Annotated in this window: 59 protein-coding genes and 2 tRNA genes (2 of these 61 cut by a window edge); 29 read left to right on the forward strand and 32 right to left on the reverse strand. The window is 58.5% G+C overall.

Annotated features, from left to right (window positions below; translation table 11 throughout):
• On the forward strand, positions 1-626 hold the 3' portion of the coding sequence (gene aguA, locus ACA075_RS01315) for an agmatine deiminase (protein ID WP_403104407.1). The gene continues 481 nt to the left of window position 1, outside the view; only the last 626 of its 1107 coding nucleotides appear in the window; its start codon lies off the left edge, out of view; its stop codon occupies positions 624-626.
• Positions 627-870: 244 nt separating this feature from the next.
• On the forward strand, positions 871-1083 hold the full coding sequence (locus ACA075_RS01320) for a hypothetical protein (RefSeq protein WP_094469623.1): 213 nt from the start codon (positions 871-873) through the stop codon (positions 1081-1083).
• A 214-nt stretch (positions 1084-1297) separates the two neighbouring features.
• On the opposite strand, the gene ACA075_RS01325 is transcribed toward ACA075_RS01320, so the two are convergent.
• Positions 1298-3391: a TonB-dependent receptor gene (locus tag ACA075_RS01325; RefSeq protein WP_497296980.1), complete on the reverse strand. Its 2094-nt coding sequence runs from the start codon at positions 3389-3391 to the stop codon at positions 1298-1300.
• Between the two features lie 254 nt (positions 3392-3645).
• Between ACA075_RS01325 and ACA075_RS01330 the strand changes: the two genes are divergently transcribed.
• From ACA075_RS01330 to ACA075_RS01360, 7 genes are all read left to right on the forward strand, one after another.
• Complete coding sequence (locus ACA075_RS01330) at positions 3646-4317, forward strand: DsbA family protein (RefSeq protein WP_497296981.1); 672 nt, start codon at positions 3646-3648, stop codon at positions 4315-4317.
• Between the two features lie 17 nt (positions 4318-4334).
• Positions 4335-4730 (forward strand): nuclear transport factor 2 family protein, encoded by a 396-nt coding sequence (locus ACA075_RS01335; RefSeq protein WP_497296982.1) that lies wholly within the window; start codon positions 4335-4337, stop codon positions 4728-4730.
• Between the two features lie 241 nt (positions 4731-4971).
• Positions 4972-6258, forward strand: coding sequence for an OprD family porin (locus ACA075_RS01340; RefSeq protein WP_497296983.1), 1287 nt, complete (start codon positions 4972-4974; stop codon positions 6256-6258).
• Between the two features lie 231 nt (positions 6259-6489).
• The gene (locus ACA075_RS01345; RefSeq protein WP_094469618.1) at positions 6490-7239 is read left to right on the forward strand and encodes a 2OG-Fe dioxygenase family protein; all 750 of its coding nucleotides are present in this window, start codon (positions 6490-6492) and stop codon (positions 7237-7239) included.
• Positions 7240-7285: 46 nt separating this feature from the next.
• Positions 7286-7699 (forward strand): GNAT family N-acetyltransferase, encoded by a 414-nt coding sequence (locus ACA075_RS01350; RefSeq protein WP_169857613.1) that lies wholly within the window; start codon positions 7286-7288, stop codon positions 7697-7699.
• Positions 7696-8412 carry an AzlC family ABC transporter permease gene (locus ACA075_RS01355; RefSeq protein WP_497296984.1) on the forward strand — a complete coding sequence of 239 codons (717 nt, stop codon included), beginning with the start codon at positions 7696-7698 and terminating at the stop codon, positions 8410-8412. The genes ACA075_RS01350 and ACA075_RS01355 overlap by 4 nt, the downstream gene beginning before the upstream one ends.
• The gene (locus tag ACA075_RS01360; protein WP_094469616.1) at positions 8391-8708 is read left to right on the forward strand and encodes an AzlD domain-containing protein; all 318 of its coding nucleotides are present in this window, start codon (positions 8391-8393) and stop codon (positions 8706-8708) included. Before ACA075_RS01355 ends, ACA075_RS01360 begins: the two co-directional genes overlap by 22 nt.
• Here ACA075_RS01360 and ACA075_RS01365 read toward each other — a convergent pair.
• Positions 8625-9551: a LysR family transcriptional regulator gene (locus ACA075_RS01365; protein WP_042932449.1), complete on the reverse strand. Its 927-nt coding sequence runs from the start codon at positions 9549-9551 to the stop codon at positions 8625-8627. The genes ACA075_RS01360 and ACA075_RS01365 overlap by 84 nt on opposite strands.
• A gap of 524 nt (positions 9552-10075) precedes the next feature.
• On the opposite strand from ACA075_RS01365, the gene ACA075_RS01370 reads away from it, so the two are divergent.
• Positions 10076-11689, forward strand: coding sequence for a Fic family protein (locus ACA075_RS01370; RefSeq protein ID WP_497296985.1), 1614 nt, complete (start codon positions 10076-10078; stop codon positions 11687-11689).
• A 72-nt stretch (positions 11690-11761) separates the two neighbouring features.
• On the opposite strand, the gene ACA075_RS01375 is transcribed toward ACA075_RS01370, so the two are convergent.
• Positions 11762-12043 carry a DUF3077 domain-containing protein gene (locus ACA075_RS01375; protein ID WP_497296986.1) on the reverse strand — a complete coding sequence of 94 codons (282 nt, stop codon included), beginning with the start codon at positions 12041-12043 and terminating at the stop codon, positions 11762-11764.
• A gap of 399 nt (positions 12044-12442) precedes the next feature.
• The gene (locus ACA075_RS01380) at positions 12443-12631 is read right to left on the reverse strand and encodes a hypothetical protein (RefSeq protein ID WP_497296987.1); all 189 of its coding nucleotides are present in this window, start codon (positions 12629-12631) and stop codon (positions 12443-12445) included.
• 226 nt (positions 12632-12857) lie between these two features.
• On the opposite strand from ACA075_RS01380, the gene ACA075_RS01385 reads away from it, so the two are divergent.
• From ACA075_RS01385 to ACA075_RS01400, 4 genes are all read left to right on the forward strand, one after another.
• Positions 12858-13079 carry a tautomerase family protein gene (locus ACA075_RS01385; protein WP_497296988.1) on the forward strand — a complete coding sequence of 74 codons (222 nt, stop codon included), beginning with the start codon at positions 12858-12860 and terminating at the stop codon, positions 13077-13079.
• Positions 13076-13732: a DsbA family oxidoreductase gene (locus tag ACA075_RS01390; protein ID WP_497296989.1), complete on the forward strand. Its 657-nt coding sequence runs from the start codon at positions 13076-13078 to the stop codon at positions 13730-13732. Before ACA075_RS01385 ends, ACA075_RS01390 begins: the two co-directional genes overlap by 4 nt.
• A gap of 43 nt (positions 13733-13775) precedes the next feature.
• Positions 13776-14486 (forward strand): SDR family NAD(P)-dependent oxidoreductase, encoded by a 711-nt coding sequence (locus tag ACA075_RS01395; RefSeq protein ID WP_497296990.1) that lies wholly within the window; start codon positions 13776-13778, stop codon positions 14484-14486.
• Positions 14487-14553: 67 nt separating this feature from the next.
• Entirely contained in the window at positions 14554-15396 is an 843-nt protein-coding gene (locus ACA075_RS01400) for an oxidoreductase (RefSeq protein WP_497296991.1), read from the forward strand.
• Positions 15397-15556: 160 nt separating this feature from the next.
• On the opposite strand, the gene ACA075_RS01405 is transcribed toward ACA075_RS01400, so the two are convergent.
• The 8 genes from ACA075_RS01405 to ACA075_RS01440 all read right to left on the reverse strand — a co-directional run bounded on the left by ACA075_RS01405 (position 15557) and on the right by ACA075_RS01440 (position 21629).
• Positions 15557-15769: a hypothetical protein gene (locus ACA075_RS01405; protein ID WP_094469636.1), complete on the reverse strand. Its 213-nt coding sequence runs from the start codon at positions 15767-15769 to the stop codon at positions 15557-15559.
• A 334-nt stretch (positions 15770-16103) separates the two neighbouring features.
• Positions 16104-16179 (reverse strand) — tRNA-Thr (locus tag ACA075_RS01410).
• A gap of 78 nt (positions 16180-16257) precedes the next feature.
• Positions 16258-17082, reverse strand: a complete 825-nt coding sequence (locus tag ACA075_RS01415; protein ID WP_497296992.1) for an FkbM family methyltransferase — start codon at positions 17080-17082, stop codon at positions 16258-16260.
• A gap of 343 nt (positions 17083-17425) precedes the next feature.
• Positions 17426-18655 carry a methyltransferase gene (locus ACA075_RS01420; protein ID WP_497296993.1) on the reverse strand — a complete coding sequence of 410 codons (1230 nt, stop codon included), beginning with the start codon at positions 18653-18655 and terminating at the stop codon, positions 17426-17428.
• The gene (locus ACA075_RS01425; RefSeq protein WP_497296994.1) at positions 18636-19325 is read right to left on the reverse strand and encodes an ABC transporter permease; all 690 of its coding nucleotides are present in this window, start codon (positions 19323-19325) and stop codon (positions 18636-18638) included. The genes ACA075_RS01420 and ACA075_RS01425 overlap by 20 nt, the downstream gene beginning before the upstream one ends.
• A complete protein-coding gene (locus ACA075_RS01430) occupies positions 19322-20017 on the reverse strand; it encodes an ABC transporter permease (RefSeq protein WP_010464638.1) in 696 nt (231 codons plus the stop codon). Before ACA075_RS01430 ends, ACA075_RS01425 begins: the two co-directional genes overlap by 4 nt.
• Positions 20018-20095: 78 nt before the next feature.
• Positions 20096-20842, reverse strand: a complete 747-nt coding sequence (locus ACA075_RS01435; RefSeq protein ID WP_219093278.1) for an ABC transporter substrate-binding protein — start codon at positions 20840-20842, stop codon at positions 20096-20098.
• A 13-nt stretch (positions 20843-20855) separates the two neighbouring features.
• On the reverse strand, positions 20856-21629 hold the full coding sequence (locus ACA075_RS01440; protein WP_027922189.1) for an ABC transporter ATP-binding protein: 774 nt from the start codon (positions 21627-21629) through the stop codon (positions 20856-20858).
• A 553-nt stretch (positions 21630-22182) separates the two neighbouring features.
• Between ACA075_RS01440 and gabP the strand changes: the two genes are divergently transcribed.
• Positions 22183-23574 (forward strand): GABA permease, encoded by a 1392-nt coding sequence (gene gabP, locus ACA075_RS01445; protein WP_497296995.1) that lies wholly within the window; start codon positions 22183-22185, stop codon positions 23572-23574.
• 360 nt (positions 23575-23934) lie between these two features.
• A complete protein-coding gene (locus ACA075_RS01450) occupies positions 23935-24261 on the forward strand; it encodes a hypothetical protein (RefSeq protein WP_094469599.1) in 327 nt (108 codons plus the stop codon).
• 77 nt (positions 24262-24338) lie between these two features.
• On the opposite strand, the gene ACA075_RS01455 is transcribed toward ACA075_RS01450, so the two are convergent.
• The 4 genes from ACA075_RS01455 to ACA075_RS01470 all read right to left on the reverse strand — a co-directional run bounded on the left by ACA075_RS01455 (position 24339) and on the right by ACA075_RS01470 (position 27354).
• Entirely contained in the window at positions 24339-24791 is a 453-nt protein-coding gene (locus ACA075_RS01455; protein WP_461978579.1) for a hypothetical protein, read from the reverse strand.
• Positions 24792-24796: 5 nt separating this feature from the next.
• A complete protein-coding gene (locus tag ACA075_RS01460; protein WP_497296997.1) occupies positions 24797-25213 on the reverse strand; it encodes a hypothetical protein in 417 nt (138 codons plus the stop codon).
• A 38-nt stretch (positions 25214-25251) separates the two neighbouring features.
• On the reverse strand, positions 25252-26226 hold the full coding sequence (locus tag ACA075_RS01465) for an alpha/beta hydrolase family protein (protein WP_497296999.1): 975 nt from the start codon (positions 26224-26226) through the stop codon (positions 25252-25254).
• Between the two features lie 69 nt (positions 26227-26295).
• The gene (locus ACA075_RS01470) at positions 26296-27354 is read right to left on the reverse strand and encodes a PDDEXK nuclease domain-containing protein (RefSeq protein WP_497297001.1); all 1059 of its coding nucleotides are present in this window, start codon (positions 27352-27354) and stop codon (positions 26296-26298) included.
• A 261-nt stretch (positions 27355-27615) separates the two neighbouring features.
• Here ACA075_RS01470 and ACA075_RS01475 point away from each other — a divergent pair, with 261 nt between their 5' ends.
• Positions 27616-28065, forward strand: a complete 450-nt coding sequence (locus ACA075_RS01475; protein ID WP_497297003.1) for a carboxypeptidase regulatory-like domain-containing protein — start codon at positions 27616-27618, stop codon at positions 28063-28065.
• 37 nt (positions 28066-28102) lie between these two features.
• Here ACA075_RS01475 and ACA075_RS01480 read toward each other — a convergent pair whose 3' ends face one another.
• From ACA075_RS01480 to ACA075_RS01505, 6 genes are all read right to left on the reverse strand, one after another.
• Positions 28103-28564 carry a DUF4234 domain-containing protein gene (locus ACA075_RS01480; protein ID WP_077747585.1) on the reverse strand — a complete coding sequence of 154 codons (462 nt, stop codon included), beginning with the start codon at positions 28562-28564 and terminating at the stop codon, positions 28103-28105.
• Positions 28565-28895: 331 nt separating this feature from the next.
• Positions 28896-28971 (reverse strand) — tRNA-Phe (locus ACA075_RS01485).
• A gap of 103 nt (positions 28972-29074) precedes the next feature.
• Entirely contained in the window at positions 29075-29347 is a 273-nt protein-coding gene (locus ACA075_RS01490) for an oxidative damage protection protein (RefSeq protein WP_010464608.1), read from the reverse strand.
• Complete coding sequence (mutY, locus tag ACA075_RS01495) at positions 29344-30411, reverse strand: A/G-specific adenine glycosylase (protein WP_497297004.1); 1068 nt, start codon at positions 30409-30411, stop codon at positions 29344-29346. The genes ACA075_RS01490 and mutY overlap by 4 nt, the downstream gene beginning before the upstream one ends.
• Positions 30408-32639 carry an AsmA family protein gene (locus ACA075_RS01500; protein ID WP_497297005.1) on the reverse strand — a complete coding sequence of 744 codons (2232 nt, stop codon included), beginning with the start codon at positions 32637-32639 and terminating at the stop codon, positions 30408-30410. Before ACA075_RS01500 ends, mutY begins: the two co-directional genes overlap by 4 nt.
• A gap of 78 nt (positions 32640-32717) precedes the next feature.
• Entirely contained in the window at positions 32718-33122 is a 405-nt protein-coding gene (locus ACA075_RS01505; protein WP_497297006.1) for an acetyl-CoA sensor PanZ family protein, read from the reverse strand.
• A 224-nt stretch (positions 33123-33346) separates the two neighbouring features.
• Here ACA075_RS01505 and ACA075_RS01510 point away from each other — a divergent pair, with 224 nt between their 5' ends.
• From ACA075_RS01510 to ACA075_RS01540, 7 genes are all read left to right on the forward strand, one after another.
• Entirely contained in the window at positions 33347-35011 is a 1665-nt protein-coding gene (locus ACA075_RS01510; RefSeq protein ID WP_497297007.1) for an OFA family MFS transporter, read from the forward strand.
• Positions 35012-35325: 314 nt separating this feature from the next.
• Complete coding sequence (gene hisB / locus ACA075_RS01515; protein WP_003218037.1) at positions 35326-35919, forward strand: imidazoleglycerol-phosphate dehydratase HisB; 594 nt, start codon at positions 35326-35328, stop codon at positions 35917-35919.
• The gene (gene hisH / locus ACA075_RS01520) at positions 35919-36557 is read left to right on the forward strand and encodes an imidazole glycerol phosphate synthase subunit HisH (RefSeq protein ID WP_497297008.1); all 639 of its coding nucleotides are present in this window, start codon (positions 35919-35921) and stop codon (positions 36555-36557) included. The genes hisB and hisH overlap by 1 nt, the downstream gene beginning before the upstream one ends.
• Positions 36558-36815, forward strand: a complete 258-nt coding sequence (locus ACA075_RS01525) for a DUF2164 domain-containing protein (RefSeq protein WP_046045558.1) — start codon at positions 36558-36560, stop codon at positions 36813-36815. It begins immediately after the preceding gene.
• 42 nt (positions 36816-36857) lie between these two features.
• Positions 36858-37595, forward strand: a complete 738-nt coding sequence (hisA, locus tag ACA075_RS01530; protein WP_497297009.1) for a 1-(5-phosphoribosyl)-5-[(5-phosphoribosylamino)methylideneamino]imidazole-4-carboxamide isomerase — start codon at positions 36858-36860, stop codon at positions 37593-37595.
• Positions 37596-37604: 9 nt separating this feature from the next.
• Positions 37605-38375 carry an imidazole glycerol phosphate synthase subunit HisF gene (hisF, locus tag ACA075_RS01535; protein ID WP_007972752.1) on the forward strand — a complete coding sequence of 257 codons (771 nt, stop codon included), beginning with the start codon at positions 37605-37607 and terminating at the stop codon, positions 38373-38375.
• Between the two features lie 78 nt (positions 38376-38453).
• Positions 38454-39209, forward strand: coding sequence for a substrate-binding periplasmic protein (locus ACA075_RS01540; RefSeq protein WP_497297010.1), 756 nt, complete (start codon positions 38454-38456; stop codon positions 39207-39209).
• Positions 39210-39345: 136 nt separating this feature from the next.
• On the opposite strand, the gene ACA075_RS01545 is transcribed toward ACA075_RS01540, so the two are convergent.
• From ACA075_RS01545 to gpmI, 4 genes are all read right to left on the reverse strand, one after another.
• A complete protein-coding gene (locus tag ACA075_RS01545) occupies positions 39346-40122 on the reverse strand; it encodes a divergent polysaccharide deacetylase family protein (protein ID WP_497297011.1) in 777 nt (258 codons plus the stop codon).
• Between the two features lies 1 nt (position 40123).
• Positions 40124-41443, reverse strand: coding sequence for a S41 family peptidase (locus ACA075_RS01550; RefSeq protein ID WP_497297012.1), 1320 nt, complete (start codon positions 41441-41443; stop codon positions 40124-40126).
• 34 nt (positions 41444-41477) lie between these two features.
• Positions 41478-42770, reverse strand: a complete 1293-nt coding sequence (locus ACA075_RS01555; RefSeq protein ID WP_497297013.1) for a murein hydrolase activator EnvC family protein — start codon at positions 42768-42770, stop codon at positions 41478-41480.
• A 315-nt stretch (positions 42771-43085) separates the two neighbouring features.
• Positions 43086-44615, reverse strand: a complete 1530-nt coding sequence (gene gpmI / locus ACA075_RS01560) for a 2,3-bisphosphoglycerate-independent phosphoglycerate mutase (RefSeq protein WP_497297014.1) — start codon at positions 44613-44615, stop codon at positions 43086-43088.
• 153 nt (positions 44616-44768) lie between these two features.
• On the opposite strand from gpmI, the gene ACA075_RS01565 reads away from it, so the two are divergent.
• From ACA075_RS01565 to secB, 3 genes are read left to right on the forward strand one after another with little or no spacing between them, the layout of a single operon-like run.
• A complete protein-coding gene (locus tag ACA075_RS01565) occupies positions 44769-45182 on the forward strand; it encodes a rhodanese-like domain-containing protein (RefSeq protein WP_219093311.1) in 414 nt (137 codons plus the stop codon).
• Between the two features lies 1 nt (position 45183).
• Positions 45184-45438, forward strand: a complete 255-nt coding sequence (gene grxC / locus ACA075_RS01570; protein WP_010464569.1) for a glutaredoxin 3 — start codon at positions 45184-45186, stop codon at positions 45436-45438.
• Between the two features lie 41 nt (positions 45439-45479).
• Complete coding sequence (secB, locus tag ACA075_RS01575; protein ID WP_131061261.1) at positions 45480-45965, forward strand: protein-export chaperone SecB; 486 nt, start codon at positions 45480-45482, stop codon at positions 45963-45965.
• Between the two features lie 111 nt (positions 45966-46076).
• Here the strand turns inward: secB and ACA075_RS01580 are convergent, their stop codons facing one another.
• Positions 46077-46532 (reverse strand): tRNA (cytidine(34)-2'-O)-methyltransferase, encoded by a 456-nt coding sequence (locus tag ACA075_RS01580; RefSeq protein WP_007949025.1) that lies wholly within the window; start codon positions 46530-46532, stop codon positions 46077-46079.
• Between ACA075_RS01580 and ACA075_RS01585 the strand changes: the two genes are divergently transcribed.
• Positions 46531-46971: a hypothetical protein gene (locus ACA075_RS01585; RefSeq protein WP_497297015.1), complete on the forward strand. Its 441-nt coding sequence runs from the start codon at positions 46531-46533 to the stop codon at positions 46969-46971. The genes ACA075_RS01580 and ACA075_RS01585 overlap by 2 nt on opposite strands.
• Positions 46972-47512: 541 nt before the next feature.
• Here ACA075_RS01585 and ntrC read toward each other — a convergent pair.
• The 5 genes from ntrC to glnA all read right to left on the reverse strand — a co-directional run bounded on the left by ntrC (position 47513) and on the right by glnA (position 53100).
• On the reverse strand, positions 47513-48949 hold the full coding sequence (gene ntrC, locus ACA075_RS01590; RefSeq protein WP_497297016.1) for a nitrogen regulation protein NR(I): 1437 nt from the start codon (positions 48947-48949) through the stop codon (positions 47513-47515).
• Positions 48946-50031 carry a nitrogen regulation protein NR(II) gene (glnL, locus tag ACA075_RS01595; protein ID WP_497297017.1) on the reverse strand — a complete coding sequence of 362 codons (1086 nt, stop codon included), beginning with the start codon at positions 50029-50031 and terminating at the stop codon, positions 48946-48948. Before glnL ends, ntrC begins: the two co-directional genes overlap by 4 nt.
• Positions 50032-50262: 231 nt before the next feature.
• Positions 50263-50883, reverse strand: a complete 621-nt coding sequence (locus tag ACA075_RS01600; protein ID WP_497297018.1) for a DUF4124 domain-containing protein — start codon at positions 50881-50883, stop codon at positions 50263-50265.
• Positions 50880-51389 (reverse strand): DUF4124 domain-containing protein, encoded by a 510-nt coding sequence (locus ACA075_RS01605; protein ID WP_497297019.1) that lies wholly within the window; start codon positions 51387-51389, stop codon positions 50880-50882. The genes ACA075_RS01600 and ACA075_RS01605 overlap by 4 nt, the downstream gene beginning before the upstream one ends.
• Positions 51390-51693: 304 nt before the next feature.
• A complete protein-coding gene (glnA, locus tag ACA075_RS01610; RefSeq protein ID WP_131061256.1) occupies positions 51694-53100 on the reverse strand; it encodes a glutamate--ammonia ligase in 1407 nt (468 codons plus the stop codon).
• Between the two features lie 330 nt (positions 53101-53430).
• Here glnA and thiI point away from each other — a divergent pair, with 330 nt between their 5' ends.
• Positions 53431-54335, forward strand: the 5' portion of a protein-coding gene (gene thiI / locus ACA075_RS01615) for a tRNA uracil 4-sulfurtransferase ThiI (protein ID WP_497297020.1). 550 nt of this gene lie beyond the right edge of the window; only the first 905 of its 1455 coding nucleotides appear in the window; the start codon lies at positions 53431-53433; the stop codon falls past the right edge of the window.

Consider the following 54335-nt stretch of genomic DNA (forward strand, 5'->3'; position numbering starts at 1 on the left):
ACGTCGATGGTGAAGGCACCCTGATCACCACCGAAGAATGCCTGCTCAACCGCAATCGCAACCCGCACCTTAATCGTGCAGACATCGAAGCGGTGCTCAGCGCCCATCTGGCTGTGGATAAAATCATCTGGCTGCCGGACGGTCTGTTCAACGACGAAACCGATGGTCATGTGGATAACTTCTGCTGCTATGTGCGTCCGGGTGAGGTTTTGTTGGCCTGGACCGATGATCCGCAGGACCCGAACTACCCGCGCTGCCAGGCGGCAATCAAAGTGCTGGAAAGCAGCACGGATGCCAAAGGTCGCCCATTCACGGTGCACAAGATGCCGATCCCGGGGCCGTTGTATGCCACCGAGGAAGAGTGCGCCGGTGTGGATCCGGTGGACGGGACTCAGGAACGTAATCCGACCGTCCGTCTGGCGGGTTCCTACGTGAACTTCCTGATCGTCAACGGCGGCATTATCGCGCCGAGTTTCGACGATCCACTGGACGGTCCGGCGAAAGAGATTTTGCAGGCGCTGTTCCCGCAGCACGAAGTGGTGATGGTGCCGGGCCGCGAACTGTTACTGGGAGGCGGCAATATCCACTGCCTTACCCAACAGCAACCGGCACCGCACAAGGAGTGAGTGGGGTTGTAACAGCGTGAGTTGATGGCTCAGCCCATCGAGCAAAGGTCAACCCCCGCGTCGACAGTAAAAGCCCGCAGCCCTTATGGACTGCGGGCTTTTTTGTATCCGCTTGTCGACAGTCCGGAAATATTGGCACAGCTCTTGTATCTCTCAAGGCGTAAACAGGGAGGGGGAGAACTGCGATGTTCTGTCATAAACCTTGGATAAGTTAGCCGCTCACGAACCAGGAGAGAGCGCTGAAATGAACGCCGAAGTGAACGTAGTGAGCGAGCGGGCGTTGCATCCCCTGGCAGTCAATAGCGAATCGCTCCAGGTCCTGGCGCACTGGTTGAAGTCCAATGGAACGCGTCAGATCAGAGAACCTGATCCGCGCCGGATGATGATCGAGCGCTACCCCGCTGGTTTATTCAGCGAGGCGGAACTGGAAGCGTTGTGGGATGTGATGGAAGGATAAGAAGAAAAAACAAAGGATTGATAAAAGCGCTGCCGGGATGGCGGCGCTTTTTTATGGGCGATGGATTTTTGTGACCTGCACACAACCCCTGTGGGAGCGAGCCTGCTCGCGATGGCGGCTGGACAGTCAACATCGATGTGGATTGATCCACCGCTATCGCGAGCAGGCTCGCTCCCACAGGGGATTGGTGTCGGTCACACCGGTTGTGGCGTGTTTAGAAGCTATAAGTGCCAGTCACCACCAGGCTGCGCGGTTCGCCGGGTTGAATCTGCGCGGCGCTGGTGGCCGACGAGTAATAGGTCTTGTCGCTGATGTTGTTCAGCGCCGCGCGCAAGTCCCAATCCTTCTGCCGGAACCCGGCCAGTGCATCCCAGCGGCCATAACCCGGCAGCACGACGGTGTTGAGGTTATCCGCATAGCGCTGGCCCACCAGGGTCAACCCGGTTTCCGCATACCAGCCCATTTCCGGTTTCCAGGTCAGAAACAGGCTGCCGTTGTGCTTGGCCACGTTGCTGATGCGCTTGCCTTCAAAGCCGTTGTTGTCCTTCTCGACCGTCGCGTCCTGTACGCCCACGCCACCGCGCACGTACCAGTTGCCGGCAATTTTGCCGGTGCCGGTCAGCTCGATCCCGCGGGAACGTTGCAGGCCCGAGAGCAAGGTGATGGTCGGGTTGAGCGGATCGCTGGTGCGGCGGTTGTAGAGTTCCAGTTCGTAGATTGCCAGGGTGGTGCTCAGGCGGTCGTCGAGCCAGTCGCTCTTCACGCCGATTTCCTTCTGCTTGGTCAGCTCCGGGCTCAAGTCGTTGCTGTTACCGGCAGTGCCGGGCGTGATGCCGATCAAACCGCCGCCCACTGGCGAGAACGTCTTGGTCCATGAGGCATAGAAGGAATGATTCTGCAGCGGCGTCCAGACCAGGCCTACACGCGGGCTGGTGCTGTGGCTGTCACGGTTTTCGGAAATGTCCCGCAGCTTGTTGGTCGATTCGATGTCGAACGTGTCGTAGCGCAGACCGGCCAGCAGTTGCCATTGATCGTTCAGGCGCAATTGATCCTGCACGTACACCGCACGGCTTTCGACTTCGGTGTGGTTGTCGCTGGACACTTGCATGCGCCCGGTATGACGCAGATCGCGATTCGGGTAGTACAGGTCCAGCGCCGGCACCGGTGAGCTGCCCCGCCCGGAAGTGGCCGCGGTGTACAGGGTCGGATCACGGCGCTGGCTGCCGGTCTCGATGCCGGTCAGCAAGCGATGCTCCAGACCGAAGGTGTTGAAACCGCCTTCCAGTTCGACGTTGTTATAGACGTTGCGGGTGGTCAGGTCTTGCTGCCAATGCTGGCGCGTGACCTTGTTGGTGGCCGGGGTGTAACCGGTCAGGTACGTGTTGTCGAAATCGCTGTCGAGCTTGAACACGCCCAGGGTGTGGCGCAGCTGCCAGTTGTCGCTGAGTTCATAGCTGAGTTTGGAACGCAGGGATTGCGACTTGTCGTCGATGAAATCGTGCTCGCTGCCGTAGGTCGTATCGCGTCCTACGTCTGCCGGGCGCCCGTTTACCCCAGGAATACCGCGATCCGGCGTGCGGTTGTAACGGCTGTATTCGTACTGCACCAACCAGTTCAGGTCCGGCGTCAATTGCCAGCTCATGGACGGCGCGAACAATTGGCGATTGCCGCTCACACCATCGCGAAAGCTGTTCTGATCCATGTTGCCCATGTTCACGCGCAGGCTGATGTTCTCGGACGGATCGGTGCTGAGGTCGGCATACAGGCTGCGCAAATCATCGCTGCCGCCCTGGGCTTCGATGGTCGAGCGGCGGCCGAACTCGGGCAGTTTGCTGACCCGGTTGACGATCCCGCCTTGGCTGCCACGGCCGTATAGAACGGCCGCCGGGCCCTTGAGGACTTCGATGCGCTCGATGTTGTGCAAGTCGCGCACGTATTGGCTGTCGTCACGAATGCCATCGAGGTAGAAGTCGTTGCTCGCGTCGAAACCGCGGATGCGCAGGCTGTCGAAACGGGTGTCGGCCCCGCTGCTGACGTTGGGGATGCCGCTCAACGCAGTGCCCAGATCATTGGTGCCGTAATCCGAGACGTTCGAGGTTTTAATCGAGTCGATGGCTTGAGGCACGTAGCGAACCGGGGTCGCAGTCCGGGTGGCGGTGCTGGTTTCCTTCACTCGCGGGTCATCGGCCTCCGCTTCGGCACTGATCGAGGTTTCGGGTAAAACGGTGGTCGCGGCGCAGGTGAAACCGGCAGACAGAAAAGCAGAAAGCCCAAGGGTTACGGGCGTAAGGCGGAAGGGGGCAGGCATCTGAAGCGCATCCGAAAGGGTGAAAGAATTCGAGGGCGCGAATGATAATGCTTGTTATTTGCTTTAGTTAATTATTCTTGAAAAGTTCCGCTGCTTGATTGTTTCGAGTTGTGTCGAGATTGCTACAGAGGCTTGTCGAGGCTATTCGACCGATTCATGAAACAGACTGAACGCCATTCCAGCGTTTTTCCGCAATCGTCTGAGGATTAGTCTGCCGGCACTGAATTTCACTGATTGATTGCCGGAGTCTTCCCATGATCCTTCACTACATTTACGACCCTTTATGCGGCTGGTGCTACGGCGCCAAACCGCTGGTGCAAGCCGCCCAAGGCGTTTTACCGGTGATCGCCCACGGTGGCGGCATGATGAGCGGCGCCAACCGCCAAGCCGTTTCGCCACAATTGCGCAACTACGTCATGCCCCATGACCGCCGCATCGCCGAATACACCGGCCAGCCATTTGGTGAAGCGTATTTCGAAGGTCTGTTGCGCGATGAGACCGCTGTGTTCGATTCCACACCGCCAATTGCTGCGGTGCTGGCCGCCGAACACATCGCCGGCCGAGGGCTTGAGTTGCTGGGGCGTCTGCAAACCGCTCATTACGTGGAAGGTCTGCGCATCGCCGATGAAGCGGTGTTGTTGGCGCTTGCCGAAGACATCGATCTCGAATCTCAAGCCTTCCAGATGGCATTCAAAGCAGTCGGAACCGATCGCCATATAAAAGACAGCCGCGCATTCTTGGCCAAGGTCGGCGGCCAGGGTTTTCCGACCTTCGTCCTTGAACAGGATGGACAATTTACCCTGGTCGATATCAGCCCCTGGCTCGGCAAGCCGCAAGCGTTCGCACAATGGTTAAGCGAATCGCTTCCTTCACAAGCGCCATCAACACCCGTGCAAGCCTGTGGCATCGACGGCTGCGCCCCTTGAATTCATCCGGAGTCACCATGGACAACCTGAGCCTGATCAAAAGCACCTACGAAGGCGCCAACTCCCAGGAAAACGCACGCAACACCGCTGCGGCCCTGGCCGTGGATGCCCGCTGGACCGAATCTGCGGGCTTTCCTTACGCCGGCACCTACGTCGGTTTCGATGCCATCGTCGAGAACGTGTTCAAGCGCCTGGCCACTGAGTGGGACGATTTTCAGTTGAAGATCGAGGACTACGTCGCACAGGGTGACAAGGTGTTTGCCTACGGCAATTACAGCGGAATCTACAAGGCGACTGGCCGTCCGATGAACGCTCGCGTGGCGCATTTATGGACGCTGGCGGATGGCAAAGTCACCCACTTCGAACAGTTCGTTGACAGCCATACGGTGCAACTGGCGATCGCTGGCAAGTAATTGCTTAGACGATTTTCGCCTTTTCATAGACGATTCATGAAATTGACACAGACTTCTGGGCGCGGCTACGATCGCGCCCAACGCCTGTGGCTAACCGCCATGACTCATAAAATAATAAAAAGGCCCGCCACGATGTTCTCGTGGGCGGGCCTTTTTGTTTTGGGGTGAAAAAAGAGTGCGATAGCGCCGTTTCAGCCGTTCGACACAGCGCGTATCAACCGGTAATAAGGAAAAGAACAAAATGTTGAATAAGCGAATCAGCCTGATCGCTCTGGGGATGTTGAGCGCTACACAGGCCATGGCTAACGACCAGGCCGAATCCAAGGGCTTTGTTGAAGACAGCAGCCTCAAAGTGCTGCTGCGCAACGCCTACATCAATCGTGACTACAAAGACGGCAACCCGGACAAAGCCGAGTGGGGCCAGGCGGCCATCGGTACCTTCTCGTCCGGCTTCACCCAAGGCACCGTCGGTGTGGGTGTGGATGCTTTCGGTCTGTACGCCCTGCGTCTGGATGGCGGCAAGGGTCGCACCGGCGCACAAGGCATCGACTTCTTTAAAAAGGGCGACAGCGGCAACGCGGCTGACGACCTGTCCAAGGGCGGTGCAGCGGTCAAATTCCGTCTCTCCAGCACCACGCTGACCTACGGCGACCAGATGCCGGCCCTGCCGGTGCTGAGCTACGACAACGTGCGCCTGCTGCCAGAAAGCTATACCGGCACCTTGATCACCTCCAAGGAGATCAAAGGCCTGGAGCTGAACGCCGGTCGCTTCACCGCCGAGTCGCGCAAAAGCGCTGAAGGCCGTGACAGTGGTGGCCTGAAGTCGATCAACGTGTTGGGCGGCAGCTACCAGTTCACCGAGCAATTCAAGGCTGCGCTGTACGCATCCGACGTCGAAGACGTGTTGAAGAAGCAATACGTGAACGCCAACTACGTGTTCCCGATCGACAAGGATCAGTCCCTGACCCTGGACTTCAACGGCTATCGCACCAAGCTGGATGATTCCTACGTCCGCGAAAGCGGCGCTACCGGCGACGACAACAAAATCTGGAGCCTGGCGGCGACCTTCGCCACCGGCCCGCACTCGTTCACCCTCGCTCACCAGCGCAGCACTGGCGACAGCAACCTGGGCTACGCCTACGGTGGTTACCAGAAGGGTCAAGGTCGTGTCGGCGACGGTGGCAACACCATCTACCTGGCGAACTCCTACTGGTCCGACTTCAACGCCGAAGACGAGCGCAGTTGGCAGTTGGGCTACGGCCTGGACTTCAGTGCCTTCGGTATTCCGGGGCTGAGCTACAACTTTGCCTACGTGCGCGGTGACAACATCACCACGTCCACCAGCGAAGGCGGCACCGAGCGCGAAATCTTCAACCAGTTCAAGTACGTCGTGCAAAGTGGCCCGGCCAAAGACCTGAGCGTGAAACTGCGCAGCTCGATCCTGCGTGTCTCGCAGAAATCCAGCGAGTACAACGTCAGCGGTAACGAAGTGCGTGTGTTCGTGGATTACCCGATCAACATCTTCTGATGATCGATTGAGTGTTCGACACTCGATAAAAAACCCCGACTGGTTCGGGGTTTTTTTCGCCTGAGAACCTTCGAAAAACGCATAAAACGGCCATTTTCGATCATAAAAATTCGAATTAAAGCAACGTCATGCCGCGTTTCAAGCAGCGTTTGATATGCCTCAAATTCTTTCTCATGGACGTAAATCCTGTGCTCTCTAGATTAGGCAGCTAAATGCACGGAGATTTTTAAAATGATCGTTTTGAACAAAGAAGTGGGCGAATTTCTACGGCGTGACAAATATGCCAACGTCCGGGGTGCTGACTTCAATCTTTTCGGTCATTTCAACGATTTCGTCAGATTGACCAGAAGTTGGGAAAACATGGAGCCGGACAGTTACTACGGTCAGGCCGAGGCGGGTATGCGCTATCGTCGCTACAGCGATTTCGAGTACAACCCAGTCACGCGCGACCTGAAGCAACTGGAACACCGCGCGTATGTTCAGTCCAAGGCGAACAACAGTTACGTTGGCGGGATGGTTCGGCACTTCCAGGACTTCTCCGATGAAATCATCAGTTCGCCGGTGATGCGCAGCCTGATCGACACCGACTTCGAAGTGTACAAAAACGTGTTGCCACCTGAGTTGCACGACGAAATCTGGCAATGCCAGATTCATCAGATCCGCATCGAGATCAAGCCTGGCAAACAACTGGAAATCACCCCGGAAGGTATTCACTGCGACGGTTATCCGTTCAGCGGCGTGCACTTCTGGGGACGCAATAACGTTGAAGGGGCCGAGAGCCGTTTGTACGACACTGAAAACCAGGAACACCTGGCCTCGACGACGTATCAGGAAATCCTCGACACCACCTACTTTCTCGATCGCGACATGCGTCACTACGTGACACCGGCACGCAATACCCATTCTCACGACATGGCGTACCGGCAAATTCTGGCGATCTCTTTCTCGCGGCCCGGGACCGCTTTCGACATTGTTCGCTGAACAGTACAACACCGTGACCAGCCTCGCCGAGTGCCCCGCACCGGTGATGCTGCGGCGCACCACGGCCAAGGATGCACAGCGCCTGGAACGCTTCTTTCGGCAATTCGAAGAAGTGTCTTTCTGTGAATGGCAGGACGCCAAATGCCTGCGCAGTGTGCTGGTGCAGAAGACCACCACCGCGTTTATCGCGCTGGACGTCAGCGGCGAAATCGTCGGCGCGGTGTTGGGCGGAATGCTCGGCAGTCGCGGCACGATCAACCACCTCGCCGTGAGCCCGGATTACCGCAGCCAAGGCGTCGGTCAACGTCTGGTTGAAGCGGCGTCTTCAGACATGAAACGTGTGGGCGTGCTGCGGATGTTCCTGTTTGTCGACGATGCTAACCTTGCCGGCCAGCGCTTCTGGAGTGCCCAGGGTTTTTGCGAACCGCGCGGCGAAAGAACATTTGAGAGGGACCTATGAATGAGACGTCCAGCCGCCAGCCGCTGATGGTCGAGCCCCACGCTTCGCGCACCTTCGCCGAAGCCAGCCCGGTGGTTGCGGGTTACTTCACGGTATCGTTTGTGTTCGGTTTGATGGCGGTGAATGCCGGGTTGCCCGTATGGCTGCCGGTCGCCATGTGCCTGTTCGTTTACGCTGGCGCTTCGCAGTTCGCCGCTCTGGCGCTGATTTCCAGCGGCGCTTCGCTCACCACCATCATCCTCACCACATTTCTGATCAACGCGCGGCACATGCTGATGTCGGTCTACATGGCCAAGGCGTTGCAAGCGATGGGCCTCAGTCGAATGGAGCGTTGGTGTTACGCGGGTGGGCTGACCGATGAGTCGTTCGCTTTTCACAGCGTCAAACTGGGCAAAGGCTCGCCCGTCAACGTGCGTTACCTGATCGGTTTCAATCTGTATTGCCACACCTCATGGGTGCTCGGCGGTTTGCTGGGGGCGATTTGCGCGCAGTACGCGGCGCACTTGATCCAGTACCAGCTCGACTATGCGCTGACCGCGATGATGCTCTACGTGCTGGTGTCGCTGTGCAACACACGTAACAAACTCATCGCCGCACTGGCCGCCGTCGCCTGCATGGGCACGCTGAGCCTGGTCGGCAGCTCGCCCTTCAATGTATTCATCGCCACATTCGTGGGCTGCGGGGTGGGCGTATGCCTGACCAAACGTTCCTGATTCTGGTGGTCGCGCTGATGATGGCCGTGACCTTCCTGCCGCGTGCGTTGCCGCTGCAAGTGAACACTGACCACTGGCCGCCCTTCGTCGCCCGGGCGCTGGAATACCTGCCGGTGGCGATCGTCGCTGCAATCAGCCTTACGCCGTTGTTGATCAAGGATCAGCACGTGCAGCTCGATCGCCCGGAATTCTATGCCGCGATTCCGACGTTGTTATGTGCGTATTTCAGCAAAAACCTCTTTCTCTCCGTTGCGGTGGGAACGGCTGCGTACATTGCGCTCGGCTCGTTCATGTAGCGGGAGGTCGACCACATCGTGCAAGGCCTGCCCCGACAACTCCGGATTATTGATCGCCAGCCGCACTTCGAGGGCATCCTCGAAACCGGGAAAAATCGTCAGGCCATTCCGCTGGGCCGCATCCCGCGAGACCATGCCGAGGCCATCCATTTGCGTGATCAACGACAACGTCAGGGTTTCGCTGCAGGAATAGACCATCCGCTTGCCCGACTCGTAATTGCCCAGACCGGCGTCGAGAAAGCGCAAGAAGCTGTGGGAATACGGACAATCGTCTGCCGGGCGCACCTGAAACTTGTTGCCGAGCAGCACCAGCGGATCATGTTCCTGACCGCAATGCGCACCGACCACCTGCACCTGGACCTCGGGCAGGATGATGCTGGGCAACCCCGGTTTCTGCGGGCCGATCAGCACCGCCAGGTCGAAGTCTTCGTTCTTCAGCTTGCTGAGGTTTTCCATCGACTCGGCGTAGCTGAATTCCAGCTGATAGTCGGGAAACACCTCGATCAGGCGTCCGATCATTCGCCGATTGAAGTCAGCCGACAGCGTCGTGTTCAGCGCCACCTTGAGCGTGCGCTGCCCAGGCACCTTCAGCGCGGCGACTTTTTCTTCCAGTTGCCGCGTGGCAACCAACACCTTGTCCATGTAAGGCGTGAGTTCCGTGCCCTGCGTGGTCAGGGTCAACCCCTTGTTGGAGCGACGAAACAACCGAAAACCGAACTGTTCTTCGACCTTGTTCAACTGCGCGGCCAACGCCTGCACCGTTAAACAGGAATGCTCTGCCGCCGCCGACAAAGAGCCGGTCTGCACAATGCGCATCAGGTTGCGTAAGGTTCTGCTATCCATTGGGTAATGCCCTCTAAAGTGGGCTGGCTATTTGTTGAGTACCTGGCCGCCGGTTGGGCGATACGTGCTGGCTATAATCCTGCACATGAACACGCTTGTCCCGAGTTTAGTAGCGAAATGATGCTGCGTCCGATGGCTGGAGGCTTACATAGAGTCGAGATTTTTGGGGAGGGGTGGGTGATCAGGGTCAAAAAAATGCTCGGACCGGGAGGTTTGGGCATTTTTTTTGGGTGGGAATCGGGTATGGCAGTACGGGTTTCGTCCTGCTGGGACTGAGTGAGGGCCGGCCGACTTAGAAACGTTTTTATGCAAAAAGCCAGATTTATGATCGTTTTTGAGCACTGAAACTCATTTTTATGCGTTTAGGCTCAGAGCCGGCTCAATCTGAAGCGTTCTAAATGTTCGTTTTTACGCAAATGCCTCAAAAAATAATCGTTTTTATGCAGCAAAACCTGATTGTGATCGTTACTCTTCATTTGTAGGCATTTTTGATTTCCAGCCGAGCTGTTCAAAGGAGTGTGACCGTGAGCGAGTTTCCCGTAGACCCCATCGGCGCTGCCTGGCTAGCAACGACATTCGACGTGCGGCCGATGGCACGGCTACCCGTGTTAAGTCAGGTCGGTAGCCGACGGTCAACTCAGGTCGAAGACCGGTTTCGTCTTGAGACCTACACGGAAAACATGCGTCCCGATCCGGACTTTGCATCCCATCTGCAATTTCACCTTCGGCATGAAGTCCCGAACCTTGAGTTCTTGAGCAGGCTGTTTACCAAGGTGGGTGCTGCACCGGTACAAGGCTGGTTGAATGACGAGCCCTCCGGCCAATATGCCCGTAGATCAGCGTTCTTGTTTGAGTGGCTCACGGGTGAGCAGTTGCAGGCGCCAGAACCCATAGGCGGTAAGTATGTCGACGCCATCAACGCCGATCTGATGGTGGCGGCTTCACCCGAAGAGGCGGTGAAAGTGCCGCGTTGGCGAGTGAATGACAACCTGCCTGGCTCGAGCTACTTCTGCCCAATCGTCGTCAAGACAGCAGCAGTCAATTCAGCAGCGAACCTCGATGTGCCTCACCTCTTTGGTCAACTGACGGCAGAGTTTGGCGAAGCGCTTCTGCTGCGCGCTGCCGTATGGATGACACTCAGGGAAAGCAAAGCCAGCTTCGCCATTGAAGGGGAGGCGGATTGTTCTACGCGTATCCAGCGTTTCGCAGATGTGTTGGCGCGACGAACCGGTCAGGGCGAACTGCCGCTCACCGATGCTGCACTGGCTGAGATGCAAGAAGAAATCCTTGGTGCAGTGACCACGCTGACGCGCTTGGGGATTCGGCAATCTCCGGTGTTTGTTGGCGAAACGGTCCGCTATCAGGAGATCGTCCATTATGTCGCTCCCCCGGAGAGCGATTTGGAACGGATGCTGGAAGGCATTCGCGTCTTTCTGAATCGTACTCAAGGGCAATCCCCGGTCATGCGCAGTGCTGTAGCCGCGTTCGCTTTCGTCTATATCCATCCGCTGGCCGACGGCAACGGCCGGGTCCATCGGTTCCTGATCAACGACATTCTGCGTCGTGACGGGGCCATTCCTGACCCGGTGATTCTCCCGATTTCAGCTGTTATCACCGACGACTCTGCTGAGCGGCGTCTTTATGACAGGGTGCTGGATCAGGTTTCAAAACCGCTCATGCAGGGCATACGAGACCAGGTGGCATTCGCCAGTACTCGTACGCAATACCCTGACGGCGTGGTCTCGAATATTGAATTCACAGGCCAGGATCAGGCCCGTCCGGTGTGGCGCTATCCGAACCTGGGGCCACACGTTGTTTTCATGTCTAACGTCATTCGCCGCACCATCACCGAACAGATGCGTGAAGAGTCTCGCTACTTACGCAATCACATAAGGGCCAGACAGGCAATCAAGGAAATCGTTGAGATGCCTGATCAACAAGCTGATCGGTTATTGCTATCCATAGAGCAGAGCGAAGGGAAGCTGAGCAACGTACTGGCAAAAGAAATGCCTGTGCTGACAAGGCCGGATATCTGGGCCGCCATTGTCGAAGCTGTGGCTCAGTCGGTTCGGGGGGAGGAGCCGATAGACAGTGGAGTGAGTGATCGATACCACCCGAATCAGCCAGTGGGTAGATAACCGATTTACACAAAAAGCCCCGATTGATTCGGGGCTTTTTTATGCGTGCAGTTTTTTGATGGACGTGCGGCGTTACTGATTGCGATTGTTCATCGGCGCGTCCAACACCTTCACCACATCATCAATGATCGCCTTGCTCATATCCTGCAAGTAATGCGATGCCCAGGCGTGCCGGTCGGTGTCGCGAATCATGGCGGCGTCTGATGCAAGAAGCTTGGCGACGTGGAGCAGATCGGAGGCGTGGGAGAGGGCTGCGATGACCGGGACGCCGGCATTGATGCGGAAGAGCGGTTCGTTGGCGTGATAGGAGAAAGGGGTGAGGCCGATGGTTTTGAGGTCTTTGGGGTTGGTCATTGGGCACCTCCGGTTTTTAGGCGGTGGTGGGCGTGGCGCGGGGGAGACGTAGCGCAAATTTTGAACGGAACGATAGCGGGCATCAGCAAAAACTCCTGAATCAAAGTTAGAGCTACCACGTTCGTTCTCAGGCGAATGGGTGGCAGCTATGCGCGGGCTGAGAAACCGGAGATACAGGAACCCGGCAGACCCGAAGGTCTCCCACGCACAGCCGCCATTACACAGAAATGCAGGCACAAAAAAACGCCAACAATCGTGATTATGGGCGCTTGTGCGCCTGTATCTTACTCGGGTTCTCAGGCCCGGTCGCTGAATTGGCAGCGACGGTCTGAAGGTAGCTTGAGGGTGGCGGATGCGCAATCGTGGCTAGGTGGTGGCGTGGGATGAGAACTTCAGTATTCACTGGTCTTGAGGGTTGGGAATCCGTGAGTGACCCACGTCCCAACTCATGCCAGCCTCATTCTCTTCGATGTCAGGCTTTTGGGGGCAATCAGTGACTATCGACAGCTCCACTTCCCCAACCATTTTGTTGGCGATTTCCTCATCGTGCGTGACATGGAACGGGCTGTCGAAAAATCGAATTGTCATGAATGTTGCTTCATTTTTTGGCGATATCTAAACGTTGCGGTAAATGGAAGTTGGCCGATCATTCATTTTTGATGCAAACAGTTTTGGTGCCTTCTAGCGAGGAAATCATTACACCAAGTAACTAATGATGTTCCCGCCCCCACCTTTATCCCCCCAGCTAACTCCATACATTGAGCTCCAACGCCGACCCATTCATTCCGAAGGGAAGGTCACTTGGAGATTCCTCATGCCTTTCGTAAGCGTACGCATCACCCGCGATGGCGTTACCTCAGAGCAGAAAGCTCAGGTGATCGCTGAAATCACTGAAACCCTGGAACGCGTCCTTAAAAAGGATCCGCACCTGACCCACATCGTGATCGAAGAAGTCGACACCGATAACTGGGGCTACGCCGGCATCAGTACCACTAAGTACCGCAAGCAGCTGGCTGAGGCGGAGGACAAGTCATGACCGCGTCCGTCTCCATCGATTTCATCTCCGACGTGGTGTGCCCGTGGTGCGCATTGGGTGCGACGGCGCTGGAGCAAGCGATCGAGAACGTGGCTGGTGATATCTCGGTGGAGCTGACCTACAAACCCTTCGAGTTGAACCCGGACATGCCGGTAGTCGGCGAAAAAGCGGTCGAGCATTTGATGCGCAAATATGGACGTACCGCCGAGGACGTCGCCGCTGGCAAAGCGATGCAGATCGAACGCGGCGCGGCCATCGGTTTCAAGTTCGATCTGGAGAAGCGCACTCACTTCTACAACACGTTTGATGCGCATCGGCTGTTGTTGTGGGCGTTGCAGGAAGGGCGGCAGGTCGCTCTCAAGAAAATCCTGCTCCGCGCTTACTTCACCGACGGCCAGAACCCGAGCGACCGCGAGACGCTGGTTCGTTTGGCGGCTGAAGCAGGACTGGATGCGGCGGCTGCTCAAGAGGTGTTGGCGTCCGGCGCGTTTGCCAACGAAGTGCGTGAGCTTGAAGCGTTTTACCGCCAGCACGGCATCAACTCGGTTCCGGCCATGGTGCTGAATGGTCGTCACCTGGTGTCCGGTTCGCAGTCGGTCGAGTACTACGAACAGATGTTGAGACAAATGGCCAAGGCCCCCGCCGAAGCCTGATTACTTACTTTTTTAAACCATCATTTATTAGTAGAGGTTCATCATGAGCAATTCGAAAAAAGTCATCGTTATCACTGGCGCATCCCAAGGCCTCGGCGCAGGCATGGTTAAAGCCTTCCGTGATCTGGATTACAAAGTCGTCGCTACTTCGCGTTCGATCAAACCGTCCACCGACCCGGACATCCTCACCGTGGCCGGCGACATCGGCGACCCGGCTGTCGCGCAGCAAGTGATCCGTGAAGCCGTCGCACGTTTTGGCCGCATCGACACCCTGGTCAACAACGCCGGGATCTTCGTCGCCAAGCCGTTCACTGCCTACACCCCTGAAGACTACGCCGCAGTGCTGTCGGTCAACCTGAATGGCTTCTTCTACATCACCCAACTCGCGATCACCGAGATGGAAAAACACGGCAAAGGCCACGTCGTCAGCATCACCACCAGCCTGACAGACCACGCAATTGACGGTGTGCCGTCGGTACTGGCTTCGCTGACCAAAGGTGGTTTGAACGCGGCGACCAAATCCCTGGCGATTGAGTACGCCAAGCGCGGGATTCGGGTGAACGCGGTTTCCCCTGGCATCATCAAGACCCCGATGCACGGCGAAGAAACCCATGCAGCGCTGGGCAGTCTGCACCCGGTCGGCCACATGGGCGAAATCAGCGACATCGCTCAAGCGGTTGTGTATCTGGACAACGCCAACTTCGTCACCGGCGAAATCCTGCACGTCGATGGCGGTCAGAGCGCCGGTCACTAAGACCTGAGTTGACTTGTCCACAGCGCCGTCGATCACTATCGACGGCGTTTTTATTGGAGAGCGCAACATGAACACCCACGTTCACAAGGTTTTCCTGATCACCGGGGTCAGTTCAGGTTTCGGCCTGGCCTTTTCCCAAGCAGCGCTGGCGGCGGGGCACACGGTGGTTGGCACGGTGCGGCGCGAATCCGAGCGTGCCGCGTTCGAAGCGCTGGACGCCCATCGAGCTAAAGCGTTCGTGCTCGACGTCACCGATTTTCCGGCCATCGAGCCGTTGGTGGCTGACATCCTGCGCGAGGTGGGGCAAATCGACGTGCTGGTGAACAACGCCGGCTATGGTCACGAAGGCATTCTCGAGGAATCGCCGCTGACTGAAATGCAGCGCCAGTTCGACGTCAATGTGTTTGGCGCGGTGGCGATGATCAAAGCGGTACTGCCCGGCATGCGTGAACGGCGCAGCGGGCATATCGTCAACATCACCTCCATGGCCGGCTTAATCACCTTGCCGGGCATCGCTTACTACAGCGGCAGCAAATTCGCTCTGGAAGGTGTCAGCGAAGCGCTGGCCAAAGAAGTCGAATGTCTGGGCATCCACGTGACCGCCGTGGCACCTGGCTCATTTCGTACCGAGTGGGCGGGGCGCTCGATGATCCGTTCCGGTCGCACCGTGAGTGACTACGACGCGGTGTTCGATCCAGTGCGCAAGGCACGGGAAGAGAAGAGTGGCAAGCAGGCCGGTGATCCGCACAAAGCAGCGCAGGCGTTATTGGCTTTGGTCGCAGCTGAAAAGCCGCCGGTTCATCTGTTGCTGGGCAAGGATGCGGTGAGGTTGGTGCGTGAAAAGATTGCGCAGCTTCAGGCAGAAATTGATGCTTGGGAGCATCTTTCGGTTTCGACGGAGTTTGAGTGACTTGCTGGCCGGTGGATAAAAACCCCGAACCCAGAAACAACAAAGCCCTCGTACTTCTACCAGGGCTTTGTTGTTTGGTGTTGGCACCAGATCTGAAAAATAGATCTGAGAATCATCTGGGCGCCCCCCACCTCTCGTAGATGTCGAGGGATCCCATTCGCTACAGACAGAAAAGCTCCACATCTTCGTCGTCGGGGACTTCGTCCGTAACGATCACTCGTGCGTGTGCGCTGTGCTCGTCCTCCATACGCAACCCGAAGTAGCGGGTATCGTTGGCGTCCCAAAATGCCTCTATCTGCGCCATGGGGGCATGTTCAAGCAGCACCTCGGCGCTGTGCTCCAAGATGATCGAGTAACGTCGTTCGGTGTTCATTACAAAGGGGCTCGCAACGGCGGAGAGAAATGGCAGGTTGTGCACAAGCACTGCTGTCATTATGCCGCCTCACTGATTTTCGACCGTAACCGCTCATCGTTTCGGTGAGGTATGTAGATGTGCGGTACCAGAATTGGATGCGTCGATTCCGCACGCAAGTGTCTTGGAAAAACAGCCTTTGTCTTGGTCAGTAGAGCGTCGTTGGGTTTGACGGCCTCATCGTCGGGACGCCGCCCGGAGCCGGCTCGCTCCCACAGGTTCCACTATGTGGACAAAAAGTGGACGTTCCAGAAACAACAAAGCCCCTGCATTTCTGCAGGGGCTTTGTTTTGTATGGTGCCGGCACCAGGAGTCGAACCCGGGACCTACTGATTACAAGTCAGTTGCTCTACCAACTGAGCTATACCGGCGTGTTAGGGCGACGATTATAGCGATTGGATTGGTTCTGTAAACCCCTGAATTCAGACTATTTTTGCGCAGGCTTCAGGTCAGGCGCGAAGCAGGGTTTTCTTGAGTTTCTGAAGGGCTTTCCAGGTGCGACTATTTTGCATCGCTCGCAGCTGTGCTTCGGCCTGTTCAGCGCGTTGCAGGGCGGCGGCGAGTTGGTGTTCGGCGTCGCTGACGGGGTGGCTGAAATTGTGGCCTTTGCAGAACTGGAACTCGTCCAGGTTGCACGGCGGGATCTCGAAGGCGGGTTTGAGGTTCAAGTGTTCGTTGGCGAGGTAGTAGGTGTTGATGCCGTCGAACAGGATGGACTGATAGCCGGCGTCGGTGACGAGGGTTTCCCAGGCCTGGTCGCGGTCCCATGGTGTTTCGATGAGGATGACCCACGGCCGCCATTGGCTGAAGTCCATGCCGCGCAGGACGGTTTCTTCGTGGCCTTCGACGTCGATTTTCAGGAAGTGGATCTCACGTCCCTGGGCGTGTTCTTCGCAGATGGAGGCCAGGGTGCGGGATTGGACGGTTTGGCTGCGCACGTCCATGCCCGCGTCTTTGTGCATTTGCGCCATGGCCGGGTCGAGGGTTGAGAGGCCGGTGCCGGCGATGCCATAGAAAGTCAGGTCGTCGGCGCTTTCGCCAGCCACGCATTGCAGGTTGGTGTCGTTGGGGCGTTCCTGGCACAGAGCGTCGTAGTAGTTGGGCATCGGTTCGACGTTGATGCCGGTCCAGCCACGGTCGTAGAAGGCTTTGGTCACGGAGTCGTGGGAGGGGTGGTTGGCACCGACGTCGATGTAGAAGCCATCTTCAACGGTTTTAAGGGCGCGCCACAGGCGTATGTCTTCGAAATTCTGTGCGTAAGAAATGAACGTCACTGTGGCTTCCTGTCTGTCAGAGATTTCTTGTTCGTGGGCGCACTTTGGCGCTCTTGTCTGCCTGTATAACAAGGGTGGCCGTGACGCGCAATTTTCCGCCGAACGCGACCGGGTTTCGGCGGTTATGTCCTTTTCGTCGGATGCTTATGCACAACGGGCGCACTCGGAGCTGACGCTCATGACATTTTTGCGGACCCGTTCTCATTTGTGCGCAAATGCCTGTTTTTCTCGGTTTTTTATCATGTGTACGAAAATTGAACAGTAGCGTTTCACCCTTGAAACAGGCGCTTATATTGGATCCATGATAATTCCATCAACAGAGTTATCCACAGGCTGTGGCTTTTTATGGACGTTCTGCCAGCAGCAGGAAATTGCGCGGTGTGAGCGGGGTTTCGCAGAAGGTGCCGAGGCGAACGGTGTAGCCCTGATCGGCCAGGAAAAGTGCTCGATCGAGTACCAGCCAAAGCTCTAGCGGGCGTCGGAAAAGGCCGCGCAGCAACTCCAGATTGCGCACTTCGGCAAGTCGCTGCCAGCCAGCGGCTTCGAGTGCTGACCAATTTTGCGGGCCGATTGTGGATAACTCTTTCAGTGCGGCCAAATGATGGCAGTAATCGGCGAAAGATTTGTCCAGCCAGGCACTTGGCAAGGAAGGGGTTGGCAGGTAGTCGTCAACGCCACGCAATTGCCGTTGCAGCAGGTCGAAACCCAGTCGCCGAGCCATGGAGGTGTCGCGTTGGCGTCGGACGCGAGCACCGGCGGTGACGGTTTCGCTTGTCGGCAATGAGAGATCGTCGAGGGAGAGTTGTAGGTCGGATCGCAAACCGGCCGAGGAAAGCGGTTGGTACGCAGGACGACTAATCCGGTTATAGCAGCAAGGCGCGATGGCCAGTTGTTTGCAGCCTGACGCACTGGCGAGCTGAATGAGCCGCACGTGCAGATCCCCGCAGGCGTGCAGCGCTACTGGCGTGTGGTCGGGACTCAAGAAAAACGCAGTGTCAGCCGCGAGCACATCCTGTTCGACATGCAGCGCATGCAAGTGATGGCGTTGGCTGAGCGCCTGGCCGCTGGAAACCAGTGCAGGGTCGTATTCCAGACAGGTCAGTTGTTGGCCGCATTGCAGCAACCGCCGACCCAAATGGCCCTTGCCTGAACACCAATCCAGCCAATGCCTGGGCGTTGAGGTAAACGACAAACGACTGGCGAACGCTTCAATCTGCTGCCACTTGCGCCCGGGCACATCGACATTCAATCGATGCCCGGCTGCTTCCAGCGCATGCGCCGGCAATTCATCCACCGAACTCAACTCAAGGGACTGCAACGCCAACGAAGCAAACGGCTGCGGCGCATCCAGCAAACCGGGTTGGTTATGGCTGCTTTCCGCCTCGTCCAGCGACCGGCTGCGTAGCCACGTTGCCAGTTCGGGGTAGGACGCTTCCCAAGGAAGCTGCAGATGAGTAAACGGACGAGGCTTCCACAACGCCTGATGCTTAATCAGAAAAGCATCCAGCGCCGTGAAACGGGCGAGTAGGGCCTCGCCCGTCAGCACGTGGGAATCAACGCCCTTGGCAGGCATCGACGCGCAACCAGCGCTCCAGCAGCTTGAAGCCGCGCACCAGCACGTAAGCCATTAGCAGGTAGAACATGCCCGCGGCGAAGAAGATCTCCACCGGCAGGTAGGTCCGGGCAATGATCGTGCGGGCCATGCCGGTCAGTTCCAGCAGGGTCACGGTGCTGGCCAGTGCGCTGGCCTTGAGCATCAGGATCACTTCGTTGCTGTAGGCCGGCAGGCCGATGCGCGCAGCACGCGGCAGGATGATGTAGAACAGCGCTTTTGGCCGGGACATGCCCAGCGCCCGTGCGGCTTCGATCTCGCCCGGTGGGATCGCCTGAATTGCACCACGCAGGATTTCGGCGATGTAGGCCGCTGTGTGCAGGGTCATGGTCGCCGTGGCGCACCAGAACGGATCGCGCAGGTACGGCCACATCGAGCTGTTACGGATCGCATCGAATTGCGCCAGGCCGTAATAGACCAGAAACAGCTGAACCAGCAACGGCGTACCACGGAAAAAGAAGATGTAGGCGTAGGGAAATGCCCGCACGTACCAGAGCCGCGACGAGCGCGCGATGCCCAGCGGAATGGCCAGCAGCAAACCCGCGATAACGGCGATGGCCACCAGTTCGAGGGTCAATGTTGCGCCCTGAGCCAGTTTCGGCAGCCACTTTATGATGACTTCCCAGTTCATTGGGTGCTCCTCGCGAAGCCGCGAGCGGCACGTTTTTCCATAAAGTACATGCCCGTCATGGCCAGAATGGTCAGACCCAAGTACATGAACGCGGCCACCATATAGAAGGTGAACGGTTGCTTGGACACGGTCACGCCGATTTGCGCGTGACGCATGATTTCTTCCAGGCCGATGACCGATACCAGCGCCGTGTCTTTCATCAGGATCATGAACAAGTTGCCCAGGCCGGGCAGGGCGATGCGCCACATCTGCGGCATGATCAACCGGGTGAAAATGCGAAACTTCGACAGGCCCAACGCGACGCCGGCCTCACGGTGACCTTTGGGAATCGCCAGGATCGCACCACGAAACACTTCCGTGGCGTAGGCGCCGAAGCACAGCCCCAGCGCAATCACGCCAGCGGCGAAGGCGTTGAGTTCGAGGTCGGGGTTGCCGAAGAACTCGCCCAGTGCACGCATCAGGTTGACCGTGCCGAAGTAGATCAACAGCACCCAGAGCAATTCCGGGATGCCGCGAACCAGTGTCGAATAAGTGCCGCCAAGCCATTGCAGCGGCTTGTACGGCGAGGTCTTGGCCAAGGCGCCGAGCAGACCGAGTACCAGCCCCAGGCACAGGGCCGAGAGTGCCAGTTTCACAGTCATCAGCGCGCCAGCGGCGAGCGCCGGGCCGAATCCGTAGAGATCGATAGTCATGGATTTCTTTTCAATGTGCAGCAGGCAATGCCAAGGACTGGCGCCGTCAGAGAGCGGCGCCGGCCAGGCAAGTCAGAATCAATAGATGCTGAACGGGAAGTACTTGTCGTTGATCTTCTTGTAAGTGCCGTCCTCGACGATTTCTTTCAGGGCAAGGTTCAGCTTCGCGCGCAGGGTGTCGCCTTTACGTACAGCGATACCGATCTTGTCGCTTTCTTCCACCGGGTCGCCCTTGAATTCATACGAACGACCGGCGTCGCTTTTCAGCCACTCGTAGTTGACGTACTTGTCCGCCAGGATGCCGTCCAGACGACCGGAAGTCAGGTCGAGGTAAGCGTTTTCCTGGGTGTCGTAGAGTTTGACTTCAACGCCGGGCATGTTGTCTTCCATCCAGGTACCAGCGAGGGTCGCACGTTGCGCGCCGATCACTTTGCCCTGCAGGGAATCCTTGTCGGTTTTGAACTCTTTGTCTTTGGGCGCGATGAATTGCAGCTTGTTGGAGTAGTACGGGTCGGTGAAGTCCACCGCTTGCTTACGCTCGTCGGTGATCGACATCGAGGAGATCAGGAAGTCGAACTTCTTGGCGTTCAGGGCCGGGATGATGCCGTCCCAGTCGGACGTGACCACGGTGCAGTCGACTTTCATCTTGGCGCACAGGGCGTCGCCGATTTCTTTGTCGAAGCCGACGACATTGCCACTGGCATCTTTGTTGTTGAACGGCGGGTAGGCCGCTTCGATGCCCATCTTCAAGGTTTCGGCCATGGCACCGGCGCTGAACGCCAGGGTGACGGCTGCGGCCAGAAAGATTTTTTTGTAGTTCTGCATGCGGGTAGCTCCGTTAGCGGTTGCTGGACATGAATTGTTTGCAGCGCGCCGAAAGCGGGTTGTCGAACACCTGCTGTGGCGATCCTTGCTCTTCTACCAAGCCCTGGTGGAGGAACACCACCTCGCTGGACACCTGACGGGCGAAACCCATTTCGTGGGTGACCAGCAGCATGGTGCGGCCTTCTTCGGCCAGTGCGCGGATGACATTAAGTACTTCCTGGACCATTTCCGGGTCAAGGGCGGAGGTGGGTTCGTCGAACAGGATCACCTTGGGCTGCATCGCCAGCGTGCGAGCGATGGCCGCGCGTTGTTGCTGGCCGCCGGACAGTTGCGCCGGATAGGCGTGACGCTTGTCAGCGATGCCGACCTTGGCCAGCAGGGCTTCGGCGACTTCGATGGCTTCGGCTTTGCTCTGGCCGAGCACCCGGCGCGGGGCTTCGATGATGTTGTCGAGCACGCTCATGTGCGGCCACAGATTAAAGTTTTGAAACACAAAACCAATCTCGCTGCGCAGGCGGTTGATCTGCTTGCCGTCGGCAGCCACCAGTTCGCCGTTCTTGGCGGCTTTGAGCTTGAGCTCTTCACCGGCCACCAGGATCTGGCCCTGGTGCGGATTTTCCAGCAGGTTGATGCAACGCAGGAATGTGGACTTGCCGGAACCGGAAGAACCCAGGATCGAGATCACGTCGCCGTCGCGGGCGGTCAGCGAGATGCCTTTGAGCACCTCAAGCTGTCCGTAGCGTTTGTGCAAGTTGCGGATTTCAAGCGCGGGCGTGGCCTCAGCCATGTGCGTTCCTCATAGTGTTTCGCTCCTGCTGTTGGTTGGCCTTCCTGGCGAGGCGGCCAAGCTAGCATAGCGTTCGAATGGCAGCCAACAGCGCTACGGGCGGTAAACGGGTGGCATGTGGCAGGTTGTCGCATCGGTACAGCAGACTGTCGCGCTGCTATCAACCGAACAGCCGTTTGAACCAGCTGCCCTGCGGGTGTCGCGTAAAAAAGGGCGCGATGGTGCCAGCTTTGACGGGGTGTTGGAAGCGCTAACCGGCCAAACGTTCCTGATCTGCACTTTTATTGTGCGTCGACACATTTTCGGGTGTGTTTCTGGTGCGCTGGTTCGTTCCTAAAGTGGGTCGCAGGGTAACGCTCTGGCAAATTGCCATTAATCTCAAGGACTTGCGATGACTGTCCGGTCACGCCACAAGCCCCGTGCTTGAGGAGTTTGAAACATTTTGGCGCAATTATTGCGTGCAGAATACGGAACGCCCCGTTGGTTTCTTTTTACGAGAAGGAACGCCAGACGGGATGGATGCACATCGCTTTCCCTTACAAAGGTAGTTTCAATGAGCAGTACCCCAAGCTCCAATGGCCTCGAACAGGGGCTCAAACCGCGTCATGTGACCATGCTGTCGATCGCCGGGGTTATCGGCGCCGGCCTGTTCGTCGGCTCCGGCCACGCCATCGCCGCCGCAGGCCCGGCCGTGCTGTTGGCCTACGCTGCCGCCGGTGCTCTGGTGGTTCTGGTCATGCGCATGCTCGGCGAGATGGCTGTCGCGTCGCCAGATACAGGCTCCTTCTCGACTTACGCCGATCGCGCGATCGGTCACTGGGCCGGTTTCACCATCGGCTGGTTGTACTGGTGGTTCTGGGTGTTGGTGATTCCGCTGGAGGCCAACGCCGCCGCGACCATCCTGCATGCCTGGTTTCCCAACGTGGCCATCTGGGCCTTCACCTTGGTCATCACTTTGCTGCTGACAGTGACCAACTTGTTCAGCGTGAAGAACTACGGTGAGTTCGAATTCTGGTTTGCCCTGGTCAAAGTCATCGCGATCATCGGTTTCATCGCTCTTGGCATCATGGCGATCTTCGGCTTCCTGCCTAATAGCCAGGTCAGCGGCGTTTCGCATCTGTTCGACACCCAGGGCTTCCTGCCAAACGGCATGGGCGCGGTACTGGGCGCCATTCTGACCACCATGTTTTCCTTCATGGGCACCGAGATCGTGACCATCGCTGCCGCCGAATCGAAGAACCCTGGCCAGCAAATCTCCAAGGCCACCAACTCGGTGATCTGGCGGATTGGCTTGTTCTACCTCGTGTCGATCTTCATCGTCGTGGCCCTGGTGCCGTGGAATGACCCGGTACTGGCCGCTGTCGGTTCCTACCAGACCGTGCTTGAACGCATGGGCATTCCGAATGCCAAGCTGATCGTCGACATCGTGGTGCTGGTTGCAGTAACCAGCTGCCTGAACTCGGCGCTCTACACTGCATCGCGCATGATGTTCTCCTTGGGCAAGCGCGGTGATGCGCCGGCCGTTTCCCAGCGCTGCAACAAAAGCGGTACGCCGTACTGGGCCGTCATGTTGTCCACTGGCGCAGCGTTCCTCGCCGTGTTCGCGAACTATGTGGCACCGGCTGCGGTGTTCGACTTCCTGCTCGCCAGCTCCGGCGCCATCGCGCTGTTGGTGTACCTGGTGATCGCGATTTCGCAACTGCGTATGCGCAAACAGCGTATGGCTCGCGGTGAAAAAATCGCCTTCAGCATGTGGCTGTTTCCGGGCCTGACCTACGCGGTGATCATCTTCATTGTCGCGGCCCTGACCATCATGCTGTTCCAGGACGCCCATCGAGTGGAAATCCTCGCGACCGGTCTGCTGAGCTTGTTGGTTGTGGCTGCGGGCTTGTTTGTGGCGCGCCGTCGTCGCAATGAAAAGTTGGTCGCAGCAGTAGCGCGCTGAGTGGTCTGACTCCAGCCAAACGCTGTTGAAGCACAGAAACGACCGCCATCAGAAATGATCGCGGTCGTTTTTGCTTTTTATTCAGGCGAGTGATCGAGCGGTTATCTGATGGACACGATGATGGCGAGATAGTAGCCTTCTCGCCGAATGTGTATCTCGCTGTTGCGGGATGCGATGGAGTTTCAGGACATGGATTGTTCGACGCCCCCAGCCTTCCTGGCTAAAGCCCCCGACCCTTTCTTGCCTGCTCCCTCATCTGACGCGAGTCACAGATGCATTTGTGTGTGCTTGCCGTTCAAAGAGCTGCATGGAGATAGCCCGGCCATCCAGCCAACCCATTGGGGCATCAAGGAGACAGGCATGGCGTTTACATCGGTTGTGTTCAAAAACCCTAACACCGGAGCCATGAAAGAAGCGCCAATCGGCTTCTCGTGGACTGTGTTTTTCTTTGGCTTTTTCCCGGCCTTGTTCCGTGGTGATTTCAAGTGGGCAGCGATCATGTTCGTCGTGGCCTGCTTCACGTTCAGCCTCAGCAACCTGGTGTTCATGTTCATCTACAACAAGCTGTACGTGCAGGACCTGATCGGCGCCGGTTACAAGGCTCAATCCATCGCCAAAGGCGATCTGAACTATGCCAGCGCCAAGATCGGTATTGAAATTCCGCGTCTGGAAGGTGTTGCTGCCTGATTGTTGTTTTGAAGGTTGTAAAAAAACGGCCGCTGTCAGTGATGACAAGCGGCCGTTTTTGTTTTCAAGGCGAGTATTTATTCGCTCTTTTCTTCCTGCGCATCCAACGACTGACGATAGCTGTCCAGCGCATCACCAAAATCAGTGATGAACTGTGGATCAGTCAGCCAGGCTTGAGCGGCATCGCGGTCCATGCCGTCGGCCCACATGCGATAGTCGATCAGCATGTCGGCGGCCAGGTGAGTGGCGGCCATGGCTTCGTTGTCGGCGTTTTCCATGTCCAGCAGTTCTGGGTGGTCGCTGATGATCCCGGCGAGGTCCGACAGCAGGGCCAGCAGCATGTCGTTGCGGCTGATGGCTTCGGCGTCGCGCATTTTGCTGAACATCGCCAGGGTGTATTCCGGGATCGGCTCGCCGATTTCGCCCAGGTCATCATCCAGCGCGGCGGGTTTTCGGCCGTGGATGTTGATTTGTTTGGCTTTGATCTTGGCGCGTTTGGCGCGTTTTTGCTGCTTGTTCAGGGATGCCATTAAATTCAGTTCGCTTTCTGTTGGGTTTGAGCCGCAATGATGTCGGACGCCGCGACGTAGTCAGCCTGGAAGGCTGGTGATTCGATCCACGCCAGGGCGCCGGCTTCATCGACTTCGGTGGACCATTGGCGATATTCGATCAGCGCCGCGAGGATGAAATCCATCGCGCCTTCTTCGCCTTCCTGCTCGTACACCAGTTCCAGCAGCGGGTCTTCGAGGAAGGCCACGCACATCGCTTGCTGGCTGGTTTTTTCCGCGTCGATCATTTTCTTGAACAGTTCGGTCAGGTCCACCGACTCGAAGTCGATGCGATCGTCGTTCGGGTCCAGCTCGACCGGCGCGGCGGCCCGTTGGGTGCGGTTCTGCTTGGCCTTGGCTTTGGCGCGGGAAGCGCGTTTGTTCTGCTTGTTGGCGGATGCCATGGGTGTCGTTCCGTCATTCGGTGAGAGGGGCGGGTCAATCAGTTGCGTGGCACTCGCCGCCCGGGTGTGTCGGGGGCCAGTTCGCCGGTCTGCAACCAGGACAATGCAATGGGCCATAGTGTGGCTTGGTATGCGCTGCGAAAAAAGGCGAAATGTCCGACTTCTTCTTCGCCGATGTCTTCGGGGGCGATTCGCAGGTGGGTGTTCGTACTGCCAGTGAAGTAGCCGAGCAGGCGTTCAATGGCGGCAATCGTACCGTAAGGGTCGTCGCTGATGCTGATCGCCAGCGTTTTTGCGGTAACGGATGCAAAGGGAAGCCGACCGGTCTTCGCGTGCATGACACGACCACTGGGCCGCGTTTCGTAGCGCGCAGTGGGCGTGCTCCAGTCGCGAACCACAGCGGCGGGCGTGTCCTCCAGCCAGCCGAGACGCTTGCCGGGGAAGTAGCCGTACAGCAGGGTCATCAACGGCATCACCACATGCCACTTGCCGAACATCCGCCAGCGATGGGCTGGCGCATAGTCGCGCCAGTACGCGAATTGCGCGCCGACCGTCACCATGTGCCGAATCAAATGCCCGGACGCTCCCAGGCCCGCTGCACAGCCTCCAAAGCTGTGGCCAACTACGTCGATGGGTTGACCGGGGAATTCGCGCTGCGCGCGGTTGAGCATCGCCTCGAAATCCAGCGCGCCCCAATCGGACCATGATGCCTCCAACCCTTTCAGCGACGTTGGGCGCGACTCGCCGATGCCGCGGTAGTCATAGGTAATGACATCGAAATCGTTGGCGAACAGGTATTCGGCGAAGCGCGAGTAGTGCCGGCAACGCACCGAGGTGGCTGCGTTGATGATAACGACCGGACGTGCGATGTCCTGAGAGGCGTGCCGCCAAGTGAAGCCGCCGAGGATGAAGCCGTCTGCGGCGGGCTCCTTGAACGGTTCGCCGGCGGTGTCGGTGGTCAGCGACAATTCGATTTGAGTCGGTGCCAGTGACGGCATGTCCTGCAAATTCATCGGCTTTGGACCTTTGCGGGTAGTTGCCAACGATAGTCTTCGAACGGCTTGTGAACAATCCATCTGTGTTTATAGGCGGATTTGATCGAGCAGGCGCTCTTCTATTGCCGCCCGTTCCCTGTCCAGCTCAGCGCGAAGTTCGTCTTCGCTCGGCAGCACTAGCTTGTACTTGCTGGCGAACAGTTGCTCATTGCCTTCCAGTACTGAATAGCGCACCACCGACTCATCTTTTTGCGCGCAGAGAATGATGCCGACGGTAGGGCCGTCTTCCGGTCCGCGTTTGAGGTCGTCGTACATCCGCACGTACATGTCCATCTGTTCGACATCCTGATGGGTTAATTCGCCGCGCCTCAGGTCGAAGATGACAAAGCAATTGAGCAAGTAGTTGTAGAACACCAGATCGATATAGAAGTCTTTGCTGTCGGTGCTGATGCGTTGTTGGCGGGCGATGAAGGCAAAGCCTTTGCCCAGTTCAAGCAGGAAGGCTTGAAGCTGCTGGATCAGTGCTTGTTCGAGATCGGTTTCCTGGGTCAGGCCCGCGTCGGGCAGGCCCAGAAATTCCAGCATTACCGGATCCCTGATGAAATCTCTAGGGTGTGCGTTCATTTTCTGGATGTTGGTTGCGGCTTCCTGTTTGACGGCGGGGCGGTCGCGACTTGCTAACAAACGTTCGTAGTACAGGGTGTTGATCTGGCGTTCCAGGGCGCGGGATGACCAGTTTTGTATGGCAGATTCGTTCATGTACCAGTGACGGGCGTGTTCATTATCGACACGCAGTAGCCTGCGGTAGTGGGTCCAGCTCAATTCGGAACGCACTGCGTCCCAAATTGGAAAGGTCTGATAAAAGTCCCGCATATAGCGCAGGTTGCGTTCATCAAAACCTTTTCCAAATTGCGTAGTAAGAGTTTTGGCCAGTGTTGGAAGCAAGCGCTTGCCGTAGGCCGCCCGCCGAGCCCCTTCCTGCTCAAACTCGACAATATGCCTTCCAATCTGCCAGCAGGTTTGCACCTGAACGGTATCGACCGCTCGCAATACCTTCTGGCGTGCCTGACGTATCAATTCCCCAAGGTTGCCCACCAGAGAGGCGAGTTGTGGGTCTTGAGTGTTTTCGGTTTTGACGATGCTCATGAAGTCTTCCGCGGCTGGAGGATCAGGCGAAAGAGGATGGCAAGAGAGGGCTGGGCGGCGATGCAGGGCGGGGCTGGGAAATCCGCAGGAAATGCCGGACTCGTTTTGCAGGATCGTGCCGACGGCAGCCCGGACTTGAGGAATACAGGGTGTAGTCCATTTCGCAGTGAGCTCAAGTACCAATCAATCTAAAACTTGAGCATCCAGCGAGAAATCCAAAAGGAGTAACGATTGGGTCCGTTGAGCCCGGGAGTCACCATCATGAAGTCCATCCATTCCCTCATGTTGCCCATCGCCACCGTCGGTGTGCTGATGTTTGCCGTCATGTCAGGGGCCGCGAGCCTTGAGCCCATCGACAGTTCAGGCGTACAGATTCAGCGGCAGGAACAGAACGGGATTACCTATTTGTCCGGCGGTATTGGCGAGGATGAAGCGAAGGCCATCCAGCAATCGACTGGCTATAACCTGCACATGACCTTCTCCATTGGAGCGGAGGGCAAATATGTACCCGATGTGGAACTGGTTATTCAGAGTGCTCAAGGTCAGTCAGTGCTGACACTCAGTCAGGCAGGGCCTTTGGTTTATGTCCAGTTACCGGCTGGCAAGTACACCGTGGTCGCTACCCGTAACGGTGAAGCAAAGCGCGACACGACAGACGTCGGCAACGCTGGCGTGCGTAATCTGGTGTTCAACTGGAAGGGTGATGAGTGACGGTGGCAGTCCGTTGAGACTGCCCCTCGCCAGTTGATCAGGCTTGCGTCGTTTGGCCGCGCAGGATCAGTTGTTTACGCTGCTCTTCAGGCAAGTCGTTGATGCAGTAGTTCACGTAAAAAATGTTCAGGAAGAAGGTATAGAACCCGTTCATGCGCAGATCGATTTTGTGCTCGTTGAGGGCGTATTCCGACAGCGCGTTTTTTGCCTTGAAGGCCCACACGATGTACAGCGCATTCAATGCGATCAGTAAAATGCCGGACAGCGAGTCGAACAACACGTCGCCCAGGTTTGACAACGCGCCGCTCCAGCCAAGGCAGACGGCAACCCAAATAACGTAAGTGTCGTCGACCACTTTGATTTTCGTCGTTTCGTTGATCTTCTGGTTGCTCTTGTACAACCACAACAGCAAGTAGATCCCGGCGGTCGCAATCGACAGCAGGACCATGTTCAAGGTTTTGGTGTTGATCTTGTCTTTCAGTTCATTGATGTCGGACATAACTGTTCCATGTTCAGGACTTTCGAGAAGGGGCGTGCCTGGAGGGCTGGCTTCGTGTCGTCGAACAGGGGAGGGCAGTGTTTTGCGGGGAGGGGTGAAAAGCACGCACTCCTTGCGCTGTCTCTATCCTGTATCGACTGATTCGGATGCGGGGGCATCGGGATCAGTTGGCTTTATTCCATGCACGCGCAAAATAATAGCATGGTGCCATCATCGAGCCAGCGTACTAAAGAGTGATTGTTTTTCCGGCGGCTGTGCTGCGGTGGACTGTCGTTATCAAATCGCAGGCATAAAAAAACCCCGAATCTTGCGATTCAGGGTTTTCGGTATTTGGTGCCCAGAGACGGAATCGAACCGCCGACACGGGGATTTTCAATCCCCTGCTCTACCGACTGAGCTATCTGGGCAACGGGGCGCATTAAACGGGTTTTTCAGGGGGTCGTCAAGCAAGTTTTCAAAAAAAATTTAACTATTACCGTCGCTTACGTTCCGACCCCCGATAAATCGGGATTATTCTGCCGGCGGAACGTAGCCGTCAGCCTTGGCGTATTCCTCGCCAGAGAAGTACTTGTCCATCTCGCCCTGAAGGTATTTGCGGTCTTCGGCGTTCATCATGTTCAAGCGTTTTTCGTTGATCAGCAGGGTCTGGTGTTTCTGCCAGTCGGCCCAGGCCTTGGCCGAGACGTGGTCAAAAATGTCCTGACCTTTGGCGCCCGGGAATGGAGCGCGCTCCAGGGCGGGCAATTCTTCTTTGTACTTGCGGCACATGATGGTGCGGGTCATGACAACTCTCCTGCGTTCAATACGGCGGCCGCGCGTTCGAGCAAGGTTTTGACCGGGGCGGCAAGGCCCAGGCGCGGCGGGGTGGCGAGGTTATACCAGAGCCAGTCGGCCTCGGCCACGTGATGGCCGGCCTCCTGGACCTGAACCAGCCAGGGTTCGATGGACAACTGAAAGTGGCTGAAGGTGTGGACCAGGCTCGGCAGCGCTTGTTGGCTGCCCAGTTCCAGCGAGTGTTGCGTGGCCAGATGTTGCAGGTCGTCGAGGTCGTCGAGTTCCGGCAGGCTCCAGAGACCGCCCCACAAGCCCGTGGAGGGCCGGCGGTAAAGCAGAATCGCGCCTTCGCCGTTGGCGAGCATCGGCATCAACGTGCGCTTCTGTGGCACGGTCTTGCGCGGCTTCGGGATCGGGTAGCGGGTTTCCAGGCCGAGCATGTGCGCTTCGCAACCCTTTTCCAGCGGGCACAGCAGGCAACTTGGTTTGCTGCGGGTGCAGAGCGTGGCGCCCAGATCCATCATCGCCTGGGTGTAGGCGTTGACCCGATCATGCGGCGTGAAGCGCTCAGCGTTCGCCCACAGCTGTTTGGCGACCTTCGGCTCGCCCGGATATCCCTCTTGCGCCGTAAACCGCGCCAGCACCCGTTTGACGTTGCCATCGAGGATCGGCGCCCGCAGGCCCATGCTGAGGCTGGCGATGGCGCCAGCCGTGGACAGACCGATGCCCGGCAACTCGACAAGCTTTTCGACATCCCGCGGAAACTCGCCGCCGTACTCGGCCACGACAATCTTCGCGGTCTTCTGCAAATTGCGCGCGCGAGTGTAGTAACCAAGGCCGGTCCACAGGTGCAGCACTTCGTCTTCCGGCGCAGCGGCCAGCGCCTCGACCGTCGGCAGCGAGGCCATGAACCGGTCGAAGTAATTCAGCACGGTGCTGACCTGGGTTTGCTGCAACATGATCTCCGAGACCCACACCCGATAGGGGGTGATGCCTTGTTGCCAGGGCAAATCGTGGCGGCCGTGGCGGTCGTACCAGTCCAGCACCGCCGTTGAAAACTGCTCGGCTCTCATCGCTTGAACAGCCCCTTCAACGCATTTTTCAGTTCAGGGCTGACCTTGTCCCCAAGCTTTTCGTCGATTTTTTCGCTGAGTTTGTCGCCCGCCAGTTTGCTCGCAACCTGACCCATGCGTTCGTTGTCGAGGCGGCAGGCCTTGGCGCCTAGCTCCAGCGGGCCACGGCAGCGCAGCGGCCACTCGATGCCGACGAACTTCTCGCCAACCTGGCAGGCCGGGTCCGGCATGTCGCTCTTGTCGCCTTCGACGACGATGCCCACGCGGTAATCCATGCCCAGCACCCGCAGATCGACGTCGCCATCACCGTTGACGGTCATGCCCGGAATGCGCACTTTCAGGTCCGGGTTGCTGGCCACGCCGTTGCGCAAGGTCAGGTTGCCCTTGAGCTCCTGGAACGGTGTGTCCTTGCCCCGTGGCTCGCCGCTCAGGGATTTGCGGTTCAGGGTGGCGATACCTTTGCACAGCTGTTGCTCAAGATTGGCATTGAGCAGCACGCCGTTATTGATGACGAAGCTGGCGCTGCCGTTGAGGCTGTCGATCAGTGCTTGCTGGCTATTGCCGCTGCCGGTCAACGCGCTGTTGAGCGTCACCAGGCCTTTGACCGGCGGATTCTTCCCTTGGCTTTCGAGGATTTTTTCCACCGGCACTTTGGTGATGCGCGTCTGCATGTTCAGCGCCGGCACTTCCTGGCGCACGTCCAGGGTGCCCTTGGCTTCGAAGTTGCCGCCGTACAGGTCGCCGCGCAGGTCCTCCAGGGTCAGCAGGCCGCCCTGGCCGGAGGCCTTGAGCGCTGCGTTCTGGATCGGCAGCTTATCGAGGGTCAACTGGCCGAAGGTCAGGTCGGCCTGCACGTCGAGCTTGCTCAAGCGTTCTACCGGCAACAGGCGTTCGGTGCTCCACGCGGTTTTGGTTGGTGCGTTCGGTAGCGGTGTGCTGCCGGCGCCTGCCATGGCATCGGCTTCGGTGCTGGCGACTTCGGCCTGACGCACTTGCGTCGCGCTACTGGCTTCGGCGGATTTCGGTGGCAGGTAACGGTCGACGTTGAAGGTGTCAGCCTTGAGGGCTGCGCGTAGCGATTGCTTGGCGAAGTCCTCGACAGCGATGCGGCCGCTGAAGGTGCTGTCGTCGACTTTCAGGTTGAGGTTGTCGAGCGACAGGCTGAAAGGCGTGCCCGCCAGGCGGCTGACCAGTTCGACTTTGCTCAGGCTGCCTTCGGCCATGGCCGGGAGTTTCTGGCCAATGCTGTCGACGAATTTCGCCAGGTCGAACTGGGCGATCGAAAGGCCGCCGCTGATTTGCGGCGTCTTGTCGAGGTCGTTGACCTTCAGTTCGCCCAGTGCGCGCAATTGGTTGGCAGAAATCTTGATGCCGGTCCATTCGGCGACGTTCGCGGCTTTATCCAGCAGCAACTGGCCTTGGGCGGCGAAGGTCATGGTCTTGCCTTGCAGCGGGTCGCCGGCGACTTCGCCGGAGAGCTTCATGTCCTCGAATTTGTAGCGCTGCAAGGCGCGTTCGAAACGCAACTCGCCATTGAGCTCGGTGCGTACACGCAAGACCGGCTGATTGGTGCCGAGGAACGCGGTGAGTTTGACCGGAATGTTGGTCGAGTCGTGGACCGGGCCGGTACTCAGCTGAATGCTTTCGGCGCTGAACTGCTTGCCGGTCTTCTCGTCGTTGTATTCAACGCGGGCGTTGTTGACGGTCAGGCTGTCGATATCCAGGCGAATCGGCTGGGCCGGTTTTTCCGCCTGGGCGGTGGTGGCCGGCGCAGGTGCAGGTTCGCCAGCAGTGGCCGGTGGCGTGGCCGGGGTGGCTGGCGCCGGGGCCTTGCCGATGTCTTCCCAATTGCCGTGGCCGTCCTTGTCGCGGTTCAGGCGCAGGTTAAGGCCTTCGACGCGCACGTCACTCATCTGCACTTCGCGGCGCAGCAGCGGCAGCACGCGCACGGACAGACCCAGCATCTGCAAGTCGGCGAACGGTTCGGTGGGTTTGGCCAGGGTCGCGACACTGGCTTCGTGCAATTCCAGGCCAAGCCACGGGAACAGGCTCCAACCGATGTCGCCATTGAGCGTCAGCTCGATGTGGGCCTTGTCGCGGGCAATCTGGCGGATCTCGTCTTTATAGTCGTTGGGATCGAAGAGGTGGGTCAGGGCAAAGCCCAGCGCCACAATGATCAGCAACAGCCCGAGAAGCACCAGACCCAGGATTTTGCCGAACGCTTTCATGGGCGAGTCCTTGTAGTTAGTCGAATTCGAAATTTAGCCGGGGAGTATAGCGCTCCGAAGCGGACGACCGGTCAGCGATCACGTCGGCAGCACATCCAGCGGCACTTTCAGCTTGGCGGCCAGGGCCTGTGCTTCCAGATGCCCGGCAGGTGCCAGCAAGCGCAATGTCGCGCCCGATTGCGACGCCATTCTCTGTGCTTCGTTCACCATCCGTTCGGCAACGCCTCGACGGCGGGTAATTTTTCGTACGCATATTTGGGACAAGTGCCAAACATCAGTTTGCCTCTGCAAACGAGCCGCTCCCAGCAACCGGTCATTGAAGCGTCCAGCGATCAGCGAACCATCGCCCAGGCAGCCTTCGATCAGCTGCAACTCCCCTGAAAACGGGGCGAACAGCCAGTCCGGGGCGTCGCGGTAAATTTTTTGCAGGTCTTGCTGATCCTGATAAGTGGCTTCGTGCAGCAGCTCGACAATGATCGGCATGGCGGTTCCTTCAGTGGTACGAGAACAGATGACTTACATAAAGGTGATATCACTTTGGTTTTTCTGTCACGTACAGATGGTAACCTCTGCCAGTTCGTCCGTCCTTCTGCGACGTGATGTCGCACCAAAATGGAGCTTCACCCTGAAAAAGACAGTCATGCGTGCGCATAAGGCTGGGGGCGAAGAGTGGCTGGCGAACCATACTAATAATTGGGGGATACACAATGACCACGAGCATCACGGCGGACGGCCTTACAGCCAGTCAGCCCGGGTTCCTGTCCAAGGAACGCATCATCGCCAAGCCCGGTTTCAACCGTTGGCTGGTACCACCGGCCGCGCTGGCCATCCACCTGTGCATCGGCATGGCCTATGGCTTTTCGGTGTTCTGGTTGCCACTGTCCAAGGCCCTGGGCGTGACCAAACCAGTAGCCTGCGCGCCGGACATGAGCTTCATCTCGCAAGTTTTCTCGTCGCAATGCGACTGGCCGATCTCGATGCTCGGCTGGATCTACACCCTGTTCTTCATCTTCCTCGGCTGCTCGGCAGCGATCTGGGGCGGCTGGCTGGAACACGCCGGGCCTCGCAAGGCTGGCGTTGTATCGGCGCTGTGCTGGTGTGGCGGTCTGCTGATCTCGGCGCTGGGGATTTACACCCACCAGATCTGGCTGATGTGGATCGGCTCCGGGGTCATTGGCGGTATCGGCCTGGGGTTGGGTTACATCTCGCCGGTGTCGACCTTGATCAAGTGGTTCCCGGACAAGCGCGGCATGGCGACCGGCATGGCGATCATGGGCTTTGGTGGTGGCGCGATGGTCGGTGCTCCGCTGGCCGCAGCCCTGATGGGCCACTTCGCTTCGGCAGACAGCGTCGGTGTGTGGCAGAGCTTCCTGGTGATGGCCGCGATCTACTTCGTGTTCATGATCGGTGGCGCACTGTCCTACCGCGTGCCGCCAACCGGCTGGAAACCTGAAGGCTGGACCGCTCCGGCGAAGAAAGCTTCGAACGCGATGATCACTCACCGTCACGTTCACGTGAATGTGGCGTGGAAAACCCCGCAATTCCGTCTGGTGTGGCTGGTGCTGTGCCTGAACGTGTCGGCGGGTATCGGCATCCTGGGTATGGCTTCGCCGCTGTTGCAGGAAGTGTTCGGCGGTAAATTGATCGGTGTTGACCTGCCATTCGGTCAGCTGGACGCCGGGCAACTGGCTTCTATCGCGGCGATTGCGGCCGGTTTCACCGGTTTGCTGAGCCTGTTCAACATTGGTGGTCGGTTCTTCTGGGCTTCGTTCTCGGATTACCTGGGCCGTAAAAACACCTATTTCGTGTTCTTCGCCCTGGGCTTTGCCCTGTACGCGTTGATCCCGAACCTCGGTCACCTGGGCAACGTTGCGCTGTTCGTGGCGGCGTTCTGCATCATCCTGTCGATGTACGGCGGTGGTTTTGCGACCGTGCCGGCTTACCTCGCGGACCTGTTCGGTACGCAAATGGTCGGCGCGATCCATGGTCGTCTGCTGACGGCGTGGGCGGCGGCGGGCGTGTTGGGTCCGGTGTTGGTGAACTACATTCGTGAGTATCAGTTGAGCATCGGCGTTGAACGCGCCGCGGCTTACGACATCACCTTGTACATCCTCGCGGGCCTGCTGGTGCTGGGTTTCCTGTGCAACCTGATGGTTCGCCCGGTGGCCGACAAGTACTTCATGACCGACGCCGAACTGGCTGCCGAACAGGCGCTGGGCCACGACAAGGGTGCTGATGCCAGCACCGTGCTGGAGTGGAAAGCGGCGCCGGGCACCAAGCCGTTGGCGGTTGCTGCCTGGCTGGTGGTGGGTATTCCGTTGGCGTGGGGTGTTTGGGTGACCTTGCAGAAGACGGCGGTGTTGTTCCACTAAGGTGCAGGCATAGCTGATCTGAAGCCTTCAGATCAGCCAGTGACAACACCAAACCCTGTGGGAGCGGGCTTGCTCGCGAAGGCGTCAGGTCAAACAACATTGATGTTGTGTGTGCCGGCCTCTTCGCGGGCAAGCCCGCTCCCACATGGGCTCCACAAGACTTCAGATTTTCATTTTTCCGGCTTGTATGGACATGTCTATCCCCGACAACACTGGGTTCTGTCCGTCAGTCATATCACCTCCCGTGTTTCTGTTTCGCGCCCGCGCCCCTATAATGGCTGCCTTTTTCGCCCAATGATTTTGCGGAGCTGGTGATGGCCGAACGTAAGGCGTCAGTCGAGCGCGACACTCTGGAAACCCAGATCAAAGCCTCGATCAACCTGGATGGCACCGGAAAGGCCCGATTTGATATCGGTGTCCCTTTTCTTGAGCACATGCTGGACCAGATCGCCCGTCACGGGCTGATCGACCTGGATATTGTCAGCAAAGGCGACCTGCATATCGACGACCACCACACCGTGGAAGACGTCGGTATCACCCTGGGTCAGGCCTTTGCCAAAGCCATCGGCGACAAAAAAGGCATCCGTCGCTACGGCCACGCCTATGTCCCACTCGATGAAGCGCTGTCGCGCGTGGTGATCGACTTCTCCGGCCGTCCTGGCCTGCAGATGCATGTTCCCTACACCCGCGCCACCGTTGGCGGCTTTGACGTTGACCTGTTCCAGGAATTCTTCCAGGGCTTCGTCAACCATGCGCTGGTCAGCCTGCACATCGACAACCTGCGTGGCACCAACACCCACCACCAGATCGAAACCGTGTTCAAGGCTTTCGGCCGCGCCCTGCGCATGGCCGTAGAGCTCGATGACCGCATGGCCGGTCAGATGCCGTCGACCAAAGGCGTTCTGTAATGCAGACGGTCGCGGTTATCGATTACGGCATGGGCAACCTGCACTCGGTGGCCAAGGCCCTCGAGCACGTCGGTGCCGGCAAGGTCTTGATCACCAGCGATGCCGATGTGATTCGCGAAGCCGACCGGGTGGTTTTTCCCGGCGTCGGTGCGATTCGCGACTGCATGGCGGAGATCCGTTGCCTGGGCTTCGATTCGCTGGTGCGCGAAGTCAGCCAGGACCGACCGTTCCTCGGCATCTGCGTCGGCATGCAAGCCTTGCTCGACAGCAGTGAAGAGAACGACGGCGTTGACTGCATCGGCCTGTTTCCGGGGGCGGTGAAGTTCTTCGGCAAGGACCTGCACGAAGACGGCGAACACCTGAAAGTCCCGCACATGGGCTGGAACGAAGTGAAGCAGACGGTGAGTCACCCGCTGTGGCACAACATTCCGGACCTGGCGCGTTTCTACTTCGTGCACAGCTACTACATCGCCGCCGGCAACGCGCGGCAGGTGGTCGGTGGCGGTCACTACGGTGTCGATTTCGCGGCGGCGCTGGCCGATGGCTCGCGTTTCGCCGTGCAGTTCCACCCGGAGAAGAGCCATACCCATGGCCTGCAATTGCTGCAGAACTTCGCTGCGTGGGATGGTCGCTGGTAAATGGCTGCCAAGAAAAAGCCGCCGATCCTGACCCTCACTCCCGAACAGGAGAACGAGGCCAATCACAAGATCAAACGCTTCATGGAAGATCGCTTCGAACTGGACCTGGGTTCGTTCGAAGCGGCTGAAATCCTTGAGCTGTTTACCCGCGAAATTGCGCCGCACTATTACAACAGGGCGATTTTCGATGTGCAGACGCACCTCAAAGAGAGGTTCGAAAGCATCGAAAGCGACTTGTGGGCGCTCGAGAAAAACTGATTTCCGAGCGAAGCTGAACACTCGAATTTGAAGGTTTGCCAGATGCTGATTATTCCCGCTATCGATCTTAAAGACGGTGCCTGTGTTCGTCTGCGCCAGGGCCGCATGGAAGATTCCACGGTGTTCTCCGATGACCCGGTGAGCATGGCTGCCAAGTGGGTGGAGGGCGGTTGCCGTCGTCTGCATCTGGTCGACCTGAACGGCGCCTTCGAAGGCCAGCCGGTCAACGGCGAAGTGGTCACCGCCATCGCCAAGCGCTACCCGAACCTGCCGATCCAGATCGGCGGCGGTATCCGTTCCCTGGAAACCATCGAGCACTACGTCAAAGCGGGCGTGAGCTACGTGATCATCGGCACCAAAGCCGTGAAAGATCCGGCTTTCGTCGCCGAAGCCTGCCGCGCGTTCCCGGGCAAAGTGATCGTCGGTCTGGATGCCAAAGACGGTTTTGTCGCCACTGACGGCTGGGCTGAAATCAGCACCATTCAGGTGATCGACCTGGCCAAGCAATTCGAAGCTGATGGCGTGTCCGCGATCGTTTATACCGACATCGCCAAAGACGGCATGATGCAGGGCTGCAACGTACCGTTCACCGCTGCGCTGGCCGCCGCGACGAAGATTCCGGTCATCGCTTCGGGCGGTATCCACAATATGGGTGATATCAAGTCGCTGCTCGACGCCAAGGCGCCGGGCATCATCGGCGCGATCACCGGCCGGGCGATCTACGAAGGCACCCTCGACGTCGCTGAAGCGCAAGCTTTCTGCGATTCGTACAAAGGCTGAGGACTGACCATGGCGCTGGCCAAACGCATCATCCCTTGCCTGGACGTGGACAACGGCCGGGTGGTCAAGGGCGTCAAGTTCGAGAACATCCGTGATGCCGGCGACCCGGTGGAAATCGCCCGTCGCTACGACGAGCAGGGCGCCGACGAGATTACCTTTCTCGACATCACCGCCAGCGTCGATGGCCGCGACACCACGCTGCACACCGTCGAGCGCATGGCCAGCCAGGTGTTCATCCCGCTGACCGTGGGCGGTGGCGTGCGTACCGTGCAGGACATTCGCAACTTGCTGAATGCCGGTGCGGACAAGGTTTCGATCAACACTGCAGCCGTGTTCAACCCGGAATTCGTCGGCGAAGCGGCCCAGCATTTCGGCTCGCAGTGCATCGTCGTCGCTATCGACGCCAAGAAAGTCTCCGGTCCGGGCGAAACCCCGCGCTGGGAGATCTTCACCCACGGCGGTCGCAAACCGACCGGCCTCGACGCCGTTGAGTGGGCGAAGAAGATGGAAGGCCTGGGTGCCGGTGAAATTCTCCTGACCAGCATGGACCAGGACGGCATGAAAAACGGCTTCGACCTGGGCGTCACTCGCGCCATCAGCGATGCGCTGGGTATCCCGGTGATTGCCTCCGGCGGTGTCGGCAACCTGCAGCATTTGGCCGACGGCATCATCGAAGGTCACGCCAGCGCAGTATTGGCGGCGAGTATTTTCCACTTCGGCGAATACACCGTGCAGGAAGCCAAGGCCTACATGGCGCATCGCGGGATCGTCATGCGTTAAACAAATCCATGCAGGCCAGTGGACAGCATGGCGGGCTCAAGGCACTCTTGGGCACGCCATGGATTTCGGTAGCCCGACATGATCAAACGCCTTCTTCTTGTCCTCGCCAGCGCTTCTCTGTTGCTCATCAATGGAGTCCACGCTGAAGAAAGTCCCGACACCGACCTGGTGTTGCTCACGGAAAACTTCCCTCCATACAACATGGCGAAGAACGGCAAGAACTTCGCTCAGGACGAGAACATCAATGGCATCGCCGTGGACATCGTCCGTGAGATGTTCAAGCGTGCCGACGTCACCTACAGCCTGACACTGCGCTTCCCTTGGGAGCGAATCTACAAACTCGCCCTCGAGAAACCCGGTTACGGCGTATTCGTGATGGCGCGCTTGCCGGATCGCGAGAAGCTGTTCAAGTGGGTCGGTCCGATTGGTCCGGATGACTGGATCATGCTGGCCAAGGCTGACAGCAAGATCAGCCTGGAGACTCTGGATCAGGCGCGCAAATACAAGATCGGCGCGTACAAGGGCGATGCGATTGCCGAGACGCTGGCCAAACAAGGGTTGAAGCCCATTCTTGTGCTGCGCGATCAGGACAACGCAAAGAAGCTGGTGAATGGTCAGATTGATTTGTGGGCCACGGGCGATCCGGCCGGGCGCTATCTGGCGCGTCAGGAAGGCGTTAACGGCCTCAAAACGGTACTTCGGTTCAATAGCGCCGAGTTGTACCTGGCGTTGAACAAAGATGTGCCGGATGAAGTGGTGGCCAAGCTGCAAGCCGCGCTGGATCAGCTGCGCAAGGAAGGCGTGGTGGACGACATCATGGCGCGGTATCTCTAGCCGGCCACCATTCCCGAGCTACCACCGCTCCCTGTAGGAGCCGGCTTGCTGGCGAAGCGGCCTCAAATCTTGCATCGATCTCACTGCCGCCATCGCCAGCAAGCCGGCTCCTACAGGGGTTAGGTGGTGTCGCTGATTACCGGTACACGCCATCCTTACCGTGAGCAGCCGTTGCGCGATTGCTGCGCACGCTGATCATCTGCTTGATATCAATCCAGTCAATGCCCTGAGCCTTGAGCTTCGGCAACTCCCTCTCAAGCACCGCCAACGTCTGCGGATACGGATGCCCGATCATCACCGCCGAGCCCTGTTTGCGCGCTAGGCTGATCGCGGTCTGAAGTTGCGTGAAGATCGCCGCCTCAGTGCGCTCATCATCCAGAAACACATCCCGCGAAACGCTCGCCAAGCCAATCTTCTGCGCCTCGGCGGCCGCGACGGTTTGCGCGCTGGTGCGGCTGTCGACGAAGAGCTTGTGCCGGCGCTGCAAGTCCGCCATCAACCAGGCCATGGCCGGTTGCTGAGCGGTCATGCGGCTGCCCATATGGTTGTTGATACCGGCGGTATAAGGCACGACCTTGAATGCCGCGCTCAGGCGTTTCTCAAGTTCATCGATGGGCAAGTCGGGATGCCAGGCGAACGGGCCGGTGGCCGGGTCCATGGGCATGTGCAGGATGACGATCTTGCCGGCGCGATGGGCTTCGCGGGCGAATTCGGTGGCGTGGGGCGTGTCGGGCATGATCGCCGCGGTCACCGGGCCGGGCAGGGCCAGCACGCGACGATCCCGGGGCAGGTTCTGCCCCAGGTCATCGATGATCAGCGTGAGATAGGCCTTCTGAGGCGCTGGCGTGGCGGGCGTCGCGTGAGCAAAACCCGCCAGACCGCACAGCAGGCCGATCAAGAACCGCAGGCGCACCTCAGCGACCGGAGGTGATGCTCAGCCCTTTGAGCAGGCTCAGCGCCTGGGCCAATTGGTAATCGTCATCCTGTGGCATTGCCTTGGCTTTGCCGCTGGAACCGGTCGGTTTGTCGGCGCCGCCATTGCCATTGCCCAAGTGACCCTGCAGGTCGGCTTCCTTGAAGTATTCGCCGTCCTGCTCGTTGGTGATCTTGGCCTTGCGCACTTCGATGTCCGGGACGATGCCCTGGGCCTGGATCGAGCGGCCGTTCGGCGTGTAGTACAGCGCCGTGGTGATCTTCAGTGCGCGATCGTTGTTCAGTGGCAGCACGGTTTGTACCGAGCCTTTGCCGAAACTGGTGGTGCCCATGACCACTGCGCGTTTCTGATCCTGCAAGGCGCCGGCGACAATTTCCGAAGCCGAGGCGCTGCCGCCGTTGATCAGCACAACCATTGGCACGGCTTCGCTTTCGTCTTTGCCGGTGGCAGAGAAGCGCAGCTCGGAGTTGGCGATGCGGCCCTTGGTGTAAACGATCAGGCCCTTGGTGATGAAGTGGTCGACCACTTCCACCGCCGATTGCAACACGCCGCCCGGGTTGTTGCGCAGGTCGAGAATGATGCCGTTGAGCTTCTTGCCATTGTCCTTGCGCAACTTGGCCAGGGCCTTGGAGACTTCTTCGCCGGTCTTGACCTGGAACTGGGTGATGCGGATGTAGCCGTAGCCCGACTCCAGCAACTGCGCCTTGACGCTCTTCACTTGAATGATCGCGCGCGCCAGGGTCACGTCGAACGGTGTACCGCCGTCGCGCACCAGGGTCAGGGTGATTTTCTGGCCGATCTTGCCGCGCATCTTGTCCACGGCTTCGGTCATGCTCTGGCCGCGAGTCGGCTGGCCGTTGATCTTGACGATGAAGTCGCCAGCCTGAATGCCAGCCTTGGAGGCCGGGGTGTCATCGATGGGCGACACCACTTTGATGAATCCGTCTTCGGCGCCGACTTCGATGCCCAGGCCGCCGAATTCGCCGCTGGTGCTTTCCTGCAATTCAGCGAAGTCTTCCGGGCCCAGGTAGGCGGAGTGCGGATCGAGGTTGCTGAGCATGCCTTTGATGGCGTTTTCCAGCAGGGTCTTGTCGTCCACCGGCTCGACATAGGCTGCCTTGATCCGATCCATGACCTCGGCAAAGGTGCGCAACTCTTCCAGAGGCAACGGCGCCTTGGTGGTCGCAGCAGTGCCCGCAGGCGCGACCGCCGGGGCCGGTTGAGCGGCAAACGCCAGAGGCGCGCCGATCACCAGGGCGATCGTCAGGGCCAGCGAGGTAAGGCGGGACAAATGCAGCATGTCGAACGAACTCCTAATGTAGGTGACTCAACGCCTATCCTTGCGCGCGGCACCATTGCGCCGGATCACTCGGGTGACCCTGCTGACGAATAGCGAAATACAGCGCTGGTGTGTCCTGCCCGCCACTGTTGCCAACAGTGGAGATGGACTCACCGGCTTTTACTACGTCACCCGCAGACTTGAGCAGCGTCTGGTTGTGACCGTAAAGACTCAAAAAACCGTTGCCGTGGTCGAGAATCACCAGCAGCCCGGCGCCACGCAACCAGTCGGCGAACACCACGCGACCGCCATGCACGGCGTGCACCTGGCTGCCGGCGGAGGCGCTGATCATCACGCCGTCCCACTTGGTACGGGCGTCGTCGCCACGGGATTCACCAAAGCGTGCCAGCAGTCGACCATCAACCGGCCACGGAAGTTTGCCGCGAGTTGAAGCAAAAGCGCCGCCGAAGGTTTCGCCTGAACTTGAAACCAGTGCGCCAGGTGTTGATTTAACCGGTTTACGTGGGGCGTCAGTGGCATCCGCCTGTTCCTGAGCCTCACGTAAACGCTTTTTTTCGGCTTCCTGCTGGGCGATGAGCGCTTTTTGTCGCGCCTCTTCAGCCTCTCGTGCCTGGCGGGCCAGGGTTTCTTCGATGGTTTTAAGGACTTTAGACAGGTCTGCCTGATCCTGCTCGCGGGCGGCCAGCTTCTGGTCGCGAGCCTTCACGTCGTCGCTCAACTTGGCCAGGACCTGCTGGCGCTCCTTGCGAACCTTGTCGAGTTCGTCGCGCTGGCTGTCGAGGCTGCTCTTCTGCACCAGCAATTGTGCCTGTTGCAGGGCGATGTCTTTTTCGACGTTGGCCAGTTGGCGCAGGGTTTCGTTGAAATTCTTCAGCTGCTCCAGACGGGCCTGGCTCAGGTAGTCGTAATAGGTGAGGGTGCGGGCGAATTTTTCCGGATTCTGCTGGTTCAGCAACAGCTTCAAGTACTCCTGGCGGCCGTTCTGATAGGCCGCACGGGCCTGAATGGCGATCAGTCGTTGCTGTTCAGTGCGCGCGCTGTGGAGTTTTTTTTTCTCACCATCGAGTCGCTGCAGCTCGGATTCGCTTTTCTTCAGCTCTTTTTGCAGGGCTTCGACCTGCTTCTCGAGCTTGCCCATCTCGGTCTCGGTGCCTTTGAGGTCTTTCTGCACACCGGATTTTTCTTCCTGCAGCTTGCCCAGCAGTTTTTTCAGCTCGGCAATGTCCTGACGCGTGGCGTCCAACTGTTGTTGGGTTTGCGCGCGCTCGTCAGCGAAGGCCGGTTGGAGCAGGCAAGTCAGAGCAAGGGCAATCAGGACGCGAAGCATAGAGGCGGGCGACACCAGGGAAAGGGACGGCCTAGTATGCCCGCCAAGCGCCGCAAAAAAAACGCCCAATTGGGGTTGTGTGATAACCGGAGCAGTGTTGCCTCTGAAAACACTCCAAAACCACTGTGGGTGCTAGCCTTTGTGGCGAGGGGGCTTGCCCCCGTTGGGTCGCGAAGCGGCCCCAAAATCTGCAATCGCAGCGTATTAGGTACACCGCATGCGATGGTTTACGACTGCTCCGCAGCCGAACGGGGGCAAGCCCCCTCGCCACAAAGGCTCGCTCCCACAGGGTTTGGCGGCGTTTGAAGAGGCTGATTACACCAGAATCGAAGTGCCGGTCATTTCAGACGGTTTTTCCATCCCCAGCAGCATCAGCATCGTCGGCGCCACATCCGCCAGCACACCGCCATCACGGACCTTGAAGTCCCGCTTGCCGACATAGATGAACGGCACCGGCTCGGTCGTGTGAGCGGTGTGCGCCTGACCGGTCGAGGCATCGGACATTTGCTCGACATTACCGTGGTCGGCGGTAATCAGCGCTTCGCCGCTGACCTTTTCCAGCGCTTCGACGATGCGGCCAACGCACAGGTCCAGGCATTCAACGGCTTTCACCGCCGCATCAAACACGCCGCTGTGGCCGACCATATCGCCGTTGGCGTAGTTGACCACGATCACGTCGTAACGCTGGTTTTCGATGGCGTCGACGATGCGGTCGGTGACTTCCGGCGCGCTCATCTCGGGCTGCAAGTCATAGGTGGCGACTTTCGGCGACGGGATCAGGATGCGTTCTTCGCCTGGGAACGGTTCTTCGCGACCGCCGGAGAAAAAGAAGGTCACGTGGGCGTATTTCTCGGTTTCGGCGATGCGCAGCTGGGTCTTGCCGTTTTTCGCCAGGTAATCGCCCAGCACGTTATCCAGGCTGCCGGCGGCAAAGGCCGATGGCGCGGGAATGCTGGCGGCGTATTGGGTCAGCATCACGAAACCGGCCAGTTTCGGCTGGCGCGCACGTTCGAATTCCTTGAAACCGTCTTCGACGAACACGCGGGTCAGTTCACGGGCGCGGTCGGCGCGGAAGTTCATGAAGACCACGGCGTCGCCGTCTTCGACTTTCACCGGCTCGCCTATGGAAGTGGCTTTGACGAATTCGTCGCTCTCGCCACGCTCATAGGCAGCTTGCAGCCCTTCCTGTGCGGTGGCGGCGTTGAATTCGCCGTTGCCGTCGACAATCAGGTTGTAGGCCTGGGACACGCGGTCCCAACGGTTGTCGCGGTCCATGGCGAAGTAACGGCCGACGATGCTGGCGATCCGGCCTTTGCCCAACGCCTGGAAGGTCGCGTCGAGCAGTTCGATGGACGACTGGGCGCTTTTCGGCGGTGTATCGCGGCCGTCTAGGAAGGCGTGCAAGTAGATTTTTTCGGCGCCGCGCTTGAAGGCCAGTTCGGCCATGGCGACCAGGTGATCCTGGTGGCTGTGAACGCCGCCATCGGACAGCAGGCCCATGAAATGCACGGCTTTGCCGGCAGCAACCGCTTTATCCACCGCGGCGCAGATGGTCGGGTTCTCGAAAAACTCGCCGTCACGGATCGATTTGGTCACGCGAGTAAAGTCTTGATACACCACGCGACCGGCGCCCAGGTTCATGTGGCCGACTTCGGAGTTGCCCATCTGGCCGTCCGGCAGACCGACGTCCATGCCGCTGCCCGAGATCAGGCCGTTCGGCACAGTGGCCCACAAGCGGTCCAGTACGGGCTTCTTCGCCGCAAACACGGCGTTGGATTCAGGGCTCTCACTGTGACCGAAGCCGTCGAGAATAATCAGGACCAAAGGTTTAGGCGTGGTAGTCATGGATTCCACTCGTGGCTGAATTAAAAGAGGGCGATGGAAAAGGGAGTGGCAGTTTAAAGCGAAGTTCCGGCCACGTCACCGCCGGACGGGGTTTGGCCCACCATAGTGGCTGTGTATACTGGCCGACATTTTAACGCCCTGGAACCTCCTTCGATGGTTGCTCACCTGATTGAATTTGCCACTAACCACTATCTGCTCGTCGGTATCTTCGTCGTACTGCTGGCGTTGCTGATCGCTTATCAGATGCAAGGCGGCGGCCGCAGCCTGAGCACCGGTGAACTGACCGGGCTGGTCAACAAGGACGCAGGCGTTGTGATCGACATCCGTCCGGTCAAGGATTTCGCCGCCGGTCACATTGTTGGCGCGTTGAATATTCCCCACGACAAACTGACTGCTCGCATTGCCGAACTGGAAAAGCACAAGGCCAAGACCATCATTCTGGTCGATGCCATGGGCCAGACCGCCGGCACCCATGCCCGCGAACTGATGAAATCCGGCTTCACCGCCGCCAAGCTGTCCGGCGGTATTTCCAGCTGGAAAGGCGATAACCTGCCGCTGGTGAAGTGATATGAGCAACGTCGTCGTCTATTCCAGCGATTACTGCCCTTACTGTTCGCGAGCCAAGTACCTGCTCGAGAACAAAGGCGTGGCCTTCGAAGAGATCAAGGTCGATGGCAAGCCGCAGGTGCGTGCCGCCATGGCCCAGAAGGCCGGACGCACGTCCGTGCCGCAGATCTGGATCGGCGAGCGCCACATTGGTGGCTGTGATGATTTGTTTGCCCTTGAGCGCGCCGGCAAGCTCGACGCCATGCTCAAGGCCTGAATGCCTTCCCTATAAGACCCCAAGATCAGAAAGGATCTGAGATGACTGACCAACAGAACACTGCAGCTAGCGAAGAAGACACCGCACCGCAATTCTCCTTGCAGCGCATCTATGTACGTGACTTGTCGTTCGAAGCCCCGAAAAGCCCGGCGATCTTCCGCCAGCAGTGGGAGCCAAGCGTCGGTCTGGATCTGAACACTCGTCAAAAGGCGCTGGAAGGTGACTTCCACGAAGTCGTGCTGACCTTGTCCGTGACCGTGAAAAACGGTGACGAAGTGGCGTTCATCGCTGAAGTGCAACAGGCCGGGATCTTCCTGATCAAGAACCTGGACGATGCTTCGATGAGCCACACCCTCGGCGCGTTCTGCCCGAACATCCTGTTCCCTTACGCTCGCGAAACCCTGGACAGCCTGGTGACCCGCGGCTCGTTCCCGGCCCTGATGCTGGCTCCGGTGAACTTCGACGCGCTGTACGCACAAGAACTGCAACGCATGCAGGCGGCTGGCGAGACTCCAACCGTTCAATAAGCTGCGCTGCTGAAAATCGCGGGCAAGCCCGCTCCCACAGGATTGTGCAAAACCTGTGGGAGCGGGCTTGCCCGCGATTGTTTCTGTCAGGCAAAAATGATGGTCGGTTTATTACTTGAAGCCGAGCTGGCGCCAGCCTTCGTAGACGGCGACCGCCACGGTGTTCGACAGGTTCAGGCTGCGGCAGCCTTCACGCATCGGCAAGCGCAGGCGTTGTTCGCCGGGCAGGGCATCGAGCACTTCCGCCGGCAAACCGCGGCTTTCCGGGCCGAACAGGAACGCGTCGCCCTCGGCGAAACTGGCATCGTGGAACGGACGCGAGCCCTTGGTGGTGAACGCGAACAGCCGAGGATGGCCGAGGCTTTCCAGGCAGCTGGCGAGGTCCGCGTGGCGTTGCAGGGTGGCATACTCGTGGTAGTCGAGGCCGGCCCGGCGCAGGCGCTTGTCGTCCATCTCGAAGCCCAGCGGTTCGATCAAATGCAGGTGGCAGCCACTGTTGGCGCACAGCCTGATAACGTTGCCGGTATTCGGCGGAATTTCTGGTTGAAAGAGGATGACGTGAAACATGCACGGCTCCGAAGGTAAAGATGAGCGGCATTCTACGCCGCCCATCGATCCACGTTCGAAACTATTACCGCGGGTGATGGGTTCGCTGGCGATTGTCGGACTGATGGTGGGGCTGATGATCGGTCGCCTGACCACGCCTGACCCCAGCGAATTGCAACAGGTCGAGGTGACGGACGATGGGCTGGTGGTGTGGTTCAACAACGAACCCAAATCCCATGGCGAATTCGTGGACGGCAGCCTCGCGCTGCTGTTCGAGTCGCAAGGCAAGGCGCAGAAAGGTCAGCTCAAGCTCAACGACAAGGTCGTGAACTGGCGGACGCGCTTGAGTGATGGGGGGTTGTTGCTGACGGTAGTGGCGGCCCGGCCACTGCAGGGCGAGTGGACCGGTAGCGAGGTCGATGACCGCTGGCGGCTGGAGATCCATCTCCGGGAGCAATAAAAGAGGGAATCCCCGGCCTGCCTGTACCAAGGTTCCCAAAACGGCAGGGCTCGCGCATGGCGTCGAGCCCGGTGTAAAGAAGGAACCCCTGACCTGCCTGTATCAAGGGCCCCAAAACTGGAAGGGCTCGTCGCGAGTGCGGTGTGAGCCCGATGTAAAGAGGGGAATCCCCGGCCTGCCTGTACCAAGGTCCCCGAAACCGGGTAGTGAACTGAATCACTGAATGGACTATTGCAGGGGGCGTGCCAGGTTTTAACAAGTTGAAACGGAAAGCTGCCTTGGAATGCTGAAAGCCCCGTGTTACGGGGCTTTCGTGTTTTTTCGATAGGGGTTCGATTGCGAAAACTGGCGGGGTTCTGAATTTGTTTTTGTGCGCGATTGCGGTTCACGGTGCATTCAGTCGGTGCACGTTGGCCCCAAAAGCTTCGCGGGCAAGCCTCGCTCCTACAGGGTTTGCGCCATTTCAAGATTAGCGCGTGACCTGTAGGAGCGAGGCTTGCCCGCGAATAGATGTAACTGTCAGCGAAGATCCAAAGGCCGCTTAGCCCTCTTCCACCTCATCATCATCCCCGCCATCAACCTTCATCCCCAATTCCTTGATCTTGCGCGTCAGGGTATTACGTCCCCAACCCAGCAAGACCGCAGCGTCGCGACGTCGCCCGGCGGTGTGTTTCAGAGCGGTTTCGATCATGATTCGCTCGAACGCCGGGACGGCGCTGTCGAGCAAACTCGATTGACCGCGAGCCAACGCCTGGTCCGCCCACTGACGCAACGCTTGCTCCCAATTGGTCACTGGCGCCGAATCCTGCGGCAGGCTCAGCAGCTCCGGCGGCAGGTCGCTGATGTGCACTTCGCGACCCGAAGCCATCACCGTGATCCAGCGGCAGGTGTTCTCCAGCTGACGCACGTTGCCGCCCCACGGCAGGTTCTTCAGGTATTCCTCGGTTTCGCTTTTCAGCAGCTTCGGTTCCACCGCCAGTTCTTGCGCGGCGCGGCTGAGGAAGTGCTTGGCCAGGGTCGGGATGTCTTCGCGACGGTCCGACAGCCGTGGAATGTGGATGCGGATCACGTTGAGGCGGTGGAACAAGTCCTCACGGAATTTCCCGGCGTGCACCAGGGTTTCCAGGTTCTGGTGCGTCGCAGCGATGATGCGCACATCAACCTTCACCGGCGTATGACCGCCGACGCGATAGAACTCGCCGTCGGCCAGTACGCGCAGCAAACGGGTCTGGGTGTCCGCCGGCATGTCGCCGATTTCATCGAGGAACAGCGTGCCGCCGTCCGCCTGCTCAAAGCGCCCGCGACGCAGGTTGGCCGCGCCGGTGAACGCGCCTTTCTCATGGCCGAACAGTTCGGATTCCATCAGGTCCTTGGGGATCGCCGCCATGTTCAGCGCGATGAACGGCGACGCTGCCCGTGGACTGTGGCGGTGCAGGGCGTGGGCCACCAATTCTTTACCGGTACCGGATTCGCCGTTGATCAGCACGGTGATGTTGGAGTGGCTCAAGCGCCCGATGGCGCGAAACACTTCCTGCATCGCCGGCGCTTCGCCGATGATTTCCGGGGTGCGGGTCAAGGCGACCGGGACTTCCAAGCCTTGTTGTTCCTGGGCGTGTTGGTTCGCACGTTTGACCAGTGAAACGGCTTCGTCGACGTCGAACGGTTTTGGCAGGTATTCAAACGCGCCGCCCTGATAGGACGCGACAGCGCTGTCCAGATCGGAGTGCGCAGTCATGATGATCACTGGCAACCGTGGGTGTTGTTCGCGAATCCGCGCCAGAAGGTCCAGGCCGCTGGCACCCGGCATGCGGATGTCGGAGATGATCACGTCCGGCTGCTGGCGCGCCAGGCGGCTCATCACGCCATCGGCGCTGTCGAAGCTTTGCGTGGTCATGCCTTCCTGCTGCAAGGCTTTTTCCAGGACCCAACGGATAGAACGGTCGTCATCGACGATCCACACGGTTTCACTACGGCTCATGTCGATGTGGCTCCTTGTTCCAGGGGCAGGAAGATCGAGAAAGTGGTGTGGCCTGGGTGGCTGTCACATTCGATCAGGCCCTGGTGCTGGCTGATGATGTTCTGGGTAATGGCCAAGCCGAGCCCGGTACCGTCCGGGCGACCGCTGACCATGGGAAAGAAGATGGTTTCTTGCAAATCCGTGGGGATGCCCGGGCCGTTGTCGATAATTTCGATCTTGGTCACCAGGCGATGGCGCACGTGGCCAATGGTGAACTGGCGCATGGCGCGGGTGCGCAGGCTGATGCGACCCAGGCGCAGCTCGTTCTGGCTGCTGATGGCCTGCATCGCGTTGCGCACGATGTTCAGCACGGCTTGGATCATTTGTTCGCGGTCGATCAAGACGTCGGGAATGCTCGGATCGTAGTCGCGCACCAAAGTGATGCAGCCCTGACTTTCGGCCTCGACCAAATGACAGACACGCTCCAGCACTTCGTGGACGTTGCACATGGCCAGCGACGGCAATTTGTTGGAGCCGAGCATACGGTCCACGAGGTTTCGCAGGCGGTCGGCTTCTTCAATGATGACATTGGTGTAATCGCGCAGGCTTTCTTCCGGCAGTTCGCGGGCGAGCAGTTGAGCTGCGCCGCGAATACCGCCCAGCGGATTCTTGATTTCGTGAGCGAGGCCGCGCACCAGCATTTTGCTGGTTTCCTGCTTCGACAGCTGCGCCTCTTCCTTGGTGATCCGCAGCAAGCGGTCACGGGGGTGGACTTCCAGCAGCAACATCGTGGCGCCGTTGGCCAGGATCGGTGTCACCGCGTAGTCGACGGTCAGCGTCTGGCCGGTGAGGGCGGTGAGCATCGCTTCGCGCTTGGTGAATGGGTGCGCCTGCTCGACCGCCTGGCGCAAGGAATTCAGCGCTTCGGTGGATTCGGTGAACAACTCGCTGATGAACTGCCCATGGCTGCGCTGACCGCTGATGGCCAGGAGCATCTCCGCCGCCGGGTTCATGTACTCAAGGCGCAATTCGGCGTCGAGCAAAATGGTAGCGGTGGTCAGATTGTCGAGAAGCAGACGATGGAGTGCATCACTGATGGTCATGTAGGACCTCTTTTGGAGCAGGGCATGCGCGTGAATAACGCGCCGATACGAGGAAAATGCAAAAACCAAACCAAGGCTCCGAAAAGAAGCGTTTAAAGCCTGAAACGGGCGTTTGACGCTCGTTTGCGTGGCGTTCTGCCAGCTTTCGCGGGTACTTTCGAACCAAAATGGGTTGAGATGTGGGTACGGTGCACCCTATTGCACCAATATAGTGCGCAAAGCTGAACGGTGTTAGAAGAAACGCAGGAAGGGATTTTTTTCTTCTTCGGGTTTGTCTTTGAGCGGACATTCCGGCCGTTGGCCGTAGTCGGTGAGGGTGCAGGGCTTGACCTTGCGTTTCTGTGCGAGGGAGATGCGCAGCATCTGGAACGGTTGATTGGCCGTGCGTTCGACGGTGCGGCCTTGTTCGTCGAGGATTTCCACGGACAGGTTGTGGCTGCCGCGGTCGATGTTGCTCAGGGCAAACACCGGGCTGAGGCCGGGCTCGGCGGTGGGTTGGCCGTCGAGCAGCAATCGGTAGCGATGCCCTCGTTGCAGGCCGGGTTCATTGGTGACACTGACGATCAGCTCGCCAGCATTGCTACGGACCGTAGCGTCCGGTTCCGGGACCAGCACGCGAAGCATGTCGTAATGGAACAAGGGTTTGTCTTCGGTTTTTTGCGTAGCAATCAATGGCGCCGCACCGGTGGGGTTGGCGGACATGCGATTGCTCGTCGCCAGCGGCACACGCTTGGCGTTGCCTGAGCCTGGCTGGTCGGTGTAAACCCGGTTGCCTTGAGCGTCGACGTAGGTGAACACCTCTGCTGTGACCGGCAGCGCGATCAGGCAAGCGATCAACAGCCACGTCCTCATCGCTTGTGCACCCGTTGCACGGTAAATGTCACCGTCGGGCTTTGCTGGACGATGTTCTCGCCATCGATCACCTGCACCGCCAGGCTGTGTTCGCCACGGTCGATGTTCACCAGTTGCAGGATCGGCACGTTACTCGATTGCCCATAGGGTTGGCCATCAAGCAACAACCTGAGCAGATGCGGCGCTTGCAGGCGCGGTTTGATCATGACGCTGACCGTGAACGTCCCGTTGTTGGCGCGCAGGGCTTCGTCGGTGGGCAAACCGGTCAACTCCAGCACCTCATAGGCGCTGCGCGGCTGCTCTCGGTTGCCGGCTTCGGCAGCGGGCGCAGGAGGCGCCTGGGGCGCAACGCTGTTGAGCGGTGGCAACTCGACCGGCTGCGCCTTGACGCCATCAGGCGGTTGATTGCTGTAGGCGGTGTTGCCGGAGGCGTCGGTGTACTTATAGATCTGCGCTGCGGCGGGCAGGGCGATCAGCAGCCACATCAAAAGAAAACCACGACCCATAAAATCGACCAGAAACGAAAGCGTTGGGGTGCAGCATAGGTCAGGGGTGGCGGTTGACCCAAGTCGTTAACATTTGGGCATGGTTTACCGAGATCTCACAAACGCAACAAAACCCCTGTGGGAGTGAGCCTGCTTGCGATAGCGGTGGATCATTCAACATTGATATTGACTGACCCGGCGCTATCGCCGGCAAGCCGGTCTCGCTCCCACAGGGTTCTGTGTTGGTCTCTAAATCGCGGGCATAAAAAAGACCTCCCGAAGGAGGCCTCTTTTTTGTCACGCCGCTTTCGCAGGCGCTACCGGATCAGCAGCTGTAGTACAGCTCATATTCCAGTGGGTGTACGAAGGTACGGACCTTGATTTCTTCTTCGCTTTTCAGAGCGATGTAAGCGTCGATGAAGTCATCGGAGAACACGCCGCCTTTGGTCAGGAACGCACGACCTTTGTCCAGCTCTTCCAGGGCTTCTTTCAGGCTGCCGCAAACTTGTGGGATCTCTTTCGCCTCTTCAGGCGGCAGGTCGTACAGGTTTTTGTCAGCTGCATCGCCAGGGTGGATCTTGTTCTGGATGCCGTCCAGGCCGGCCATTACCAGGGCAGCGAAGGCCAGGTACGGGTTGGCTGCTGGATCCGGGAAGCGGGCTTCGATACGGCGAGCGCGAGGGCTGGACACGTAAGGAATACGGATCGAAGCGGAACGGTTACGAGCCGAGTAGGCCAACATTACCGGAGCTTCGAAACCTGGGACCAGACGCTTGTAGGAGTTGGTCGACGGGTTGGTGAAGCCGTTCAGCGCCTTACCGTGCTTGATGATGCCGCCGATGAAGTACAGGGCGGTGTCGGACAGGCCAGCATAGCCTTCGCCAGCGAAGGTGTTCTTGCCGTCTTTGGCGATGGACAGGTGGACGTGCATGCCCGAACCGTTGTCGCCGTACAGAGGCTTAGGCATGAAGGTCGCGGTGCGGCCGTAAGCCACAGCTACGTTGTGTACGCAGTACTTCAGGGTCTGAACTTCGTCAGCCTTGGCGACCAGGGTGTTGAACTTCACACCGATTTCGTTCTGGCCAGCAGTTGCCACTTCGTGGTGGTGAACTTCGATGACCAGACCCATTTCTTCCATGGCGTTGCACATGGAGGTACGGATTTCGTGGTCGTGGTCAAACGGAGGAACCGGGAAGTAACCGCCTTTGATACCTGGACGGTGGCCATGGTTGCCGCCTTCGATGTCCTGGTCGGACATCCACGAACCTTGTTCGGAGAAGATTTTGAACATCGAGCCGGAGATGTCGGACTTGAATTTCACCTGGTCGAAGATGAAGAACTCAGGCTCCGGGCCAACGAAAACGGTATCGCCGATACCGGTCGACTTCAGGTATTCCTCGGCACGCTTGGCGATCGCACGTGGGTCGCGATCGTAGCCTTGCATGGTCGAAGGCTCGATTACATCGCAAACGATGATCAGCGTTGGGTCTTCGGTGAACGGGTCGAGAACGGCAGTGCTGTCGTCCGGCAGCAGAATCATGTCGGAAGCTTCGATGCCTTTCCAGCCAGCAATGGAGGAACCGTCGAACATTTTGCCTTCTTCGAAGAAAGCTTCATCCAGCGCGTCGCGAGCCGGCATGGTCACGTGGTGCTGAGTGCCTTTGGTGTCCGTGAAGCGCAGATCAATCCACTTGACGTCATGATCTTTGATGAGTTGAACCGACTTCGACATAGTGTCCTCCGGGTGGCTTCGGGCTTAGTAGTGGATGCCCTTAGAATGTGGGTGATGCCGGCGCGAATACTCTGCCAAGGCAACCTGCCTCACAAGGGAGCAAATTGCATGCCAGTGCCCCAGCATGGGTTTTTTGCCCCAATATCACGCTTATATAGGCACAAAGCATCTGTAAGCGGAAAATCTCGCCCTACAATGTAGCGTTAAAATCAACAAATGACCTGTTTTGGTGCGCGCAAAACCTTCTGCACATTAACTGGTTAAACCTTGAGCAATTTCCGCTATAATCCGCGCCCCCCTTTTTCGGCTGGCCCAGCGCGCGCTGTTTTCATGAAACTAATCGTAAAAGTCTTCCCCGAGATCACCATCAAGAGCCGCCCGGTACGGATGCGTTTCATCCGCCAGTTGGCCAAAAACATCCGTACCGTGCTCCGCGACCTGGATCCGGCTGTGGTGGTGAACGGTGTGTGGGACAATCTCGAGCTGGAAACCCGCGTTAGCGAGCCCAAGGCCCTGAAGGAGATGACCGAGCGCCTGAGCTGCATGCCGGGCATCGCGCATTTCCTGCAAGTCGACGAATACCCGCTGGGCGACTTCGACGATATCGTCGCCAAGTGCAAGCAGCACTTCGGCGAGGCGCTGGCCGGGAAGATCTTTTCGGTGCGCTGCAAGCGTGCCGGCAAGCATGAATTCAGCTCGATGGACGTCGAGAAATACGTCGGCAGCCAACTGCGTCGTCAGTGCGGTGCCGCCGGAATCTCGCTGAAAGAGCCGGAAATTGAAGTCCGCATCGAAGTTCGCGACAAACGGTTGTTCGTGATCCACAGCCAGCACAACAGCATCGGCGGATATCCGCTGGGTGCCCTGGAACAGACGCTTGTGCTGATGTCCGGTGGCTTCGATTCCACCGTTGCTGCTTACCAGATCATGCGCCGCGGCCTGATGAGCCATTTCTGCTTCTTCAATCTGGGCGGACGGGCCCATGAACTGGGCGTCATGGAAGTCGCGCACTTCATCTGGAAGAAGTACGGCAGCTCCCAACGCGTGCTATTTGTCAGTGTGCCGTTCGAGGAAGTACTGGGAGAAATTCTCGGGAAAGTCGATAACAGTCATATGGGTGTAGTTTTGAAGCGTATGATGTTGCGCGCTGCTTCCCGTATTGCCGATCGGCTGGACATTGATGCGCTGGTTACCGGCGAGGCGATTTCCCAGGTGTCGAGCCAGACACTGCCGAA

This window comes from Pseudomonas sp. LBUM1663 (genome assembly GCF_059695905.1).

What these genes read in the sequence shown, in the direction of transcription:
- ACA075_RS01585 (WP_497297015.1), top strand. Translation starts at nt 46,531, where the DNA reads ATGCACGGCTCCGAAGGTAAAGATGAGCGGCATTCTACGCCGCCCATC.
- ACA075_RS01350 (WP_169857613.1), top strand. Translation starts at nt 7,286, where the DNA reads ATGCTGCGGCGCACCACGGCCAAGGATGCACAGCGCCTGGAACGCTTC.
- ACA075_RS01460 (WP_497296997.1), bottom strand. Translation starts at nt 25,213, where the DNA reads ATGGCATCCGCCAACAAGCAGAACAAACGCGCTTCCCGCGCCAAAGCC.
- gpmI (WP_497297014.1), bottom strand. Translation starts at nt 44,615, where the DNA reads ATGACTACCACGCCTAAACCTTTGGTCCTGATTATTCTCGACGGCTTC.
- ACA075_RS01420 (WP_497296993.1), bottom strand. Translation starts at nt 18,655, where the DNA reads ATGCCTGCCAAGGGCGTTGATTCCCACGTGCTGACGGGCGAGGCCCTA.
- mutY (WP_497297004.1), bottom strand. Translation starts at nt 30,411, where the DNA reads ATGAGAGCCGAGCAGTTTTCAACGGCGGTGCTGGACTGGTACGACCGC.
- ACA075_RS01365 (WP_042932449.1), bottom strand. Translation starts at nt 9,551, where the DNA reads ATGGATAGCAGAACCTTACGCAACCTGATGCGCATTGTGCAGACCGGC.
- ACA075_RS01465 (WP_497296999.1), bottom strand. Translation starts at nt 26,226, where the DNA reads ATGAATTTGCAGGACATGCCGTCACTGGCACCGACTCAAATCGAATTG.
- ACA075_RS01395 (WP_497296990.1), top strand. Translation starts at nt 13,776, where the DNA reads ATGAGCAATTCGAAAAAAGTCATCGTTATCACTGGCGCATCCCAAGGC.
- hisF (WP_007972752.1), top strand. Translation starts at nt 37,605, where the DNA reads ATGGCGCTGGCCAAACGCATCATCCCTTGCCTGGACGTGGACAACGGC.
- ACA075_RS01325 (WP_497296980.1), bottom strand. Translation starts at nt 3,391, where the DNA reads ATGCCTGCCCCCTTCCGCCTTACGCCCGTAACCCTTGGGCTTTCTGCT.
- ACA075_RS01385 (WP_497296988.1), top strand. Translation starts at nt 12,858, where the DNA reads ATGCCTTTCGTAAGCGTACGCATCACCCGCGATGGCGTTACCTCAGAG.
- ACA075_RS01480 (WP_077747585.1), bottom strand. Translation starts at nt 28,564, where the DNA reads ATGTCCGACATCAATGAACTGAAAGACAAGATCAACACCAAAACCTTG.
- ACA075_RS01605 (WP_497297019.1), bottom strand. Translation starts at nt 51,389, where the DNA reads ATGGGTCGTGGTTTTCTTTTGATGTGGCTGCTGATCGCCCTGCCCGCC.
- glnL (WP_497297017.1), bottom strand. Translation starts at nt 50,031, where the DNA reads ATGACCATCAGTGATGCACTCCATCGTCTGCTTCTCGACAATCTGACC.
- ACA075_RS01320 (WP_094469623.1), top strand. Translation starts at nt 871, where the DNA reads ATGAACGCCGAAGTGAACGTAGTGAGCGAGCGGGCGTTGCATCCCCTG.
- ntrC (WP_497297016.1), bottom strand. Translation starts at nt 48,949, where the DNA reads ATGAGCCGTAGTGAAACCGTGTGGATCGTCGATGACGACCGTTCTATC.
- hisA (WP_497297009.1), top strand. Translation starts at nt 36,858, where the DNA reads ATGCTGATTATTCCCGCTATCGATCTTAAAGACGGTGCCTGTGTTCGT.
- ACA075_RS01430 (WP_010464638.1), bottom strand. Translation starts at nt 20,017, where the DNA reads ATGACTATCGATCTCTACGGATTCGGCCCGGCGCTCGCCGCTGGCGCG.
- ACA075_RS01455 (WP_461978579.1), bottom strand. Translation starts at nt 24,791, where the DNA reads ATGGCATCCCTGAACAAGCAGCAAAAACGCGCCAAACGCGCCAAGATC.
- ACA075_RS01470 (WP_497297001.1), bottom strand. Translation starts at nt 27,354, where the DNA reads ATGAGCATCGTCAAAACCGAAAACACTCAAGACCCACAACTCGCCTCT.
- ACA075_RS01500 (WP_497297005.1), bottom strand. Translation starts at nt 32,639, where the DNA reads ATGAAAGCGTTCGGCAAAATCCTGGGTCTGGTGCTTCTCGGGCTGTTG.
- ACA075_RS01390 (WP_497296989.1), top strand. Translation starts at nt 13,076, where the DNA reads ATGACCGCGTCCGTCTCCATCGATTTCATCTCCGACGTGGTGTGCCCG.
- ACA075_RS01380 (WP_497296987.1), bottom strand. Translation starts at nt 12,631, where the DNA reads ATGACAATTCGATTTTTCGACAGCCCGTTCCATGTCACGCACGATGAG.
- ACA075_RS01450 (WP_094469599.1), top strand. Translation starts at nt 23,935, where the DNA reads ATGGCGTTTACATCGGTTGTGTTCAAAAACCCTAACACCGGAGCCATG.
- secB (WP_131061261.1), top strand. Translation starts at nt 45,480, where the DNA reads ATGACTGACCAACAGAACACTGCAGCTAGCGAAGAAGACACCGCACCG.
- hisH (WP_497297008.1), top strand. Translation starts at nt 35,919, where the DNA reads ATGCAGACGGTCGCGGTTATCGATTACGGCATGGGCAACCTGCACTCG.
- gabP (WP_497296995.1), top strand. Translation starts at nt 22,183, where the DNA reads ATGAGCAGTACCCCAAGCTCCAATGGCCTCGAACAGGGGCTCAAACCG.
- ACA075_RS01435 (WP_219093278.1), bottom strand. Translation starts at nt 20,842, where the DNA reads ATGCAGAACTACAAAAAAATCTTTCTGGCCGCAGCCGTCACCCTGGCG.
- ACA075_RS01360 (WP_094469616.1), top strand. Translation starts at nt 8,391, where the DNA reads ATGCCTGACCAAACGTTCCTGATTCTGGTGGTCGCGCTGATGATGGCC.
- ACA075_RS01600 (WP_497297018.1), bottom strand. Translation starts at nt 50,883, where the DNA reads ATGAGGACGTGGCTGTTGATCGCTTGCCTGATCGCGCTGCCGGTCACA.
- ACA075_RS01330 (WP_497296981.1), top strand. Translation starts at nt 3,646, where the DNA reads ATGATCCTTCACTACATTTACGACCCTTTATGCGGCTGGTGCTACGGC.
- ACA075_RS01340 (WP_497296983.1), top strand. Translation starts at nt 4,972, where the DNA reads ATGTTGAATAAGCGAATCAGCCTGATCGCTCTGGGGATGTTGAGCGCT.
- hisB (WP_003218037.1), top strand. Translation starts at nt 35,326, where the DNA reads ATGGCCGAACGTAAGGCGTCAGTCGAGCGCGACACTCTGGAAACCCAG.
- ACA075_RS01505 (WP_497297006.1), bottom strand. Translation starts at nt 33,122, where the DNA reads ATGCCGATCATTGTCGAGCTGCTGCACGAAGCCACTTATCAGGATCAG.
- grxC (WP_010464569.1), top strand. Translation starts at nt 45,184, where the DNA reads ATGAGCAACGTCGTCGTCTATTCCAGCGATTACTGCCCTTACTGTTCG.
- ACA075_RS01405 (WP_094469636.1), bottom strand. Translation starts at nt 15,769, where the DNA reads ATGAACACCGAACGACGTTACTCGATCATCTTGGAGCACAGCGCCGAG.
- glnA (WP_131061256.1), bottom strand. Translation starts at nt 53,100, where the DNA reads ATGTCGAAGTCGGTTCAACTCATCAAAGATCATGACGTCAAGTGGATT.
- ACA075_RS01440 (WP_027922189.1), bottom strand. Translation starts at nt 21,629, where the DNA reads ATGGCTGAGGCCACGCCCGCGCTTGAAATCCGCAACTTGCACAAACGC.
- ACA075_RS01400 (WP_497296991.1), top strand. Translation starts at nt 14,554, where the DNA reads ATGAACACCCACGTTCACAAGGTTTTCCTGATCACCGGGGTCAGTTCA.
- ACA075_RS01355 (WP_497296984.1), top strand. Translation starts at nt 7,696, where the DNA reads ATGAATGAGACGTCCAGCCGCCAGCCGCTGATGGTCGAGCCCCACGCT.
- ACA075_RS01565 (WP_219093311.1), top strand. Translation starts at nt 44,769, where the DNA reads ATGGTTGCTCACCTGATTGAATTTGCCACTAACCACTATCTGCTCGTC.
- ACA075_RS01550 (WP_497297012.1), bottom strand. Translation starts at nt 41,443, where the DNA reads ATGCTGCATTTGTCCCGCCTTACCTCGCTGGCCCTGACGATCGCCCTG.
- ACA075_RS01555 (WP_497297013.1), bottom strand. Translation starts at nt 42,770, where the DNA reads ATGCTTCGCGTCCTGATTGCCCTTGCTCTGACTTGCCTGCTCCAACCG.
- ACA075_RS01580 (WP_007949025.1), bottom strand. Translation starts at nt 46,532, where the DNA reads ATGTTTCACGTCATCCTCTTTCAACCAGAAATTCCGCCGAATACCGGC.
- ACA075_RS01425 (WP_497296994.1), bottom strand. Translation starts at nt 19,325, where the DNA reads ATGAACTGGGAAGTCATCATAAAGTGGCTGCCGAAACTGGCTCAGGGC.
- ACA075_RS01490 (WP_010464608.1), bottom strand. Translation starts at nt 29,347, where the DNA reads ATGACCCGCACCATCATGTGCCGCAAGTACAAAGAAGAATTGCCCGCC.
- ACA075_RS01540 (WP_497297010.1), top strand. Translation starts at nt 38,454, where the DNA reads ATGATCAAACGCCTTCTTCTTGTCCTCGCCAGCGCTTCTCTGTTGCTC.
- ACA075_RS01335 (WP_497296982.1), top strand. Translation starts at nt 4,335, where the DNA reads ATGGACAACCTGAGCCTGATCAAAAGCACCTACGAAGGCGCCAACTCC.
- ACA075_RS01475 (WP_497297003.1), top strand. Translation starts at nt 27,616, where the DNA reads ATGAAGTCCATCCATTCCCTCATGTTGCCCATCGCCACCGTCGGTGTG.
- ACA075_RS01525 (WP_046045558.1), top strand. Translation starts at nt 36,558, where the DNA reads ATGGCTGCCAAGAAAAAGCCGCCGATCCTGACCCTCACTCCCGAACAG.
- ACA075_RS01510 (WP_497297007.1), top strand. Translation starts at nt 33,347, where the DNA reads ATGACCACGAGCATCACGGCGGACGGCCTTACAGCCAGTCAGCCCGGG.
- ACA075_RS01345 (WP_094469618.1), top strand. Translation starts at nt 6,490, where the DNA reads ATGATCGTTTTGAACAAAGAAGTGGGCGAATTTCTACGGCGTGACAAA.
- ACA075_RS01375 (WP_497296986.1), bottom strand. Translation starts at nt 12,043, where the DNA reads ATGACCAACCCCAAAGACCTCAAAACCATCGGCCTCACCCCTTTCTCC.